The organism is Micromonospora sp. DT46 (genome assembly GCF_049841735.1).
Taxonomy (GTDB): Bacteria; Actinomycetota; Actinomycetes; order Mycobacteriales; family Micromonosporaceae; genus Micromonospora; species Micromonospora reichwaldensis.
In genome coordinates, this window is sequence record NZ_JBNCKW010000016.1 from 11,821 (window position 1) to 69,491 (window position 57,671).

Here is a 57,671-nt window from a genome sequence, read left to right on the forward strand (position 1 = left end):
TCGAGAAGCGCCTCAACGACATCGACGGGGTGGAGGCGACCGTCAACTACGCCACCGAAAAGGCGAAGGTGCTCCTCCCGCCCGGGATCACGCAGGCGCGGGTGATCACCGCCGTCGAGGAGATCGGCTTCACGGCCCGGCCGGTGCAGCCGCGCACGGCCAGGGCCGAGAACCACCTGGAACTGCTGATCGGCGGCATGACGTGCGCGGCCTGCGCGGCGCGCATCGAGAAGCGCCTCAACGACATCGACGGGGTGGAGGCGACCGTCAACTACGCCACCGAAAAGGCGAAGGTGCTCCTCGCGCCCCAGGTCTCGCGGGAGACGGTGATCGCCGCCGTCGAGGAGATCGGCTTCACGGCCCGGCCGGTGCTGCCGCCCGCGGCACCGGCGGCGGACGTCCCGGATCCGGCGGCCGCGGAGGAGGCCGAGCACGACCGTGAGCTGCGGGCGGCCCGCCACCGCCTCTGGGTCGTCGCCGTGCTGGCGGTGCCGGTCATCGCGATGTCGATGTTCTCCCAGCTCCAGTTCGAGTACTGGCAGTGGGCCTGCCTCACGTTGAGCGCGCCGGTCGTGGTGTGGGGGGCGTGGCCGTTCCACCGGGCCGCCTTCGCCAACCTCCGGCACGCCGCCGCCTCGATGGACACGCTGGTCTCGGTGGGCACGCTCGCCGCGTTCGTGTGGTCGCTGTACACGCTGTTCCTCGGCACCGCCGGCGTGCCCGGCATGCGGCACCCGTTCCGGATCACCCTGGAGCGGACGCCCGGCGAGGGCAACATGTACCTGGAGGTCGCCGCGGGCGTGACCCTGTTCATCCTCTGCGGCCGGTACTTCGAGGCCCGCGCGAAGCGCCGCTCCGGCGCCGCGCTGCGCGCGCTGCTGTCGCTGGGCGCCAAGGACGTGACGGTGCTGCGCGACGGCGCCGAGGCGATCGTGCCGATCTCGGCGCTCGCCGTCGGCGACCGGTTCCTCGTGCGGCCGGGCGAGAAGGTGGCGACCGACGGCGTCGTGGAGGAGGGCTCCTCGGCGGTCGACGCGAGCATGCTCACCGGCGAGTCCGTGCCCGTCGAGGTGGGACCGGGTGACGAGGTCGTCGGCGCGACGGTGAACGCCGGCGGGCGGCTCGTCGTCCGCGCCACGAAGGTGGGCGGCGAGACGCAGCTCGCGCAGATGGCCAGGCTCGTCGAGGACGCGCAGACCGGCAAGGCCGCCGTCCAGCGGCTCGCGGACCAGGTGTCGGCGGTGTTCGTGCCCGGGGTGATCGCGCTGTCGCTCGCCACGCTGGGCTACTGGCTCGGCTCCGGCCAGCCGGCGGCGGCCGCGTTCACCGCTGCCGTGGCCGTACTGATCATCGCCTGCCCGTGCGCGCTGGGGCTGGCGACGCCGACCGCGCTGCTGGTCGGCACCGGCCGGGGCGCCCAGCTCGGCATCCTCATCAAGGGACCGCAGGTGTTGGAGTCCACGCGGACCGTCGACACCGTCGTGCTCGACAAGACCGGCACGGTGACCACCGGCGAGATGTCCGTCGTGGAGGTCGTGCCCGTCGACGGCGAGGACGACGTCCAGCTGCTGCGGCTCGCCGGCGCACTGGAGAGCGCGTCGGAGCACCCCATCGCCCGGGCCGTCGTCGCGGGAGCCAGGGACCGGTGCGGCGAACTGCCCCCGGTCGCGGACTTCTCCAGCGAGACCGGCGTCGGCGTGCGGGGCACCGTCGACGGGCACGAGGTCGTCGTCGGCCGGGCGTCGCTGCTGGGCGCGTGGGCGACCGACCTGCCCCCGGAGCTGGTCGCCGCCAAGGCGACGGCCGACGCGGCGGGCCGTACGTCGGTCATGGTCGGCTGGGACGGCGCCCTGCGGGGGATGCTCGTCGTGTCCGACCGGGTGAAGTCCACCAGCGCGGCGGCGGTGGCGCAGTTCAAGCGGCTGGGGCTGCACCCGATCCTGCTGACCGGCGACAACGCGGCGGTGGCGGCGGCGATCGCGGCGGAGGTGGGGATCGACGACGTGGTCGCCGAGGTCCTCCCCGCCGGGAAGGTGGAGCTGGTCAAGCGGCTCCAGGCCGACGGCAAGGTCGTCGCGATGGTCGGCGACGGCGTCAACGACGCCGCCGCCCTCGCGCAGGCCGACCTGGGCATCGCGATGGGCACCGGCAGCGACGTGGCGATCGAGTCCGGCGACCTGACGGTGGTCCGCGGCGACCTGCGGGTGGTCGCGGACGCCATCCGGCTGTCGCGGCGCACCCTCGGCACGATCAAGGGCAACCTGTTCTGGGCCTTCGCGTACAACGTCGCGGCGATCCCGCTCGCGGCGAGCGGGCTGCTCAATCCGATGCTGGCGGGTCTGATCATGGCCGGCAGTTCGGTGTTCGTGGTGTCGAACAGCCTGCGGCTGCGGCGGTTCAAGGCGCTCGCCGGCAACGAACTCCCGGACCGGGCCGACACGGCCGAGGCGTCGCGCGCCCCGATGGTCACCGCCTCCTGACGCGTCGAGCGCGCACGTCCGCACGGAAAGAAACGGAGCCGCACCATGGCCGAGCCGAGCCGGCTCGCGGAGGATCCTCAGCTCCTGCTGCTGCACGCGGCCGGTCTCGGCCGGGCGAGCTGGGACGCCGTCGTCGAACGCATCCCGGGCTTCGCCCGGACCCTCGCGATCGACCTGCCCGGCCATGGCAGCGTGCCGGGGCTCGCGTACGACCGTGACGTCGTGCCGAGGCTCGCCGAGTACGTCGCGGAGCGGATCGCGGCGCTGGGGCTGCGCAGGCCGCACGTGGTCGGGCACTCGCTCGGCGGGGTGATCGCACTCGAACTGGCGCGTCGGGTGCCCGTCGCGGCGGTGACCGCCCTGTGCAGCATCGGGTTCCGGGCGGTCTGCCACGCCTCGATGTGCGTGGTGCGGACCCACGCGATCCTGCGGATGACCGCCGCGGTGGGGCCGAGGACGCGGGGGCGGCTGCTCAACCGGGGGGTGGTCCGCAGGATGGTCATGGGCAGCGTGTCGGCCCGGCCCGCCGCCCTCCGGCCGGACGTGGCCGCCGCCGACGTGAACTCGATGATCACCAGCGACCTGTCCGCCCTGAGCCGGTACGCGGGGCTCTACTCGTTCCGCGCCGACGCCACCGACACGACGCCGGTGAACCTCGTGTGGGCCGACCAGGACCGCGTGGTCCCGTTGCGCGACGCGCTCCGGGCCCGGCGGGTGCTCCCGAGGGCGCAGCACTACGTCATCCCCGGCAGCGGTCACTTCGTCGTACGCGACGACCCGCACGGCGCCGCTGCCGTCATCCACGCCTGTCACGCCCAGGTGCTGCGGGAGAGGCAGGCCGAGACTCGCAGAGGAGTTCGCGGAAATGTGAACCCACAGCGCGGTAATTGAGCAGGCAATTCGGCCCCGCACATCTGTCGGGGCGGGAACTGTTGACCGACCGGACGCGACTACTGAGGTACGCGGAGCCCGGGACCACCGCTCAGAGGAGTGCGAATGAAAATCACCCCGCAGGCTGGAAAGAAGTTCGGCGTGATCGTGGAGGGTTTCGACGCGGAAACCGCCTCGCCGGAGGACATCGTCGAGCTGAAGAAGGCCATCTACTCGAACAAGATCGCCGTGCTGAAGAACCAGGACCTGTCGCCGCGGCAGTTCCTGGCGCTCGGCCAGCGGCTGGGCCGGGTCGCGGAGTACTACGAGCCGGTCTACCACCACCCCGAGGTGAAGGAGGTGTTCGTCTCCTCCAACGTCAAGGAGGAGGACGGCCGCCAGATCGGGGTGCCGAAGACCGGCAAGTTCTGGCACTCGGACTACCAGTTCATGCCACGTCCGTTCGACATCACCATGATCTACCCGCAGGTCGTGCCGTCGAAGAACCGGGGCACCTACTTCATCAACCTGGCGACCGCCTACGAGCAGCTCTCCGAGGAGCTGAAGCTGGCCGTCAAGGACAAGACGGCGACGCACAGCGTGCTGCGGTACTTCAAGATCCGGCCGACCGACGTCTACCGGCCGATCTCGGAGATCATCGACGAGGTCAACGCGAAGACCCCGCCGGTGACGAGCCCGCTCGCGTTCCCGCACCCGCACACGGACGAGACCCTGCTCTACCTGAGCGAGGGCTTCACGCTGTCGGTGCAGGACGCGGACGGCAACGACCGGCCGGAGCTGCTGACCGAGCTGCTCACGGCCACCGGCCAGCTCGACCGCACCTACGAGCACGAGAACATCCACCTCCAGACGTTCGAGAAGGGCGACATGCTCCTCTGGGACAACCAGAGCCTGGTCCACCGGGCGCTGCACACCGCGACGCCGGAGCCGGCCGTGTCCTACCGCGTCACCGTCTACGACGACGTGGACGCCGCCTAGTCCCGCACGGACGTTCGATCCGCGGTGGGATCCGACGGCGTCGACCGTCGGATCCCACCGGTGTCCACATCGCACGAGGTCGAGAGGCATGACGTGGCAGGTCAGTTGACGGCGGCGAGGATCAGGGCGGACGTCGCCGAGATGCTCCACCGTCGCCCGGACGAAAGTTTCGACGCGGAGGATCTGTTCGACTGCGGCCTGGACTCGGTGCGGCTTATGACGCTCATCGAGCGGTGGCGCGACGCCGGCGCCGAAGTCAGCTTCGTCGACCTGGCCGAGCGGCCGACGGTGGAGCACTGGCTGAAGCTGCTGGTGGGCGGCGATGGCTGAGCCGCTGCCGCTGGGCGCGGCCCAAGAGGGCATCTGGACCGGTCAGCAGTTCGACCCGGACAGCCCCGCCTTCAACACCGCCGAGTACGTGGAGATCCGCGGCCCGGTCGACGCGCGGCTGCTGGAGGCGGCCGTGCGCGGGGCCGTCGGCGAGGCCGAGGCGCTGAACGTGGTGTTCGAGGAGGACGCCGACGGACGCCCGTGGCAACGCCCCCGCGACGACGGGTCGTGGCCGCTGCACACCATCGACACCAGTGCCGAGGCGGATCCGCTCGCCGCCGCGACGGCCTGGATGCGCGCGGACCTCGACACCCCCGTCGACCTGCGCAAGGACCCGCTGTTCCGGCAGGCGTTCCTCCGGCTCGGCCCGGACCACCTCCTGTGGTACCAGCGCGTGCACCACATCGCCCTGGACGGATACGGGCTGTCCCTGGTCGCCCGCCGGGTCGCCGAGCTCTACACCGCCCTCGTCGAGGGCCGGGAACCCCCGCCCCGGACGTTCGGTGCGCTGGCCGCCGTGGTCGACGAGGACCGGGCCTACGCCGACTCGGACAGGTACGCCGCCGCCCGCGAGCACTGGACGTCCCGGGCGCAGGGCAGGCCGGCGCCGGTGGTGCTCGCCCGCCGCACCGGGAAGCTGGCGCGGACGGTGCTGCGCGCCACGGCGGACCTCGACACCGCCGGCATCGACGCGTTGAAGGCGGTCGCGAAGGCCACCGGAACCACGTGGAGCGAGACCGTCATCGCGGCCTTCGCGGCGTACCTGCACCGGATGACCGGCGCGGACGAGCTGACGCTCGCGCTGCCGGTCATGTCGCGGCTCGGTTCGGTGTCGCTGCGGGTGCCGTGCATGGTCACCAACGTCGTGCCGCTGTGGGTCCGCGTCGAGCCCACCGCCACGCTGGCCAGCCTCACCGGGCAGGTCGCGGCGGAGCTGCGGGCCGGGCGCCCGCACCTGCGCTACCGCTACGAGCAACTGCGCCGCGACCTGCGGATGGTCGCCAGCGAGCGCAAGCTGTTCGGCCCGTCGGTCAACATCATGCCGTTCGACTACGGCCTGCGCTTCGCCGGGCACCGGGGCGTCGTGCACAACGTCAGCGCCGGGCTCGTCGAGGACCTGGTGGTCCACGTGTACGACCGGGCGGACGGCAGCGGGCTGCGCATCGTCCTCGACGCCAACCCGAACTGCTACGACGACGAGGAGCTCACCGGTCACCTGACCCGGTTCCTGGCCTTCCTGCGCCGCGTGACCGACGCCGCCGGCACCCCGGTCGCCGACGTCGACCTGCTCCTCGACGGCGAGCGCCGGCTCCTCCTGGAGGAGTGGAACGACACGGCCCGGCCCCTGCCGGCGGTGACCGTACCCGCGCTGTTCGCGGCACAGGCCGCCGCGACGCCGGACCGTACGGCGCTGGTGGCCGGCGACGCCACGCTGACCTTCGCCGAACTCGACCGCCGCGCCGACCGCCTCGCCCACCTGCTCGTCGCCCGGGGGGCCGGCCCCGACCGGCACGTGGGGCTCCTGCTGCCCCGCACCTCCGAGGCGATCGTGGCGCTGCTCGCCGTGCTCAAGGCCGGCGCCGCGTACGTGCCCGTCGACCCGGACCTGCCCGCCCGGCGGGTCGCGGCGATGCTCGCCGACAGCGCGCCGGTCGTGCTGCTCGCCACCGGGGCGCTGTGGGCCGGGCACCGGCAGTCGGAGGTCCCGGTCCTGCTCGTGGACGCCCCCGCGACCGTCGCGGAGCTGGCCGAGGCGCCCGACGCGCCCGTACCGGACACCGGCCTCGCGCCGGAGCACGCGGCCTGCCTCATCTACACGTCCGGCTCCACCGGCGTGCCGAAGGGCGTCGTGGTCGAGCACCGTGGTCTGGTCAACCTCTTCCACCACCACCGCGACACGATGATCCGGCCGGCGGCCGCCGGCCGGGTGTGCCGGGCCGCGCTGTCCGCGTCGCTGTCGTTCGACACGTCGTGGGAGGGCCTGCTGTGGCTGCTCGACGGCCACGAGCTGCACTTCGTCGACGACGACCGGCGTCGGGACCCCGCCGCGATGCTCGACTACGTCGACCGGCACGAGATCGACTTCATGGACATCACCCCCACGTACGCCGAGGAGTTGGTGGCGAACGGCTTCCTCGACGCCGGCCGGCACCGGCCCGCCGTGCTCGCGCTCGGCGGCGAGGCCACCGGCCCCGCGCTCTGGACGGCCCTGCGCGACGCCGGCACGACCGTCTACAACCTGTACGGCCCCACCGAGTGCACCGTCGACACCCTCTGGTGCCGGCTCTCCGAGAGCGCCGACCCGATCGTGGGCAGGCCGCTGACCAACACCAGGGCGTACGTGCTGGACCCGGCGCGCGGGCTCGTGCCGCCGGGCACGGTGGGCGAGCTGTACTTCGCCGGGGCGCCGGTCGCCCGCGGCTACCACGACCGTCCGGAGCAGACCGCGGAGCGGTTCGTGAAGGATCCCTTCGGGCCCCCGGGCAGCCGGATGTACCGCACCGGCGACCTCGCCCGCTGGCGGCGCGACGGCACCCTGGAGTTCCTCGGCCGCGCGGACGACCAGGTCAAGATCCGGGGCTTCCGCATCGAGCCGGGGGAGATCGAGGCGGTCCTGCTGGCCCACCCCGCGGTCGCCCAGGCGGCGGTGGTGCCCCGCGAGGACGCGCCCGGTCAGGTGCGGCTCGTCGGCTACGTCGTGCCGGTGGGCGACGCCGCGCCGGAGCCCGCCGCGCTGCGGCAGTTCGTGGCGGAGCGGCTGCCCGACTACATGGTGCCGCCCGCGTTCGTCGCGCTGGAGGCGATCCCGCGTACCACGAACGGCAAGCTCGACCGCGCGGCGCTGCCCGCGCCGGACCTGACCGCGACCGTCGGCGGCCGCGCGCCCCGCGACCACCGCGAGGCGGTCCTGTGCGGTCTCTTCGCCGACCTGCTCGGCCTGCCGGAGGTCGGCATCGACGACGACTTCTTCTCGCTCGGCGGGCACTCCCTGCTCGTCGCCCGGCTGATGGGCCGGGTACGCGCCGAGTTCGGCGTGGAGATCAGCATCCGGACGGTGTTCGAGGCGCCGACCGTCGCGAAGCTCGCGCCGGCGCTCGCCACGGACACCGCCGGCGGCTCGACGGAGGTGCTGCTCCCGCTGCGGACGCGGGGGAGCGGGCCGCCGCTGTTCTGCGTCGCGCCGGCGACCGGGCTGGCGTGGTCGTACGCCGCGCTGCTGGCGAGCCTGCCCGACCGCCCGGTGTACGGACTCCAGTCGGTCGCCGCCGCCGGGTGCGCGAGCGTCGCCGACCTGGCCGCCGACCATGTGCGGCGCATCCGTGAGATCCAGCCCGCCGGGCCCTACCACCTGCTCGGCGCCTCGTTCGGCGGCCTGGTGGCCCACGAGATGGCCACGCAGCTCGCGGAGGCCGGCGAGGCGGTGGCCCTGCTCGCGCTGCTCGACTCGTATCCGGTGCCGGCCGCCTGGCGGGAGCTGCCGCCGCCCGCCGAGCACGACGCCGCCGCCGCCGTACTCGGCCAGGCCGTGCTCGGCGGCCTCGACGAGGCGCAGCGTCGCCTCGCGTACGACGCCTTCGCGCGCAACTCGCGGCTCGCCGCCGGCTGGACGCCCCGGCGCCTCGGCGGCGACGTGCTGGTCGTCGAGGCGACCGAGGGCAAGACACCGGACTGGCCCGGCCCGCGGAGCTGGGAGCCACACGTCGACGGGCGCATCGACGTGCACCGGCTGGACTGCACCCACGACGGCATGCTCGCCGCCGGTCCCCTGGCGCGGGTCGGCGCCGTACTCGCACCTGTCGGCGATCATCGGAGGGCAACATGAGCGAACGGCGTGAGTGGCTCGGACTCGGCGCGGTTCTCGCCGCGACGTTCATGACCCAGGTGGACGGCTTCGTCGTCAACGTGGCCAGCCCGTCCATCCAGCGCGACCTCGACGCGGGCTTCGACCAGATCCAGTTCGTCGGCGCCGCGTACGTGATCGCCTTCGGGGCCCTGATGGTCACCGGCGCGCGGCTCGGCGACCGGATGGGCCACCGCACGGTGTTCCTCTGGGGCGTCGCCGGCTTCACGGTGACCTCGTTGCTGTGCGGCATCGCGCCGGACGCCGACCTGCTCATCGTGGCCCGCTTCCTGCAGGGCGCCACGGCGGCGTTCATGGCACCCCAGGTGCTCGCGATCATCCGGGCCACGATGCAGGACCCGGAGCGGCTGGCGAGGGCCATCAGCGTCTACGGCGTGGTCATCGGCCTGGGCGTGATCAGCGGCATCGCGGGCGGCGGTCTCATCGTCGAGGCCGACCTCTTCGGCCTCGGCTGGCGGCCGGCGCTGCTCGTCAACGTGCCCGTCGGGATCGCGATCCTGGCGTTGGGCGGGATCCTGCCGCGTACCGTGCCGAAGGCGCCGCACCGCCTCGACCTCGCGGGCGCGGCGCTCACCATCGTGGCGGCGCCGGCCCTGCTCGTGCCCCTGGTCTTCGGGACGGACGGCTCGCCGTGGCTGTGGCTCGGCGTGCCGCTCGCCCTCGTCCTGGCCGTCGTGCTGGTGCGCCAGCAGCGGCGCCTGCATCGCGAGGGCGGCGAGCCGCTGTTCCCGCCGCGGGTCGTCACCGCCCCCGGGATGCGGCTGTCCCTGGTGACCGTGCTGGCGCTGTTCGCCACGAACTCGGGGCTCTTCCTCGTGTTCACCTACTACCTGCAGACGGGGCTGCGCTTCACGCCGCTCACGGCGGCGCTGATGTTCGTACCGCTCGGGATCGGCTTCTCGCTGGGCTCCGCGGCGAGCCGCCGGGTGGCACGCCTGGTCCCGGCGCCGACCCCGGCCGTGGGCTGCGGCCTGCTCGCCGCCGTCCTGCTGGCCAGCGCGGCCGTCGTCCAGGCGCCCGAGTCCGCGCAGGCGCCCATGCTCGTCGCGGTGGTCACGCTGGCCGGCTTCGGGCAGGGCCTGGTCGTCTCACCCCTGGTGGCCGGGATCCTCGGCCGGGTCAGGCCCGCCGAGGCGGGCGCGGCGTCCGGCATGGCGACCACCGTGACGCAGTTCGGCCTGGCGCTCGGGGTCGCGGTCGCGGGGGTCTGCTACCGCACCGTGCTCGGCGCGACGCCCGGCGACCCCGACGTGCCCTTCGCCGACCACGCGACGGCCTTCGCGGTCACCGCGCTCCTGCTCGCGGCCTCCGCGATCTGCGCCGGCCTGGTCAGTGTCCGTCTGCACCACCTGCCCAAGCCCGCGGCCGCGGCAGCGGAACCGGAAGAGGCGGCGGCGCCGTCGCCCGTCGCCACGTCAACTGCTCGGAGGACCGGATGAAACTCAAGCGACTCCCCCTCGCGGCGGCCGTCGCCGCCCTGCTTCTCACGACGGCATGCTCGACGGCCAAGAGCGAGGCCGGCCAGTCGAACGACCCGCCGAAGGCGGGCTACCCGGTGACGATCAGCAACTGCGGCAAGAAGTACACCTACCAGCAGGCGCCGAGCCGCGTGGTCGTGATGAACGGCGGGTCGGTCGCGGAGGTCTCCGCGCTGCTGGAACTCGGCGTCGCCGACCGGATCGTCGCCAACGCGCAGTCCTACGGCGCCTCCGAGGTCGACGGCCGGGTCGACGCGATCAAGAAGCTGCCGACGGGCAACATCAAGCTCAACGACATGTCGGACATCCCGCGCGAGGCCATGATCGGGCTGACGCCCGACTTCGTGATCTCCACGTACGACGGCGGCTTCCGCGCCGAGGCGGGCTTCGCCACCCGCGACGACCTCGCGGCCGTGGGGGCCAACACGTACGCCCCGAAGAGCTCGTGCGGTGAGGTCGGCACGGTCTCCGGCACGCCGACCGTCGAGGACAGCTACGCGCTGCTGCGCGACCTCGGGGCCATCTTCGGGGTGTCCGAGCGCGCCGAGAAGATCATCGCCGACTCGAAGGCGCGCATCGCCGAGGTCGGGACGAAGACCGCGAGCCTGCCGAAGCAGAAGGTCATGCTGATCATCCCCGGCATGGCGATGGGTGGGGAGTTCAGCTCGGTCGGCGGCAACGGGATCTGGAACGACATCATGGCCAAGTCGGGTGCGGTGAACGCCTTCGAGGGCGCCACCGACCAGATGTTCGCCAACCTCTCCCGCGAACAGGTCGCCAAGGCCGACGTGGACGTCCTGCTCGTCGTGAACTACATGTCGAAGGATCCGGACGCGGACGCGAAGAAGCTGCTCGCCCAGTTCCCGCAGTGGGACGCGGCGAAGAACAACCGCTACGTCGTGTTGTCCGACTCGATCTACCTCGGCCCCAGCAACCACCTCGCGGTCGCCAAGATCGCGCAGGCCGCGCACCCCGAGGCGTTCTGAGCGCCATGACCACCTTGTCGCGTTCCACCAACGGCCGGGTGTCGGCCGCGCCGAAGCGCCACGCCACCCGGCCGGCCCCCCTGCACGGCGCGCCCCTGCCGCTGTGCCTGCTCGTGCTCGGCGTACTGCTGGTCGTCCTGATCCTCGTCGCGGCGGCCGTCGGCTCGGTGCCGGTCTCCATCGGCGACACCGGCCGGATCGTCTGGGCGCACCTGACCGGGGCGACCCCCGCCGTGGACCCGGCCCACGACCAGATCGTCTGGACCTTCCGGATCCCACGGGTGCTGCTGGCCGCGCTGTGCGGCGCCGGGCTCGCGGTAGCGGGCGTCGTGCTGCAGGCCCTCGTGGCCAACCCGCTCGCCGACCCCTTCATCCTCGGGGTGTCGGCGGGCGGCTCGGTCGGCGCCGTCACCGTGATGGCGCTGGGCGCCGGCGCGGCCGGCGGACTCGGGGTGTCGGGCGCGGCGTTCGTCGGCGCGATGCTGGCGGTGGCGCTGGTCTTCACCCTCGGGCAGCAACACGGCCGGCTCAACCCGGTCCGGCTGGTACTCGCGGGGGTCGCGATCAGCTACGTGTTCACCTCGATCACGAGCCTGCTCCAGTTGCAGACGACGCCCAACAACATGCGCCAGATCATGTTCTGGCTGCTCGGCAGCGTCGCGGGCGCCCGCTGGGAGCAACTCCAGGTCGCGGGCGTGGTCGTCCTCGCGGTGACCGTGCTGCTGACCATGTACGCCCGGCAGTTCAACGCGCTCGTCACCGGCGACGAGTCGGCGACCGCCCTCGGGATCGACGTCAAGCGGCTGCGGATCGTGTCGATCGTCCTGACGTCGCTGCTCGCGGGCGTGCTCATCGCCGTGGCCGGCGGCATCGGCTTCGTCGGGCTGATGGTGCCCCACCTGGTGCGGCTCGCGTTCGGCGTGGACCACCGCCGGGTGCTGCCCCTCGCGGCCCTCGTCGGCGCGGTCTACCTCGTGATCGTCGACCTGCTGTGCCGGACGGTCGACCCGCCGAACGAGTTGCCCCTCAACATCCTGACCGCCCTCTTCGGCGCACCGTTCTTCATCTGGCTGATGCGCCGGGATAGGAGCCTGTCCCACTCATGAAGCTTCAGGTGCAGCAGGTGTGCGTCTCCATCGGTGGTACGCCGATCCTCCGCGACGTCAGCATGGAGGTCGCGCCCGGCGAGGTCGTCGGCCTGATCGGCCCCAACGGCAGCGGCAAGTCCACGCTCCTGCGGACCATCTACCGGTCGGTCCGGCCCGCCGGCGGGCAGGTGCTGCTCGGCGACGAGGACGTCTGGTCGCTGTCGGCGCGGGCGGCCGCGCGGCGGACCGCCGCCGTCTTGCAGAACAGCCCCACCCCGCCGGGCCTGACCGTGCGGGAGGTCGCCGCGCTGGGCCGGACCCCGCACAAGGGGGTGTTCGACCGCGAGACGGCCGACGACAACGACATCGTCGCCGACGCGCTGGAGCGCACCGGCATGCTGGGGCACGCGGACCGGATCTACGGCTCGCTGTCCGGCGGTGAGCGGCAGCGGGTGCTGCTCGCCCGGGCGCTGGCCCAGCAGCCGCAGCTCCTGGTGCTCGACGAGCCGACCAACCACCTGGACATCCGGGCCCGGTTCGAGCTGTTGGAACTGGTGCACACGCTGGCCGTCACCACGCTGGCGGTGCTGCACGACCTGGACCTCGCGGTGCGCAGCTGCGACCGCCTCGTCGTGCTGGACCGCGGGGAGGTGGTCGCGTCGGGGCCGGTGCTGGAGGCGCTCACGCCCCAGGTGCTGTCCGGGGTCTTCGGGGTCACCGCCGAGACGGAACGTCACGAGGACGGGGTCGTCCGCGTCACGTACGGCGCCCGGCCGCTGGCCAAGACGGGCTGAGCCGGGTGCAGCGGACGTGCCCGCCGCCCGGCCGGATCCGGCCGGGCGGCGCCCCGACGGGCAGGCGGCGCGCCCCGGGCGCGCGGCCCCCGTCGGGCGCGCGCCCGTCGCCGCCTTCACCGCGCCCGTGCGCCGCGCGGTCCCCGGGACGCCCGGCACGCTGGCCGAACGGTTCCATCGAATTCTGGTTCCCGGCGATGAGGCCGACTGGACTGCCACTGGAATCCCTTCTTCTCGGCATCCCGCATGGTTACCGTGAATTCATGTCGGAGCCACTGGAAGAAAGCGCGGTCACGGCTCTGGCCCTGGCCGTCGGGCGCGGCGACCGTTCCGCGGCGGATCCTCTCGTCCGCAGCACGCAGCGTGACGTCTGGCGATTCCTGGTCTACCTGGTCGGGTACGCCGACGCCGAGGACCTGACGCAGGAGACGTTCGTCCGCGCGCTGGGCAGCGCGCACCAGTTCACCGGGCGCCACCACGCACGGTCCTGGCTGCTGGCCATCGCGCGGCACGTGGCCGCAGACCACTTCCGCGCCGCCGCGAGCCGGCCCCGGATCGTGTCCGACCAGGACTGGCAGGCCACCGCGGAGCGTTCCGCGGCCCACCACCTGCCCGGCCCGGACGACACGGTCGCGCTCAACCTCGCGGTACGCACGCTGCCCGCGGCCCGCCGTGCCGCGTTCGTGCTCACCCAGGTCGTCGGCCTCGGCTACGCGGAGGCGGCCGCACTGTGCGGCTGTCCCGTCGGCACGATCCGCTCCCGCGTCGCGCGGGCCCGCCGCGACCTCGTGTCGGTCCTGGCACCGGCCCCTCGGCGGCGTCCGGCGCTGCCCCGGTAGGCCCTCGCCACCGCGCGGCGGTCACCGCGTCAAATGTCCCTACTAGAGGATATGACGTGACGGTGGCAAATGTTCCCTAGCATCGATTAGGACCCTTTCGCGCTGCGGCGGCCAGGGGTGGACGGCTTGACGGCCGTCATTTTTTTGTGGAAAGGTCGACCCTCAAGGGGGAAGGTGTCCGTAAGGGCACATCGCAATTCGGGGCCGGGAATCCGTCAAAAACGTTTGCGTTGCGTAACAACTCTGTGGGGTGCGACGCCTGTCGGCGTCCGATCGGCCGCACCGGGTTGTTGCGCGGGTCGACGAGGCATTCCCGCCCTCGGGTCGATCACTGGGGAGTGTGTCGTGGTTGTTGGATCGACGCCCGCTACCGGGCATCGCGGCTGGCGGGGGGCCGGCCACACCGGGTACGGGGCCAGTTGGCCTCTGGGCGTACGCTGGCTGCGCTAGAACAAACGAGAGCGCTGCTGCCGTGAACCTCTCCGTCACATCAGGGCGCTCATCATCGCGAGGGGCCGCGCCGCTACCGGCGCCCCGTCTCGCGATGGGCGTCGTCACCGCCGTCTTCGCAAGCATCAGCCTCATCGGCTTCATCCACGTCATGTTCCTGCCGGTCGGTCCGGTGGCCATCGCGCTGTCGTTCACGTGCATCGCCGTCCTGATGGCGATGCAGTTGCTGTGGTACGGCCGGGACAACGGACGCCTGCGCACGCCGCTGGGCTACGGCGTCCTCGCCACCCAGGCCGCGCTGGTCTATCTGCCGATCCTGACCTTCGGGCAGGCGTGGGTCGGCATGCCGGGCTTCCTGGCCGGCAGCGTGCTGCTCGTGCTGCGGGCGGTCACGGCGTGGGTGACCTTCGTCCTCATCGTCGCCTCGATGGCCGTCGCACAGTGGATCTTCACCCGTGCGCCGATCGACATGCTCTACACCGCGATCTCCACCGTCACGACGGGGCTCGTGGTGTACGGGTTGTCCCGGCTGACCGCCCTCGTCGTCGAGGTGCAGGAGAGCCGTGCGGAGATCGCCCGCATGGCGGTGCTGCGGGAGCGGCTGCGGTTCGCCCGCGACCTGCACGACCTGCTCGGCTACAGCCTGTCCGCCATCTCGCTCAAGATCGAGCTGGTGCACCGGCTGATGGAGAAGTCGCCGCAGGAGGCGAGCGACCAGCTGCTGGAGATCCTGGAGATATCGCGGGTCGCCCTCTCCGACGCGCGGACCGTCGCCAGTGGCTACCGCGAACTGTCGCTGGAGGAGGAGTGCCGGTCCGCCGTGTCCGTGCTGTCCGCCGCGGACATCCAGGTGCGGCTGGACAGCGACCACCTGGACCTGCCGGTCCAGGTGAGCACGGTGCTCGCCACGGTGCTGCGGGAGGGGGTGACCAACATCCTGCGGCACAGCAAGGCCAAGCGCTGCGACATCACCATCCGGCAGACGCAGGACGACGCCTGGATCGAGATCGTGAACGACGACCTGGCCGTCGGGCCGCCCAGGGACCCGGGCAGCGGGCGGAACGGGCTGCGCAACCTGTGCGTACGCGCCGAGGAGATCGGCGGCTCGCTGACGGTCGACCAGCAGCCGGACCAGTTCCGGCTCTGCGCCCGGGTGCCCCTGCGGCTGGAGCGCCACGGGGCGTCCCGGTCACAACCAGCCGGCCTCCCGGGCGACCCGGATGGCGTCGACGCGGTTGCGCGCGGAGAGCTTGTTGACGATCGTGGTCAGGTAGTTGCGGACGGTGCCGACTGACAGGAACATCTGCGCCGCGATGTCGACGGCCTGGAGTCCCTCCGCCGTGAGGCGGAGGACTTCGGTCTCGCGCGCCGTGAGGGGGCACTCGGCGCTGTCCCAGGCGGACATCGCGAGTTGGCTGTCGACGACCCGGCGACCGGCGGCGACGCTGCGGATGGCGTCGACCAGCTGCTCGGTCGGGGCGTCCTTCAGCAGGAAGCCGGTCGCCTTCGCGGACAACGCCCGGCGCAGGGTGCCCGGTCGGCCGAGCGCGGTCAGGACCAGGGTGCGGATCTCCGGCAGGTGGGCCTGGATGTCGGCGATGGCGGAGAGCCCGTCCTTGCCCGGCAGGTCGATGTCGATCACGGCGACGTCGGGCCGGAACCGCCGCGCCATGGGGAGGATCTCCGTGCCCGAGGCGACCGCGGCGACGACCTCGATGTCCGGCTCCAGGTTGAGCAACGCGACCAGCGCATCGCGGACCATGTGCATGTCCTCGGCCAACAACACCTTGATCAACTTGGCATCCCCTGTCGGGCCGGCGCAATTAACCCCGTTCTATCACGCGCCCGCACACATCCTGAATGCTGTTTTCGCGCCCACGTGCGAAGCGTCGCCGAGCCATTTGCCGACGGTCGATCGACCCATTCACATTCCGTGCACGCCCAGGTACTCGTCGTTACAGGACATGTCGTTTTCGGGTAGTCCGATGGCGAATTCGCCGACCCCGACCTCCGCCGGCCAGTCGAGCCCGAACGCCGATGCGGAAACCCTGGCGTCGCCCATAGTCAGGGCGCACGTGGCGAGCCCGAGCATCGTGGCGACGAGGCAGAGCGTCTGCTGGAGCATGCCGACGTGCTTCAGGGTGGTGGCGTAGGAGATGCTGTCGTACACCCAGGAGAGCCTGCCCACCCGTGCGGTCATGGTGATCAGCACCGGCGGGGGCCGCCGGTCCCCGACGGACACCCGGGCGTTGACGAGCATCTCGTCGATGTCCGCCGGACTGGCGTTGACGAGGGTCAGCGCGTGCTCGACCGGGCTGTAGTGGTAGATCCCGCGCCGCAGGTCCGGGCAGCGGTCCACCGTCAGGTACAACTCCAGCTCGTACAGCGAACCCGCGCTGGGATACGGCCGTCGCGTCACCGTGTACCGCACGTTGTCGGGAGCCGTGGCCACCGTCTGCATCCGGACCCGCGCCGCGTGGAACAGCAGTTCCCCGAGTTCGCGGGTCGACGGCGCCGCCTCGGCGAACGCGCGGGTGGACCGGCGCCGGTCGACGGCCTCGGTGAGCGTCATCCCGTGCGGCACCGAGACGGGCGGCCGGTACATCGGGATCCGCGGCCCGGCGGGCGCCGGCTTGACGGCGGCCGGGGGCGGCAGGGTCGCGAGGTGACGGAACGTCGCGCCGGCGGGGTCGTCGTGCGTGCCGAGCCTGCTGCGCGAGTGGAACAGCAGGTCGTACGGCGACCACATCGCCAGCGTGGGGTCGGAGTCCTCGTGGAACCGCGACGTGCCGGCCTCACCGACGACGACCATGCCCGTGCCGACCAGGTAGGCGACGATGTCGGCCACCCCGGGCAGCGCCAGGCCGACCCGCCGCGCCACCTCGACGACGGTGGTCGCGCGGGGGAGCGCGCCGAGCACCAGCGACACCTGCGGCCGGTGCAGCACCACCCGGTGGTGCGACAGCGGGGACTCGAGCACCAGCTCGCCGTCCCGCTGGTGGGCGAACGCGAAACGGGACAGCCTGACCGGTTGGTCCTCGGCCACCTCCGGCAGCTCGAACACCCCCAGCGGGGACACCGGCTGGACGGACAGCAGCGGCACCGGCGAGTCCCGCGAGCCGAGCGAGCGGACTATCCGGCCGGGCAGCCGGTCGAGGACCGACCGGAGGGCGCGCCCGTCCAGCCCGGCGACGTTGCCGAGCGCGACCGGCCCGTAGGTCATGCGGTGCAGGACCTCCTCGACGGCGGGCGCGGGGCGGCCCACCGGGACGTCGCCCCAGCGGGTGAGGATGGTCAGACTGCCGTCCTCAGCCGTCTCGATGGTCACGTCGTCCCGGAAGGACCACAGCGACAGGCTCGGTCCGGGGCGGGACGTGTCGGCGTCGGATGGCAACCTGGCTCCTCGACGGGCGTGGCTGGGGCCACGTGCACCCCGCTCTACACGAAAAGTGGTATCGGGTTGAGGTTCTCGTACTCCGTGGGGCGGTCGAGCCTGCCGAGCTGCACCGGGACGTCGAACAGTCTGCCCGGCGCGAACCTCGCCCAGAAGCCGCGCATCCCCGGCACGATGGCCTTCACCACGGGGAGCCCGACGTCCGGGCGGGTCTGGTCGAGCACGAGCACGTCGAGCCCCAGTGCCTCCAACCTGTGCTGCACCGAGCGGACGTCGGCCAGCAGATCGTCCGTCGGGGTGTGGCGGTAGTCGGCGAGCCGGCGCGCCGGCACCGCCGGATCGGGCCGCAGGTAGGCGTCCCCGGCCCAGGTGGCGGTGCGCCACCACCGTACGGCGTCCGGATCGGACCAGCCGTACCCGCCGTCGTCGTCGCCGCCGACCTCCGCCACGGTCGGCATCAACTGGTTCATCTCGGTGAGCGCGCGGACCAGCGCCGCCCGCGGGTCGGGGTGGGTGCCGAAGCCGAACATGATGTCCTCGCACCGCTTGTCGGTGCGCCGGGACAGCGCGGCCATGGTGGGGATCCCGACGTCCGACGACACGTCCAGCACCCACACCTCGCGGTGCAGGCCCGCGTAGACCTCCCGCAGCTCGTCGATCCAGCGGTCGCGGAAGCTGTCCAGGTCCACCGCGGGGGCCTGGGTGCGGTTGTACCACCAGAGGGCCACGGCGTCGCGCTCCACCACCTCCAGCAGGCCCTGGAGCAGCGCGTCCTCCAGGCTGCTGCCGGCGGCGTTGCCGTTGGAGTCCGCGCACAGCGACATGCCGCCGTGCTGCTCCGGCACGTTGAAGTAGAGCATCGAGGTGGGCAGCAGGCGGTGCCGCTGCTCGGTGAGCGACCACACCGGCGTCCAGCTCGTCACGGCCGCGTCGTCGAACGGCGCGCACACGTACTGGAACGGCGAGCAGGTGGCGTTCCAGCGGTCGCGGTCGGCGTACTGTCGCTCGTCGAACAGCAGGCAGTCGTCGGGGTGGACGGCGGTGCCCGCCAGCTCGGTGTAGCTGCCGGTGACCCGGGCCTCGTCGCCGTGGAAGTACGCGCTGTGCCGCTCGATGGCCTCGCACAGCGCGCTCACCTCGGCGTGCACGGGGGTCACGCCCTTGCCGCCGTTCTCGGCCCGCAGCGCGAAACGCATCTGCTCCGCGTTCCTGCGGGTGGTCATCGCGAGATTCGGGCCGGAGCGGAACGAGTTGAAGAAGGCCGGGCCCCGCCCGTCGCGGGTGATCTCCTTGACCACGCCGCTGACCGGGCTCACCAGGTGCCCGTAGTCGCGCAGCACCCGCTCCGGCGGCAGGGCGCGGTGGCTGCCGCCGCTGCGGGACGCCTTCGGCCGGCTGCGCAGCGGCACCGGACGGAACGCCCGGTCCCGCTCGATGCCGGGGTCGCCGCACTCGGGGCACTGCGGCCGGGCGCGCACCTCGTGGTGGGCGCCGCGCAGGGTGACGCTGTCCAACGTCCACACCGTGCGCTGCCCGTCGTGCCGGAGCCCGGCCGTCCACTTCGCGGCCTCCAACGCCACCAGGTGCAGGGCGGCGGCGCCGAGCGGGGGCAGCGACACCGGCGGGGTGCCGATCTCCGTGTCGGAGCCGACGACGGCGCGCAGGCGCGTCTCGGCCTGGCGGTGGCCGCGCAGCCGGTGCCCCAGGCAGTGCCAGCACCCCGTCGCGGCGGCGGGGTCGAACACGGGCCCCACCCACACCTGTGCGCCGCCCGGCTTCGCGAGGAGCCAGGGCCGGCCTGCCGCGCGATGCGCGGCGTCGACGGCAGCCAACCCCTCGTCGAGGTAGTCCTCACAGAGCACAATCGATAAGTCGGCGGGCGGGGCCGAAAAGTTCCCGGAAACCGGCGTCACCGTCAACCCGGCCGCGCGCAGCGCGTCTGTCGCCGCCACGGCATCCGCCGCACGGCCGCCGACGCGGACGAGGTCGACCCGGGCGGCGGCGGTGGCCCGTACGGCGGCGGTGGGGTCCAGACCCGCCGCCTCCCAGTACGCGAGCGCGGGCTCGTCGGCCTCCGCCTCCCGCGCCGGCCGCAGCGTCACCAGGCCGGCGTCGACGAGCCGCCGGACGACCGTGCCGATCTCGGCGGGCGACATTCCGGCCGGACTGTCCCGGACGAGTTCCGCCAGGTCACGGGTGCCGTCGAGCAGCGGGGCCAGGGCCTCGACGTGCGCCCCGCTGACCGAGGTCGCGCCGCGCTCGGAGAGCAGGTAGACCGCGTCACCGCGTACCACGTGGGCCCGCAGGTGCCGCTTGAACCCGACGCGCAGCTGTGCATCCCCACCCGACATGGCTGCTCCCTGCTCGACCAGTGCCGCTCCAGCGACACTCCAGCGTGCCTCCAGCCAGCCTCGCGGCAGCGCAGGCTGCGGGCAAGTGCCGCGGTCACATGCTGCCCCCTCGTTTGGTCATGCCCGTCCATGACGCGGTCACTATCGGCTCGACCTTCGCTTGGAATAGCGTGGAAGCCTGTCCTGACTCCCCCTGGTCGGAATCGTCGCTCCCGTCACGGAACCAGTCGCCGACGCACTCGTCGGCGGTGGAAAGTGCGGTGGATCCGACTGATAGCGAGGTCGGCGAAATGATTACCAAGTTTGCGGAACTGGGATCGATGTCGCACGAGGAGAAACTGACGCTCCTCGCCGCGTTGCTGGAGTCGGCGGCCGAACCCGCGACGGAAGTCCGGCGCCCCGAGCCGCCGCCGGTCGTGCCGCCACGGCACCCGGCGGGGAACCCGCTCGCCGGGCTGCGGTTCGAACTGCTCGGCCCGCTCGTCATCCGGCACGACGGGGTCGACATCGCACCGAGCGCACCGAAGCTGCGGCTGGTCCTGTCCGCGTTGCTGTTCAACGTGAACCAGCCGGTCGGCGCGTCGGTGCTCGTCCGGGAGCTGTGGAGCACGGGGGCGCCCCGCACCGCCCACGCCACCCTCCAGACGTACATGTTCAAGGTGCGCAAGCTCTTCCGCGGCGTGCTCGGCGGCTCCGTCGAGGACATCGCGCGCGACGTCCTGCTCACCTGCTCCGGGGGCTACACGCTGCGGGTGGACCCGAAGCAGCTCGACATCGTCGAGTTCGACGAGCTGGTCACGGCGGGCACCGCGGCGATGCACGCGGGCGACTACGAACAGGCGGGCGCGCACCTGCGCCGGTCGCTGGCGCTCTGGCGCGGCAACGTCGTGCACCAGGGCCAGTGGGGCCCGCAACTGCGCGCCCAGGCCGCGCGGCTCGAGGAGCGGCGGTTCTACGCGTACACCACTAGGATCGACGCCGACCTCTGCCTGGGCCGGCACCGGGAGGCGACCTCCGAGCTCGCGTCGCTGGTCGTGGAGCACCCGCTGCACGAGTCGGCGCACACGATGCTGATGCTCGCGCTGCACCGGTCGGGGCGTACGCCGGCGGCGCTGGAGGTCTACCTGCGGTTCCGGCGGCGGATGATGAACGAACTCGGCATCGAGCCCTCGGAGCGGATCCAGGCGCTGCACCTGGCGCTGCTGTCGACCGACCCGCTGCTCGCGGACCTGTCGCTCACCTCCGACATGCTGCTGGACCGGCTCGTCGGCCGGGTCCGCCACGGGCGTCGGCTGAGTTCTTCCGCTGTTACCGGCTGATGGGCCGGCCGCGATTACCTTCAATTTCGCACTCGTGCGCAAAGGAGGAATAGCAATGACCACATCGCCGGTGAAGAACAGTGCGCCTATCGGGCGTGCGACATTTGCCAACGACCCGGGACTGCTTTCGGACGTGCTGCGCCCGTACGCGAGGCCGAAGACCCAGTACCTCAAGTCCGCGACGGTCACCGTCGCCAACGGGCTGGCGAGCGCGGAGGGCGAGTTCGCCATCCCGTACCCGTGCTACATCGACGACACCGGTCACCTCAACTCGGTCGAGGTGAACATCTGCTTCAACCAGCTCATGTACTACCTGATCGCCAAGTGCGTCCAGGACCGGGCGGTGCCCGCGCTGGCCGCGTGGACGATGGAGGACTACTGGGCCAAGCAGCTGCCGGACATGCTCATCGCGAACTTCACCAGCAGGTTCCGCCGGCCGATCGACTCGTCGTCGTTCCACGGCGAGGTCTCCTTCGCCGAGTTCAGCGAGCGCAACCGCAGCAAGCCGGTCCAGATCATCGACATGCCCTGGCGCTTCTGGGACACCCAGGGTGGCGTCGCCGACGGCGAGGTACGGATGGCGCTGGTCAACCCGCCCGGCATGCGTTTCCAGGCCGACGCGGCGTGAGCCGCCTCCACCCGTACGTCCCCTGAGGAGGACCCCGGTGACTGTTCAGTTGCGCACCCTCGTCGACGTGGTGCGCAGGCACGCCGTCCAGCAGCCGGACGTCGTCGCCATGGTCTGCGAGGGCCGGCGCGTCGACTACGCCACCCTGCACCGCGTCAGCAACCAGGTCGCGCGCGCCCTCCAGGCGGCGGGCCTGCGCCCCGGGGACCGCATCGCCTACCTGGGCAGGGAGTCCGAGCACTACTACGAGCTGCTCTTCGGCGCCGCGAAGACGGGCGTGGTGCTGGTGCCGATCAACTGGCGGCTGGCCGCCGGCGAGGTCGAGCACATCCTGCGCGACTCGGGCGCGGCCCTGCTCTTCGTCGACTCGGACTCGGCCGCCGTCGCCGAGAAGCTGGCGGCGGAACTGCCGACGCTGACCGGGGTGGTCGGGCTCGACGAGCCGGGTGCCGCCGGGGCCGGCTTCACCGCCTGGGTGTCGGCGCAGCCGGACGCGAACGTGCTGGCCAGGGTCACCCCCGACACGCCGCTGGTGCAGATGTACACCAGCGGAACGACGGGCCTGCCGAAGGGCGTCGTCCTCGCGCACCGCAGCTTCTTCGCGGTACGCCAGGCGCTCGCCTCGGCGGAGCTGGACTGGATCGACTGGCGCGAGGGCGACGTCAGCCTCGTCGGCATGGCCGGTTTCCACATCGGCGGCCTGTGGTGGGCGACGCAGGGCTTCGTGTCGGGCGTGACGAACGTGGTGATGCGCGAGTTCACCACGGCGGGCGCGGTCGAGCTGATCAGGACGCTGCGCGTCACCACCGCCTGCCTGGTGCCCGCGATGCTGCGGCTGCTGCTGGCGGAGCCCGGCGTGTCGAAGGAGGACTTCACCTCGCTGCGCAAGGTGGTCTACGGTGGCGCGCCCATCTCGGCGGCGCTGCTGGCCCGCTGCGTCGAGGGCTTCGGCTGCGAGTTCGCCCAGATCTACGGGCTGACCGAGACCGGCAACACGGCCATCTGCCTGCCCCCGGCCGACCACACGCCGGACAGCGGGCGGATGCAGGCGGCGGGACGCCCCTACCCGGGCTTCGAGGTCAAGATCGCCGACAGCCGGGGCGAGCCGCTGCCGCCCGGCGAGATCGGCGAGGTCTGGTTGCGTACGCCGGCGGCGATGGTCGAGTACTGGAACCTGCCCGAGGCCACGGCGAAGACGCTCGTCGACGGCTGGGTCGTCACCGGTGACGCGGGGGTGCTGGACGAGGACGGCTACCTGTTCATCCGGGACCGGATCAAGGACATGATCATCGTGGCGGGGGAGAACGTCTACCCGGCGGAGGTCGAGCACGTCATCGGGCGCCACCCGCTGGTCGCCGAGTCGGCCGTCGTGGGCGTGCCGGACGAGCGCTGGGGCGAGGCCGTGCACGCGTTCGTGGTGCCGGTGGAGGGGCAGCAGCTCACCGAGAGTGACCTCGCCCTGCACCTGCGCGGCAAGCTCGCCGCCTTCAAGCAGCCCCTGCACTACGAGTTCATCGACCGGGTGCCCCGCAACCCCAGCGGCAAGATCCTGCGCCGCGAGCTGCGCGAGCGATTCTGGCAGGGTCACGAGCGCAGGGTGAGCTGATCGCGATGACCACCGAGCGCGAATGCCGCGCCCCCCTGCACCGGCTGCCCCGGCCGGCGCGGCGGCGCGGCGCCACGCTGCTCGACGCCCTCGCCGAGGTCGTCGCCATCCACCGCACGACGATCGCGGCGCCCGGCGGGACCGGACGCCGCGAACTCGTGGCACGGGGCGTCGCAGACCACGCGCGGGTCATGGGCGGCCCCGGCCGCGCACCCGACCTCGGCCTGGTCGACGAGGCCGTCCGCCCGGAGGACACCCGGGCCCGTCCCGTGTCCGCGCTCGCCGCCGGCCCCGTCCGGCGGCGCGGCGCGCACGGGCACATCCCGCTCTAGCACACGATCCCCCACCGGTCCGCCCTTGGAGTGACGTCGATGCCCGACAACGAGGAAAAGCTGCTCGACTACCTCAGGCGGACGACAGCGGAGCTGCGCGAGACGCGGCGGAAGCTGCGTGACGCGGAGGAGGCCGCGCACGAGCCCATCGCGATCGTCGGCATGGCGTGCCGGTATCCGGGGGGCGTGCGTACGCCGGAGGACCTGTGGGACCTGGTCGCCGCCGGACGCGACGGGATCGGCGGCTTCCCCACGGACCGGGGCTGGAACGTGGGGGAGCTGTACGACCCGACCCCAGGCACGCCGGGCCGGTCGTACACCCGCGAGGGTGGCTTCCTGCCCGACGCCGCGGACTTCGACGCCGAGTTCTTCGGGATCAGCCCGCGCGAGGCGTTGACCACGGACCCGCAGCAGCGGCTGCTGCTGGAGACCTCGTGGGAGGCGTTGGAGAACGCGGGCATCGACCCGGTGGGGCTGCGGGGCAGTGCCACCGGCGTGTTCGCCGGGATGATGTACCACGACTACACGGGCAACAGCTCCACGGGCTCGATCGCCTCGGGCCGGGTGGCGTACACGTTCGGGCTGGAGGGGCCGGCGGTCACCGTCGACACCGCCTGCTCGTCTTCCCTGGTAGCCCTGCACCTCGCCGGGCAGGCGCTGCGCAACGGCGAGTGCACGCTGGCGCTGGCCGGCGGCGTGACCGTGATGGCGACCCCGGAGACGTTCATCGAGTTCTCCCGGCAGCGCGGGCTGTCGCCGGACGGCCGCTGCAAGTCCTTCGCCGCCGCCGCCGACGGGACCGGCTGGTCCGAGGGCGTCGGCGTGCTCGTGCTGGAGCGGCTGTCGGACGCGCGGCGCAACGGCCACCGCGTGCTGGCGGTGGTCCGGGGCACGGCCGTCAACTCCGACGGGGCCTCGAACGGCCTGACCGCCCCGAACGGGCCGGCGCAGCAGCGGGTGATCCGGGCCGCGCTGGCCAACGCGCGGCTGTCGGCGAGCCAGGTCGACGTGGTCGAGGCGCACGGCACGGGCACCGTCCTGGGCGACCCGATCGAGGCGCAGGCGATCCTGGCCACCTACGGGCGGGACCGGGACCGGCCGCTCTGGCTGGGCTCGATCAAGTCGAACATCGGTCACACCCAGGCCGCGGCCGGCGTCGCCGGGCTGATCAAGATGGTGGGCGCGCTGCGGCACGGGCTGCTGCCGCGCACCCTGCACGTCGACGAGCCGTCCCCGAAGGTCGACTGGTCGGCGGGGGCGGTGTCGCTGCTGACCGAGCCGGTGGCGTGGCCCGCCGGCGACCGCCCGCGTCGTGCCGCCGTGTCGTCGTTCGGCATCAGCGGCACCAACGCGCACGTGGTGCTGGAGGAGCCCGAGCCGGCGGAGGCCCCCGAGCCGGTCGCCGCGGCCGAACCGCCGGTGATCCCCTGGGTCCTCTCCGGACGGACGCCGGAGGCGGTACGGGCGCAGGCCGCGCGCCTGGCCGGCGCGGTGGCGGGCCGCGATCCCGAGGACGCCGGGTTCGCCCTGGCCGTCGGGTTCACGCTGGCCGTCGGGCGCACCGCGTTCGAGCACCGCGCCGCGGTGGTGGGCCGCGACCTCGCGGAGCTGGTACGCGCGCTGGAGGCCGGCGTGCAGCCGACCCCCGCCGGCACGGGCGGGCGGCTCGCCTTCCTGTTCACCGGGCAGGGGGCGCAGCGGCCGGGCATGGGCGCCGAACTCGCCGCCGCGTACCCCGTCTTCGCCACCGCCTTCGACGAAGCCTGCGCCGCCCTCGACAAGCACCTCGACCGGCCCCTACGCGAGGTCATCGACACCGACGAGCTGCACCAGACCGGCTACACCCAGCCCGCCCTGTTCGCCTTCGAGGTCGCCCTGCACCGACTCCTCGAATCCTGGGGCGTCCACCCCCACGCCGTCGCCGGACACTCCATCGGCGAACTCGCCGCCGCCCACATCGCCGGCATCCTCGACCTCACCGACGCCGCCACCCTCGTCGCCGCCCGCGCCCGCCTCATGCAGGCCCTCCCCGCCGGCGGCGCCATGATCGCCGTCGAGGCCACCGAGGAACAGGTCACCCCCCACCTCACCGGCACCGTCGGCATCGCCGCCGTCAACACCGGCACCAACGTCGTCATCTCCGGCGACGAGGCCGCCACCCGCGCCGCCGCCGAGGCACTCGCCGCCCAGGGCCACCGCACGAAGCGCCTCACCGTCTCGCACGCCTTCCACTCCCACCTGATGGACCCCATACTCGACGACTACCGGGCCGTCGCCGCGTCCGTCACCCACCACGAACCCCGCATCCCCCTCGTCTCCACCGTCGACGGCCAACCACTGCGGCCCACCGCCGACCACTGGGTCGACCAGGTCCGCCAGGCCGTCCGCTTCCACGACGCCGTCACCACCCTCACCACCACCCACCACGTCGACACCTTCCTCGAGATCGGCCCCGACACCGTCCTCGCCACGGCCGCCGCCACCGGCGACGCCACCGCCATCGCCACCACCCGCCGAGGACAACCCGAGACGCACACGCTCACCAGGGCCGTCGCCGCACTCCACACCCGCGGCGTCCCGGTCGACTGGCCCACGTTCTTCGCCGGCGCCCGGACCACGGAGCTGCCGACGTACCCCTTCGAGCGCCAGCGGTACTGGGCGGAGAACGCCGCCGCGACCGGGGCGGCGAGCCGGCTCGGGCTCGCCGACACCGAGCACCCCCTGCTCGGCGCGGCCGTCGCGCTGCCCGACTTCGACGGCGTCGTCTACACCGGCCGGCTGTCGACCGGCACCCACCCGTGGCTCGCCGACCACGTCGTCGCGGGCGTCGTGCTCGTTCCCGGCGCGGCGCTCGTCGAACTCGCGGTGCACGCCGCGGACGCGGTCGGCTGCCCGGTGCTGGAGGAGCTGACCACGGTGGCCCCGCTGGTCCTGCCCGCCGACGGCGCGGTGCAACTGCGGTTGCGCGTCGGCGAGCCGGACGGGGAGGGCCGCCGCACCGTCGAGATCCACTCGCGCGGCGAGCACACCGAGAGCTGGACGGCGCACGCCACCGGACTCGTCGCCGCGGAAGCGGTCACCGCGCCCGACACCGTGACCGAGTGGCCCCCCGCCGACGCCCGGCCGGTCGACCTGACCGACGCCTACGACCGGCTCGCCGACTCCGGCTACGAGTACGGGCGGGCGTTCCGTGGCGTCACGGCGGTCTGGGAACGCGGCGACGAACTGTTCGCCGAGGTCACCCTCCCCGAGGCGGACGAGCGGTTCGCGCTGCACCCCGCCCTGCTGGACGCCGCGCTGCACGCCCCGCTGCTGGCCGACCCCGCCGGCACGGGCAACACCGTGCTCCCGTTCTCGTGGCAGCAGGTCGTGCTGCACGCCACGAACGCCACCGCCCTGCGGGTCCGCATCGCCCCCGTCGACTCCGGCTGGGCGATCACCGCGACCGACGGCACCGGCGCCCCCGTGGTGTCGGTGGGCAGGCTGGAGACCCGGCCGGTCGGCGCGCTCGACGCCCGCCCGACCCACCACGACTCGCTGTACGAGCTGACCTGGACCCCCGTGCCGGCAGCCCCAAGGCAGGACGGGGACGTACGGCTGCTCGACACGACCACGTTCCCGCCCGCCTCCGCCCCGGCGGACACCCCGGCCGGCGTCCGCGCCGCGCTGCACCGCGTCCTCGACGAGCTCACGTCCTGGCTGGCCGAACCCGCCGGCTCCCGCATCGTCGTGCGTACCCGCGGCGCGGTGGCCCTGCCCGGCGAGGACGTCACCGACCTCGCGGGCGCCGCCGTCTGGGGGTTCGTCCGCTCGGTCCAGGCCGAGCACCCCGACCGCGTCGTCCTGGTCGACGGCGACGTGCTGCTGGCCGACGACGAGCCGCAGCTCGTGGTCCGCGACGGCGTCCCGTACGCCGCCCGGCTGGCCCGGGCGGCCACCGCCGACCCCGTCGCCACGGACCTCGGCGCCGGGACGGTGCTGGTCTCCGGCGCGTCCGGCGCGTTGGGCGCGGTGGTGGCCCGGCACGTGGTGGCGGTGCACGGGGTGCGCGACCTGCTGCTGGTGTCCCGCCGTGGCGCGAGCGCCCCGGGCGCCGAGGAGCTGGCGGCGGAGCTGACCGCGTCGGGCGCGTCGGTGCGCTGGGCGGCCTGCGACGTGGCCGACCGGGACGCGGTGGCGAAGCTGGTCGCCGGCTGCGACCTGTCGGCGGTCGTGCACGTCGCCGGCGTGGTGGACGACGGTCTGCTGGCGTCGTTGTCGCCGGAGCGCCTCGACCGGGTGCTGGCGCCGAAGGTGGACGCGGCGTGGCACCTGCACGAGGTGACGGCCGGGACGCCCCTGTCGGCGTTCGTGGTGTTCTCGTCGGCGGCGGGCGTGTTCGGCAACGTGGGCCAGGCGGCGTACTCCGCCGCGAACGCGTTCCTCGACGCGCTTGTCGTGCGACGCCGGGCGGCCGGCCTGAGCGGGCAGTCCCTGGCGTGGGGCATGTGGGACGGGGGGATGGCGGGCGAGCTGACCGGCGCGGAGCGGCAGCGGCTGGCCCAGGCGGGCGTACGCGCCCTGCCGGTCGACGAGGGCCTGCGCCTCTTCGACGCCGCGCTCACCTGCGCCGCGCCGGTCCTCGTACCCATCGGGCTCGACCTCGGTGTGGTCGACGGTCCGCTCTACCGCGGCCTGGTCCGCCCCCGGACCCGGCGGGCGGCCTCCACCGGCGACGGCCTCGCCGCGCGCCTGGCCGGCCGGTCCGGACCGGAGTGCGCGGACCTGCTGCTGGACCTGGTCCGCACGAACGTCGCGACGGTGCTCGGGCACCGCGACCCCGACGCCGTCGACCCCGGTCGCGCCTTCACCGAGCTGGGCTTCGACTCGCTCGCCGCGCTGGAACTGCGCAACCAGCTCAACGCCGCGACCGGCCTGCGGTTGCCCGCCACCCTGACCTTCGACCGGCCCAACACCCGCGCGGTCGCGGAGCTGCTGTACGAGCGGCTCGTCCCCGACACCGGCAGCGACGGCGGGCTGCCGGAGGACGAGGTCCGCCGCATCCTGCTCGCCATCCCCCTCAGCCGGCTCCGGGACGCCGGCCTGATGGACAGCCTGCTCGAACTGGGCGGCGTCCGGGTCGCCGCCGCCGAGCCGGACGCCGCACCCAGCGGATCCATCGACGACATGGACGCCGACGCACTGATCAGCATGGCGCTCGCCGACCTCGGTGAAGCGACGACGGAAGCGGGGAGCTGACCACATGGCCAACTCGGAGGAGAAGCTCGTCACCGCGCTGCGGGCCTCGCTCAAGGAGAACGAGTGGCTGCGGGAGCAGAACCGCAAGCTCAACTCGACGCTGCGCGAGCCGATCGCCATCGTCGGCATGGCCTGCCGCTACCCGGGTGGGGTGCGGAACCCCGACGACCTGTGGGACCTCGTCGCCGCCGGCGGGGACGGCATCACCGGCTTCCCCACCGACCGCGGCTGGAACGTCGCGGAACTCTACGACCCCACGCCCGGCACGCCGGGGCGGTCGTACACCCGCGAGGGCGGCTTCCTGCACGACGCGGCCCAGTTCGACCCGGAGTTCTTCGGGATCAGCCCGCGCGAGGCGTTGACGATGGACCCGCAGCAGCGGCTGCTGCTGGAGACCTCGTGGGAGGCCCTCGAGAACGCCGGCATCGACCCGACCGGGCTGCGCGGCAGCGACACGGGCGTCTTCGCCGGGATGATGTACCACGACTACGCGGAGAACAACGCCACCGGCGCGATCGCCTCCGGCCGGGTGGCGTACACCTTCGGGCTGGAGGGGCCCGCCGTCACCGTCGACACCGCGTGCTCGTCGTCGCTGGTGGCCCTGCACCTGGCCGTGCAGGCCCTGCGCAACGGCGAGTGCTCGCTCGCGCTCGCCGGCGGGGTCACCGTGATGGCGACCCCGGAGACCTACGTCGCGTTCTCCAAGCAGCGCGGGCTGTCGCCGGACGGCCGGTGCAAGTCCTTCGCCGCCGCCGCCGACGGCACCGGCTTCGCCGAGGGCGTCGGCATGCTGATCGTGGAGCGGCTCTCCGACGCCCGGCGCAACGGGCACCAGGTGCTCGGCGTCGTCCGCGGGACGGCGGTCAACCAGGACGGCGCCTCCAACGGCCTGACCGCCCCGAACGGGCCGGCGCAGCAGCGGGTCATCCAGGCGGCGCTGGCCAACGCGCGGCTGTCGGCCAACCAGATCGACGTGGTCGAGGCGCACGGCACCGGCACCACCCTGGGCGACCCGATCGAGGCGCAGGCCATCCTCGCCACCTACGGCCAGGACCGGGACCGGCCGCTGTGGCTCGGCTCGGTCAAGTCCAACATCGGTCACACCCAGGCCGCCGCCGGCGTCGGCGGCATCATCAAGATGGTGCTCGCCATGCGGCACCGGCTGCTGCCGAAGACGCTGCACGTGGACGCCCCCAGCGACCAGGTCGACTGGACCGAGGGCTCGGTCGACCTGCTGACCGAGGCCGTCGCCTGGCCCCGGGGCGCGGAGCCGGCCCGCGCCGGCGTCTCGTCGTTCGGCGTGAGCGGCACCAACGCCCACGTGATCATCGAGGAGCCGCCCGCGCCGGAGGCCGCGCAGCCCACCGTGGCGGCGACCGGGCCGGTGCCCTGGGTGGTGTCCGGCCGTACGCCCGAGGCCCGGCGCGAGCAGGCGGCCCGGCTGGCAGCCCACCTCGACCTGCACCCCGCCGCCCCGGCCGACGTCGCCGCCGCCCTGGCGACCCGCGCCCGGTTCGAGCACCGGGCGGTCGTGGTCGGCGCGGACCCCGCCGAGCTGCGGGCCGGCCTGGCCGCCGTCGCGGCGGACGAACCCGGGCCGACCGTCGCCACCGGCGCCGTGCTGGGCGACGAGCCCCGGGTCGTCTTCATGTTCCCCGGCCAGGGCTCGCAGTGGGCGGGCATGGCCGTCGAGCTGATGGACACCGCCGAGGTGTTCGCGGACCGGATGGACGAGTGCGCGCGGGCCGTCGACGCGTTCACCGACTGGTCGCTGCTGGACGTCGTCCGGGGCGTGCCCGGCGCGCCGTCGCTCGACCGGGTGGACGTGGTGCAGCCCGTGCTGTTCGCCGTGATGGTGTCGCTCGCGGCGCTGTGGCGCTCGTACGGCGTGCGGCCCGCCGCCGTGGTGGGGCACTCGCAGGGCGAAATCGCCGCCGCCGTCGTCGCCGGCGCGCTCACCCTCGACGACGGCGCCCGCGTGGTCGCGCTGCGCAGCCGGGCGATCGCCGCCGGCCTCGCCGGTCGCGGCGGCATGGCCTCGGTGGCGGCGCCCCGGGCGGACGTGGAGGCGCTGCTCGCCCGGTGGGGCGAGCGGATCTCCGTCGCGGCGGTCAACGGTCCCGCCGCCACCGTCGTCTCCGGCGAGCCCGACGCCCTCGCCGAGCTGCTGGCCGCGTGCGAGGCCGACGGCGTGCGGATGCGGATGATCCCCGTGGACTACGCCTCGCACTCCGCGCAGGTCGAGACCATCCGGGACGAGCTGCTGCACGTCCTCGCCGACGTCCGGCCGCGAAGCGCCGACGTGCCGCTGTACTCCACGCTCACCGGCGAGGTCGTCGACACCGCGACCCTCGACGCCGACTACTGGTACGCGAACCTGCGCGGCACGGTCCGGTTCGAGGACGCCATCGACCGCCTGCTCGCCGACGGGCACGACGTCCTCGTGGAGATCAGCCCCCACCCCGTGCTCGGCATGGGGGTACGCGAGATCCTGGACCGCGCCGACGCCCCGGCCGCGCTCGTCGGCTCGCTGCGGCGCGACGAGGGCGGCCTGTCGCGCTTCCTGCTCTCCCTGGCCGAGGCGTACGTGCGCGGGGTCGCCGTCGACTGGTCCCCGCACACCCGCGGCGTCCCGGCCCCGCTGCCGACGTACGCGTTCCAGCACCAGCGGTACTGGCAGCTCGCGGCGGCGTCCGCCGTGGACGCCCGCGGCCTCGGCATCGACGTCGTCGGCCACCCGCTGCTCGGCGCCGCGCTCACCGTCCCGGAACGGGACCTCGTCGTGCTCGCCGGCCGGATCAGCCTGGAGACGCACCCGTGGCTGGCCGACCACGCCGTCCTGGACACCGTCCTGCTGCCCGGCACGGCGCTTGTCGAACTGGCCGTCCGCGCCGGCGACGAGGTCGGCTGCCCGGCCGTCGAGGAACTCGTCATCACCGCCCCGCTCGTCGTGCCGGCACACGGCGGGGTGGCCCTGCGGCTCACCGTCGAGGCACCGGACGAGCACGGCCGCCGCGCGCTCGGCGTCTACGGGCAGACCGACACCGAGGCGAGGATCGGCATGTGGACCCGGCACGCCACCGGTGTCCTCGCCGCCGCCGCGACAGCGGGGGAGCACCTCACCGAGTGGCCGCCCGCCGACGCGCTGGCCGTCGACCTCGGCGACCTGTACGACCGGCTCGCCGGGCTCGGCCTGCGGTACGGCCCGGTGTTCCAGGGCCTGCGGGCCGCGTGGCGGCGCGGCGACGAGACGTACGCCGAGGTGGCCCTGCCGCAGGGCGTCGACGTCGACGGGTTCGGCCTGCACCCGGCGCTGTTCGACGTCGCCCTGCACGCGCTCGCCGCGGACGTCGGGGACGGGGCGGCGAAGCTGCCGTTCTCGTGGAACGGCGTGACGCTGCACGGGGCCGGCGCGACGAGCCTGCGCGTCCGGCTCACCAGGACGGGGGCGGACAGCGCGGCCCTGCTCCTCGCGGACCACACGGGCGCCCCGGTCGCCTCCGTGGCGGCGCTCACCGTACGCACGGTGGCCCCGCAGGCGCTCAAGGGACGCAGCGGCTTCGTCGAGTCGCTGTTCCGGCTGGAGCACGTGCCGCTGCCCGCCGGCCGGGGCGAGCGCGGCACGTGGCAGACGCTGGGCGACACGGCGGTCTTCGGCGCGCCGCCGGTGGCGCTGGCCGACGTGGCCGCCGACACGCTCTTCCTGCCGTGCTTCTCCGACGCGCCCGGCATCGCCGCGGTGCCCGACCTCACGGCGTACGCGCTGAGCACGATCCAGCAGTGGCTCGCCGATCCCCGCCAGGCCGAGACCAGGCTCGTCGTGGTGACCCGCCCGGACGACCTCGCCGGCGCGGCGGTGCACGGCCTGGTCCGCTCCGCGCAGGCGGAGAACCCGGAGCGGATCGTCCTGCTGGAGGCCGACGACACCGCCGACGAACTGGTGGCGGCGGCGCTGGCGACGGGCGAGCCGGTGCTCACCGTCCGCGACGGCGTGGTGCGCGCGCCCCGCCTGGCCCGGGTGCCCGAGCAGGACGTCGCCGGGCCGGCGGTGTTCGGCCCGGACAGCCGGGTGCTCGTCACCGGCGGCACCGGCTCCCTGGGCGGGCTGGTCGCCCGCCACCTGGTCACCGGGCACGGCGTACGCGACCTCGTGCTGACCAGCCGCCGCGGCCTCGCCGCCGCCGGCGCGGAGGAACTGCGCGACGAACTCGCCGAGCTGGGCGCGACCGTGACGGTGCTGGCGTGCGACGTCGCCGACCGCGACCAGGTCGCGGCGCTGCTGGCGGACCACCCGGTCACCGGCGTCGTGCACACGGCGGGCGTGATGGGCGACGCCACCATCGCCACGCTCACCCCCGACCAGTTGGCCGCGGTGCTGCGACCCAAGGTGGACGCGGCCTGGCACCTGCACGAGCTGGCCGGGGACGTCACCGCCTTCGTGCTGTTCTCCTCGGCCGCCGGCATCTTCGGCAGCCCCGGCCAGGGCGCCTACGCCGCCGCGAATGCGCTGCTCGACGCGCTCGCGGCGCGGCGCCGGGCCGCGGGACTGCCCGCCCACTCGCTCGCCTGGGGGCTGTGGGCCGAGCGCAGCGAGATGACCGCCGACGTGGGCGGCGCGCAGCTGGGCCGGATGGCGCGCAGCGGCATGAGCGAGCTGTCCAGCAAGGACGGCCTGGCCCTGTTCGACGCCGCGGTCCGGTCGGCCGACGCGCTGCTCGCGCCGGTGCCGGTGGACCTCGCCGCGTTCGGCCGCGACGACCGGGAACCGCCGGAGCTGCTGCGCGGCCTGGTCCGCGCCCCGGCCCGCCGGGCGGTGGGCGGCTCCTCCCTCGCCCAGCGGCTGGCCGAGGTGCCCGGCGAGCGCTGGGCCGAGGTCGTGCTGGAGGTGGTGCTCACCCGGGTCGCGTCCGTCCTCGGCTACGCCCGGGCGGACAAGCTGCCGGCCGGACGCCCCTTCAAGGAACTGGGCTTCGACTCGCTCACCGCGCTCGACCTGCGCAACCAGCTCGGCGTGGCGACCGGGCTGCGGCTGCCGGCGACCCTGGTGTTCGACTACCCGACGCCGGAGGCGCTGGCCGGCTACCTGGTGTCGCAGTTGGCCGGCGGGCGGACCGCGACGGCGGACGTCGCCGTGACCCGGCACGACCACGAGCCGGTCGCGATCGTCGGCATGGCCTGCCGCTTCCCCGGCGACGTGCGTACGCCCGAGGACCTGTGGCGGCTGCTGGTCGGCGGCGGCGACGCGATCGGGCCGTTCCCCGGCAACCGGGGATGGAACCTCGACGCGCTCTTCGACCCCGACCCGGACACGTCGGGCACCAGCTACGTCGACCAGGGCGGCTTCCTCCACGACGCGGCCCACTTCGACCCCGGCTTCTTCGGCATCTCCCCGCGCGAGGCGCTGGCGATGGACCCGCAGCAGCGGCTGCTGCTGGAGACCTCGTGGGAGGCGCTGGAGCGGGCCGGCATCGACCCGACCAGGCTGCGCGGCAGCCGGACCGGGGTGTACGCGGGCGTCATGTACAACGACTACGGCACCGTGCTGAGCGCCTCCGCCGAGTCGGTCGACGGGTTCCTCTCCACCGGCAACTCCGGCGGCGTCATCTCCGGCCGGATCTCGTACACGCTCGGGCTGGAGGGCCCGACGATGACCGTCGACACCGCCTGCTCGTCGTCGCTGGTCGCCCTGCACCTCGCCATCTCCGCGCTGCGCAACGGGGAGTGCTCCCTCGCGCTCGCCGGTGGCGTGTCGGTGATGTCGACGCCGGGCACCTTCCTGGAGTTCTCCCGGCAGCGCAACCTCGCCCCCGACGGGCGGTGCAAGTCGTTCGCGGGCGCGGCCGACGGCACGTCGCTCTCCGAGGGCGTCGGCGTGCTGGTGGTCGAGCGGCTCTCCGACGCCCGGCGCCACGGGCACCCCGTACTGGCCGTGGTGCGCGGCTCGGCCGTCAACTCCGACGGCGCCTCCAACGGGCTCACCGCACCCAACGGGCCGTCGCAGCAGCGGGTGATCCGGGCCGCCCTGGCCGACGCGCGGCTGTCGCCGTCCGAGGTCGACGTGGTCGAGGCGCACGGCACCGGCACCACCCTGGGCGACCCGATCGAGGCGCAGGCCGTCCTCGCCACGTACGGCCAGGACCGGGCCACGCCCGTGCTGCTCGGTTCGGTCAAGTCGAACCTCGGGCACACGCAGGCCGCCGCCGGGGTCGCCGGCATCATGAAGATGGTGCTGGCGCTGCGGCACGGCGTGCTCCCGCAGACCCTGCACGTGGACGAGCCCTCGCCGCACGTGGACTGGTCCGCCGGCGCGGTACGCGTCGCCTCGGAGTCCGTCCCGCTCACCGCCGCCGACCGCCCGCTGCGGGCCGCCGTGTCGTCCTTCGGCATCAGCGGCACCAACGCCCATGTCGTACTGGAGCAGGCCGACCCGGCGCCGCCGGCCGACGAGCCGGCCGTGCCGTTCACGCCGTGGCTGCTCTCGGCGCGGACCGAGGAGGGGCTGCGGGAGCAGATCCCGCGGCTGCGCGCCCACGTCGCCGCCGACCCGACGCTGCGCCCGGTCGACGTCGCGTACACCCTCGCCACCGGGCGGGCCGGGTTCGCGCACCGCGCGGTGCTGCTCGGCGACGAGGTGGTGACCGGCACGGCCGACGGCGGGAAGCTCGCCATGGTCTTCACCGGTCAGGGGTCGCAGCGGGTCGGCATGACGGCGGAGCTGATGGCCTTCCCCGCGTTCGCGGCGGCGTTCGACGAGGTGTGCGGGGAACTGGACCGGCACTTGGAGCGGCCGTTGCGGGAGGTGTTGGGCTCCGAGGAGGTGCATCAGACGGGGTGGGCGCAGCCGGCGTTGTTCGCGGTGGAGGTGGCGCTGTTCCGGTTGTTCGAGTCGTGGGGGGTGCGGCCGGACTTCGTGGCGGGGCACTCGATCGGTGAGTTGGCGGCGGCGCACGTGGCGGGGGTCTGGTCGCTGGCCGACGCCGCGAAGGTCGTCGCGGCGCGGGGCCGGCTGATGCAGGCGCTGCCGACCGGTGGCGCGATGGTGGCGGTACGTGCCACCGAGGACGAGGTCGTCCCGCTGCTCTCCGACGCCGTGGCGATCGCCGCCGTGAACGGGCCGGAGTCGGTGGTGCTCTCCGGCGACGAGACCGCCACCCTGGCCGTGGCCGAGAAGCTGTCGGGGAAGGGCCGCAGGGCGCGGCGGCTGACCGTGTCGCACGCGTTCCACTCGCCGCTGATGGACCCCATGCTCGACGAGTACCGCGCGGTGGTGGCCCAGGTGGACTGCCGGGAGCCGGCCGTCGCGCTGGTCTCGACCGTCACGGGCGAGCCCACCACGCTGGACGCCGAGCACTGGGTGCGGCAGGTGCGCGAACCGGTCCGGTACGCCGACGCGGTCGCCACGCTGGCCGCGTCCGGGGCCACCACCTTCCTGGAGATCGGCCCCGACGCGGTGCTGACCGCGCTCGGGCGCAACGTGGCCGACGGCGAGTGGATCCCGGCGTGCCGCAAGGGCCGCGCCGAGCCCGAGACCGTGGCCACCGCGCTCGCCCGGCTCGCGGTGCGCGGCACGCCCGTCGACTGGCCCTCGGTGGTGCCGGGGCGGACCGTCGAACTGCCTACGTCCGCGTTCCAGCACCAGCCGTACTGGCCCCGGCCGGGGGCCGGCACCGGCGACGCGAGCGGGCTGGGCCAGACGCGGGCGAACCACCCGCTGCTGGGCGCGGCGGTCGAGCTGCCGGACGGCGGCGCGGTCTTCACCGGCCGCCTCGCGCTGACCACCCACCCGTGGCTGGCCGACCACGCGGTGGCGGACCTGGTGCTGCTGCCCGGTGCGGCGCTGGTCGAGCTGGCGGCCCACACCGGCCGCGAGGTCGGCTGCCCGCGCGTCGAGGAGCTGACGTTGGAGGCGCCGCTCGTACTGCCGGACTCCGGCGGCGTCCAGGTGCGGGTGACGGTGGGCGAACCGGCGTCGGACGGCGGCCGGGAGGTGGGCGTCCACTCGCGGACCGAGGACGGGGACGGGTGGACCACCCACGCGGTGGGCCGGCTGACCCCGGCCGGGGCCGCCGGCGCCGACCTGCGCGCCTGGCCGCCGGACGCGGAGCCGGTCGACGTCTCCACGGCCTACGACGACCTGTTCGCGCGCGGCCTGCGCTACGGCCCGGTCTTCCAGGGCCTGACCGCGGCGTGGCGGCGCGGCGACGAGGTGTTCGCGGAGCTCACCCTGCCCGAGCAGGCCCACGACGACGCCGGCCGCTTCGGCCTGCACCCGGCGCTGCTGGACGCCGTCCTGCACGCGGTGGCGTCGACCGGCGACGGCGACCCGGTGCTGCCGTTCTCGTGGCGCGGATTCACCGTGCACGCGGCGGGCGCCGACCGGCTGCGGGCCCGGATCGTGCCGGGCGACGGCACGGCGGCCATCACCCTGGCCGACGCGACCGGCGCCCCGGTGGCCTCCGTCGAGGCGCTGGCGGTACGCCCGGTGTCGCCCGAACAGCTGGCGGCGCTGCGCCGCGACCGGCACGAGTCGCTGCTGCGCCTGGACTGGACGCCGCTGACCGGGACGCCCCGGCCGCGCACCCTCGCGGTGCTCGGGGAGCGGATCGACGGCCTCGACGCGACCGCGTACCCGGACCTGGCGGCCCTCGCCGTCGCCGTCGACGCCGGCGCCGCGGTGCCCGAGGTGGTGGTGGCGCGGTGCGCCCCGGACCGGGGCGTAGCGGAGGACGCGCGGGCCCGTGCGGCCACCCACCAGATCCTCGCCCTGGCGCAGAAGTGGCTCGCCGACGAGCGGTTCGCCGCCGCCCGCCTCGCCGTCCTGACCGGTGGCGCGGTGGCCACCCGGCCCGAGGACGACGTCACCGACCTCGCCGGGGCGGCGGCCTGGGGCCTGGTCCGCTCCGCCCAGTCCGAACACGGCGACCGGTTCGTCCTGGTCGACGTCGACGACGACCGGGCCGCCGGGACCGGTCTGTCGGCCGCGCTCGGCTCCGACGAGCCGCAGCTCGCCGTCCGCGGCGCCGACGTCCTGGTGCCCCGCCTGGCGCGGGCCGGCGCCACCGACGAGACCGCCGCGACCGCGTTCGAGGGGACCGTCCTGGTCACCGGCGCCACCGGCGCGCTCGGCCGGCTCGTCGCCCGGCACCTGGTCACCCGGCACGGCGTACGCGAGCTGTTGCTGGTCAGCCGCAGCGGCCCCGCCGCCGAGGGCGCGGCCGAGCTGCGCGACGAACTCGTCGCACTGGGGGCCGAGGTCACCGTCGCCGCGTGCGACGTCGCCGACCGGGCCGCCCTCGCCGGGCTGCTGGCGGCGCACCCGGTGCGCGGGGTGGTGCACACGGCCGGCGTCGTCGACGACGCCGTCATCTCCTCGCTCACCCCTGAGCGGGTCGACCGGGTGCTGCGGCCCAAGGTCGACGCCGCGACGAACCTGCACGAGCTGACCGGGGACCTGACCGCGTTCGTGCTGTTCTCGTCGGCCTCCGGGGTGCTCGGCGGCCCCGGCCAGGGCAACTACGCCGCCGGCAACGCCTATCTGGACGCGCTCGCCCAGCACCGGCGGGCGAACGGCCTGCCGGCCGTGTCGCTGGCCTGGGGCCGCTGGGAGCAGGCGGGCATGGCGGAGCAGCTGACCGAGGCCGACCTGCGGCGCATGTCGCGCTCCGGCGTCGGCGCGCTCCCCGTCGAGGAGGCGCTGGAGCTCTTCGACGCGGCGCTGCACACCGGGGGCATGGTGGCGCCCATCAAGCTCGACCACCGGGCCCTGCGGGAACGCGCCGTCGCGGGCATGGTGCCACCGGTGCTGAGCGGGCTGGTCCGGGTGCCCGCCAGGCGTACGGCCGGCGCCGACGCGGGAGCGGCCGACGCGCTGCGGCAGCGGCTCGCCGGCCGGGACGCCGAGGAGGCCGAGGCGATCCTGCTCGACCTGGTGCGTACCCAGGTGGCGGGGGTGCTGGCCTACCCGGACCCCGGCGCGGTCGCCGCCGACCGGCCGTTCAACGAGCTCGGCTTCGACTCGCTCACCGCGGTCGAGCTGCGCAACCGGGTGAACGCGGCGACCGGGCTGCGACTGCCCGCGACGCTGGTGTTCGACCACCCCACGTCGAAGGCCCTCGCCGCGTACCTGCGGGCCGAACTCTCCGGCGAGGCGGGCGACACCAACGCGGTGCTGGCCGCGTTCGCCGAACTCGACCGCCTCGAGGCGGTCCTGTCGGACGTCGACGAGCAGTCCCGCACCCGGCTGACGCTGCGGCTGCGCGACGTGCTCTCGAAGCTGGGCGGCGAGCCGGCGTCCACCGGCAACGACATCGATTCCGCGACCGACGACGAGGTCTTCGCTCTCATCGACAGCGAGCTGGGGATCTCATGACAGTGCGAGGAGGGCGACCGTAGTGGCCAACGAGGACAAGCTCCGGGACTACCTGAAGCGGGTCACGGTCGACCTGCAGAAGACCCGGCAGCGCCTGCACGAGGTGGAGGCGTCCGCGCACGAGCCGGTCGCGATCGTCGGCATGGCCTGCCGCTACCCCGGCGGCGTGACGAGCCCCGAGGACCTGTGGCGGCTGGTGGAGTCCGGAACCGACGCCACCGGCGCGTTCCCGACCGACCGCGGCTGGGACCTGGAGTCGCTGTACGACCCCCAGTCGCAGCGGGAGGGCACCTCGTACACCTCGCGCGGCGGTTTCCTGTACGACGCGGCGGACTTCGACCCCACGTTCTTCGGCATCAGCCCCCGCGAGGCGGTCGGCCTGGACCCCCAGCAGCGGCTGCTGCTGGAGGTCGCGTGGGAGACCCTGGAACGCGCCGGCATCGACCCCACCTCGCTCGCCGGCAGCCCGACCGGCGTGTTCACCGGCCTGATGTACCACGACTACGCGGGCAGCAACAGCTCCGGCAGCGTGGTCTCCGGCCGGGTCGCCTACACGCTGGGGCTGGAGGGGCCGGCGGTCACCGTCGACACCGCCTGCTCGTCGTCGCTCGTCGCGCTGCACCTGGCGATCCAGGCGCTGCGCCGGGGCGACTGCACGCTCGCGCTCGTCGGCGGCGTCTCGGTCATGGCGACGCCGCTGACGTTCGTCGAGTTCTCCCGCCAGCGTGGCCTGTCACCGGACGGGCGGTGCCGCTCGTACTCGGCGGACGCCGACGGCACCGGGTTCGCCGAGGGTGCCGGCGTGCTGCTGGTCGAGCGGCTGTCGGACGCGATCGAGCACGGCCACCGCGTCCTGGCGGTCGTACGGGGCTCCGCGGTCAACCAGGACGGCGCGTCGAACGGGCTGACCGCGCCCAACGGGCCGTCGCAGCAGCGGGTCATCGAGGCCGCGCTGGTCGACGCGGGCCTGTCGACGCGCCAGGTCGACGTGGTCGAGGGGCACGGCACCGGCACCACCCTGGGCGACCCGATCGAGGCGCAGGCGCTGCTCGCCACGTACGGCCAGGACCGGGAGGACCCGCTCTGGCTCGGCTCGGTGAAGTCGAACATCGGCCACACCCAGGCCGCGGCCGGGGTCGCCGGGGTCATCAAGATGGTGGAGGCGATCAGGCGCGGCGTCCTGCCCGCGACGCTGCACGCCGAGCAGCCGTCGGACCAGGTGGACTGGACGGCCGGCAACGTACGGCTGCTGACCGCCGCCACCGAGTGGCCGCAGACCGGGCAGCCGCGCCGGGCCGCGGTCTCGTCGTTCGGGTTCAGCGGCACCAACGCCCACGTGATCGTGGAGCAGGCGCCGGACGCCGCCGCCGCGCCCGAGCCGGCCGCCGCGCCGGTGACGTCGCTGCTGCTCACCGCCCGCGACACCAACGCGCTGCGGGACCAGGCGCGGCGGCTCGCCGCCGTGGTGTCGCAGGTGGAACCGGCCGAGCTGGGTTACGCCCTGGCCACCACCCGGTCCCGCTTCGCGCACCGGGCCGCGGTGCTCGGCGGCACCGCCGAGGAACTGGCCGCCGGCCTGGGCGCCCTGGCCCGCGACGAGCAGGCCGCCAACCTGGTCCGCGGCCGGGTGGCCGACGGCGGGGTCGCGATGCTCTTCTCCGGGCAGGGCGCGCAGCGGCTCGGCATGGGCCGCGGGCTGTACGCGGTGTACCCGGAGTTCGCGGCGGCGTTCGACGAGGTGTGCGCCGCCCTGGACCCGCACCTGGACCGGCCGCTGCGCGACGTCCTCGACACCGAGGACCTGCACCTGACCGGCTGGACCCAGCCCGCCCTGTTCGCCGTCGAGGTGGCTCTCTACCGGCTCGTCCGGTCGTGGGGCGTCACCCCCTCGGTCCTGGCCGGGCACTCGATCGGCGAGCTGGCCGCCGCGCACGTCGCGGGGGTGTTCACGCTCGCCGACGCGGCCCGCCTGGTCGCCGCCCGGGGCCGGCTGATGCAGGCGCTGCCGGCGGGCGGGGCGATGCTCGCCGTACAGGCCACCGAGGACGAGGTCGCGCCGCTGCTCGGCGCGGACGCCGACATCGCCGCCGTCAACGGCCCGGACTCGGTGGTCGTCTCCGGCACCGAGGAGGCGGTGGCGGCGGTGGCCGCGCGGTTCGCCGACCGCCGCACCCGGCGGCTGACCGTGTCGCACGCCTTCCACTCGCCGCTGATGGACCCGATGCTCGCGCAGTTCCGGGCGGTGGCCGAGACGATCTCGTACGCGCCGCCGACGATCCCGCTGGTCTCGACGGTCACCGGCGCGCCCGCGGGCGACGAGCTGGCGACGCCCGACTACTGGGTCGGGCAGGTCCGCGCGACCGTACGCTTCGCGGACGCGGTACGCGCCGCCGCCGCGACCGGCGCCACGACGTTCCTCGAACTGGGCCCGGACTCGGTGCTCGCCACCATGGCGGCGGACTGCCTGGACGGCGACGTGCTGGCCGCGCCGGTGCTGCGCCGGGACCGCGACGAGCCGAGTGCCCTGGTGGAGGCGCTGGCGCGGCTGGAGACCCGGGGCGTCGCGCTGGACCCGGAGGCGTTCTACCGCCGGTCCGGACGGTCCTGGGTGGACCTGCCGACGTACCCCTTCCAGCACGAGCGTTTCTGGCAGGACAGCGTGGACCCGGCCGGCTCCGGCCAGGCCGACGACGACGGCCTGTGGGCGGCGGTGGACAGCGGTGACCTCGACACGGTGGTCACCACTCTCGACGTGGACCCGCAGGCGCCCCTGGCGTCGGTCCTGCCCGCGCTCTCCGCGTGGCGCAGGGGACGGCAGGAGCGCTCCGCGCTGGACCGCTGGCGCTACGAGGCCCGCTGGGAGCGCCGCCCCGGCGGCACCCCGGCGGCGCTGACCGGCACCTGGCTGCTGGTGGTCGCCGACCCGGCGGCGCCGGGCGACGCGGGCGCAGCGGTGGCCGACGCGCTCACCGCGCACGGCGCCACGGTCGTCACCACCGGCCCGGCGGACCTGGCCGGCCACCTCGACGCGGAACCGGCCGGCGTGGTCTCCCTCCTCGCGCTCGACGAGGCGTCCCTAACCGGCCACCCCGGCGTCCCGGCGGGCGCCGCCGCCACCCTCGACCTGATCCGCGCGCTCGCCGGGCGGGGCGCCAGGCTGTGGTGCCTCACCCGGGGGGCCGTCGCCACCTCCCCGGCCGACCCGGTGACCGGCGTGGCCCAGTCGCAGGTGTGGGGCCTCGGCCGGGTCGCCGCGCTGGAGCTGCCCGACACCTGGGGCGGCCTGGTCGACCTGCCCGCCGAGCTGGACGGGCGCGCCGCCGCCGCGCTGGCCGGCGTGCTCGCCGGCATCGGGGAGGACCAGGTCGCGGTGCGCCCGGACGGGGTGTTCGTCCGCCGGCTGCACCGCGCGCCGGCGACCGGCGCCCCGCGCTGGCGCGGCACGTCCGGCACCGTGCTGATCACCGGCGGCACCGGCACCCTCGGCATCGAGGCCGCCCGCCTGTACGCGCGCCACGGCGCCGAGCGGCTCGTGCTGCTGAGCCGGCGCGGCACCGCCCCCGCCGAGGCGCTCGACGAGCTGCGCGGACTGGGCGCGCAGGTCGACGTCGTTGCCTGCGACGTGGCCGACCGGGCTGCCCTGGCGGCGGTCGTCGACGGCTACCCCGACGTGCGTGCCGTCGTGCACGTGGCGGGGCTGGCCCAGCTCACCGGCATCGTCGACATGAACCTCGCCGAGTACGCCGACGTCGTCTCCGCCAAGGTCGCCGGCGCCACCCACCTCGACGCGATCTTCGCGGATCGCGACCTCGACGAGTTCGTGCTCTTCTCCTCCGTGGCCGGGGTCTGGGGCAGCGGCGGCCAGGCCGCCTACGCCGCCGGCAACGCGCACCTGTGCGCCCTCGCCGAGGCACGGCGCGCCCGGGGGCAGGTCGCCACCGCCCTCGCCTGGGGACCGTGGGCCGAGAGCACGCTGGTGGACGACGAGATCTCGGCCTCGCTGCGCAAGCGGGGCCTGGCGCCGATGGCGCCGGAGCGGGCCGTCGCCGCCATGCGTACGGCCCTGGCGGCCGGGGACACGGACGTCGTGCTCGCCGACGTGGACTGGGCCACCTTCGTGCCGTCGTTCACCGCGCTGCGGCCGAGCCGGCTCTTCGACACCATCCCCGAGGCCGTCGCCGACGAGGAGCCGGCCGAGACCTCCACCTCGTCGGACTTCGCCCGCCGGCTCGCCGACCTGCCCGAGGCGGACCGCCTCGACCACGTCGTCGGGCTGGTCCGCACCCAGGTCGCGCTCACGCTCGGCTACGCGGGCCCGGAGGCGGTCGAGCCGGCCTCCGCGTTCAAGGAACTGGGCTTCGACTCGGTCACCGCCGTCGAGTTCCGCAACCGGATGGTCGAGGCCACCGGCGTACGGCTCTCCGCGGCCGTCGCCTTCGACTACCCGACCCCGGTCGCGCTGGCCGAGCACCTGCTGGAGACCGGTCGCCCCGAGGTGGTCGTCGGCACCGTCGCCGCCGACGAGCCGATCGCCATCGTCGGCATGAGCTGCCGCTTCCCCGGGGGCGTCAGCTCGCCCGAGGAGCTGTGGGCGATGCTGCGCGAGGGGCGCGACGGCATCGGCCCGTTCCCCACCGACCGCGGCTGGGACCTCGACGGCCTGTTCCACCCCGACCCGGAGCACTCCGGGACCAGCTACGTCCGCGAGGGCGGCTTCCTCGCCGACCTGCCGGGCTTCGACGCGGCCTTCTTCGGCATCAGCCCCCGCGAGGCGGAGGCCATGGACCCGCAGCAGCGGCTGGTGCTGGAGGCGTCCTGGGCGGCCTTCGAGGACGCCGGCATCGACCCGACCGGGCTGCGGGGCACGGCGACCGGCGTGTACGTCGGCGCCAACAACGTCGACTACGCCCGGATCACCGGGGCGGCCGGGGCGAGCGCGGAAGGCTTCATGGCCACCGGCAACGCCGCGAGCATCCTCTCCGGTCGGCTCTCGTACGTGCTGGGGCTGGAGGGCCCGGCCGTGACCGTGGACACCGCCTGCTCGTCGTCGCTGGTGGCGATGCACCTGGCGGTGCGGGCGCTGCGCTCTGGCGAGTGCGCGATGGCGGTCGCGGGCGGCGTCACCGCCATGTCGACGCCGGGCGCGTTCCTGGAGTTCAGCCGGATGCGCGGGCTCGCCCCGGACGGGCGCTGCAAGGCGTTCGCGGCCGGCGCGGACGGCACCAACTGGGGCGAGGGCATCGGCGTGGTCGTCCTGGAGCGGCTCTCCGACGCGCTCGCCGCCGGCCACGAGGTCCTCGCCGTGGTACGCGGGACCGCGGTCAACCAGGACGGCGCGTCCAACGGGCTGACCGCCCCCAACGGGCCCTCGCAGCAGCGGGTCATCCGGCAGGCGCTGGCCGACGCCGGGCTCTCCACCGCCGACGTGGACGTCGTCGAGGCGCACGGCACCGGCACCACGCTGGGCGACCCCATCGAGGTCGACGCGCTCTTCGCCACGTACGGCCGGGACCGCGCCGCCGAGCGCCCGCTCTGGCTGGGCTCGGTGAAGTCGAACATCGGGCACACCCAGGCCGCCGCCGGCGTCGCCGGGGTGATCAAGATGGTGCTCGCGCTGCGGCACGGCGAACTGCCCCGGACCCTGCACGTCGCCGAGCCGACGGCGCACGTCGACTGGTCGGGCGGGGTGCGGCTGCTCGCCGAACCGCAGCCGTGGGGCCGCAACGGCCAACCGCGTCGCGGCGGCGTCTCGTCGTTCGGGTTCAGCGGCACCAACGCCCACCTCGTCATCGAGGAGGCACCGGAGGCGCCCGAGGCCGAGCGGACGCCCGACGACGGGCCGGTCGCGCTCGTGCTCTCCGCCCGCTCCGACGGGGCGCTGCGCCGGCAGGCCGCCGACCTCGAGCCGCTCCTGGCCGAGGTGGCGCCCCGCGACCTGGCGTACTCGCTGTCGCTGCGGGCCACCCACCCGCGCCGCGCGGTCGTGGTGGGCGGCGCCGACGAGCTGCGCGCCGGCCTCGCCGCGCTCGCCGCGGGGGAGCCCGCGCCGAACCTGGCCACCGGGGTCGCCGCCGGCACGCCGGGGAAGGTGGCGTTCTCCTTCCCCGGGCAGGGCTCGCAGTGGATCGGCATGGCCGTGGAGCTGCTCGACACCGCCCCGGTCTTCGCCGCCCGGATGGCCGAGTGCGAGGCCGCGCTGGCGCCGCACGTCGACTGGTCCCTGGAGGCCGTCCTGCGGCAGGGGGAGGAGCTGGACCGGGTGGACGTCGTCCAGCCCGTCCTGTTCGCCGTCATGGTGTCGCTGGCCGAGCTGTGGCGCTCCCACGGGGTCGAGCCCGCCGCCGTGGTGGGGCACTCCCAGGGCGAGATCGCCGCCGCCTGCGTGGCGGGCGCGCTCTCCGTGGCGGACGCGGCCAGGGTCGTCGCCCTGCGCAGCCGGGCGCTGCTGCGCCTGTCCGGCAAGGGCGGCATGGTCTCCGTGCCGCTGCCGGTGGCCGAGGTGCGCGACCGGCTGGAGCGCTTCGACGGCCGGGTGACCGTGGCGACCGTCAACGGGCCGCGCTCGACGGTGGCGGCCGGCGAGCTGGACGCCCTCGACGAGCTGCTGGCCGAGTGCCAGCGCGACGGCGTGCGCGCCAAGCGCATCGACGTGGACTACGCGTCGCACTCGGCGTACGTGGAGGAGCTGCACGAGGAGCTGCGCGACGTCCTGGCCGGGCTGGAGCCCCGCCGGCCCGAGGTGCCGCTCTACTCGACAGTGGACGACCGGTGGCTGGACGACGTCGCGATGGACGCCGGGTACTGGTACCGCAACCTGCGCCAGACCGTCTGGTACGAGCCCGCCGTCCGGGCCCTGCTCGACGCGGGCGTCACCACGATCGTCGAGGTCAGCCCGCACCCCGTGCTCACCATCGGCGTGCAGGACGTCATCGACGACGCGGGGGCCACCGCCACCGTGGTCGGCTCGCTGCGCCGCGACGAGGGGGGACTGGCGCGCTTCCTGCTCTCCCTCGGCGAGGCGCACGTGCACGGCGTGCACCCCACGTGGGGGGTGGACGGCGCGCGCCGGGTCCGGCTGCCCGGCTACCCGTTCGAGCACGAGCGGTACTGGCCGGCCGTCGGCACGGCCATCGCCGACGCCGCCGGGCTGGGGCTCGCCGCCACCGAGCACCCGCTGCTCGGCGCGGCGGTCGCGCTGGCCGACACCGACGGCCTGCTGTTCACCGGCCGCATCTCGGTGGCCGCGCACCCGTGGCTGGCCGACCACCGGGTCGGCGGGCAGGTGTTCGTGCCCGGGACCGCGCTCGTGGATCTCGCGGTCCGCGCTGGCGACGAGGTCGACTGCGGCCGGGTCGAGGAGCTGACCCTGACCGCGCCCCTGGTGCTGCCCGAGAAGGGCGGGGTCCAGGTGCAGCTGCGCGTCGGCGCGCCCGACGAGAACGGGCAGCGGCAGCTGACCGTCCACTCCCGGCCGGACGGGGTCGCCACCGACGCGGCGCCGTGGGTGCGCAACGGCGTCGGCCTGCTCGCCCCCGGGGAGCCGGCGGGCGGCTTCGACACCGCGTGGCCGCCGGCGGCCGAGCCGGTCCCGTCCGACGAGCTGTACGACACCCTGGCCGCGGCCGGTCTCACGTACGGCCCGACGTTCCAGGGCGTACGCCGGGTGTGGCGGCAGGGCGAGGAGATCTTCGCCGAGGTGGCCCTGCCGGCGGAGGCAGCCCGGACGGCGGCCGGTTACGGCCTGCACCCGGCGCTGCTCGACGCCGCGCTGCACCCGCTCGCGCTCGTCACCAGCGGCACCGAGGCGCTGCTGCCGTTCGAGTGGAGCGGCGTCTCCGTGCACGCCGTCGGCGCGACGGAGCTGCGCGTCCGGCTGCGTCCGCGCGGCCGGAACACGGTCGCGGTGACCGTCGCCGACCAGAGCAACACCGTGGTCGCCGAGGTCGAGTCGCTGGTGCTGCGGGAGGCCAGCGCCCCCGCGCAGCCGAGCACGCACCACGACGCCCTGTTCCGCCTGGAGTGGACCCCGGTCGCCGCGCCGGCGACCGCGCCGGACGCCCGCTGGGCGGCCCTCGGCGGGTGCACCCTGCCGCAGGACGCCGGCCTCGTTACCGACGCCTACCCGGACCTGGCGACCCTGCGGGCCCGGATGGCCGACGGCGCGCCGACGCCCGCCCTGGTCGTGCTGCCCTGCGCGGCCGGCGCGGCCGACGACCCCGCCGGGGCGGCCCACCGGGTCGTCCACGACACCCTCGCGGTGCTGCGCGAGTGGCTCGCGGACGAGCGGTTCGCCGACGCCCGGCTGGTCGTCGTCACCCGGGACGCGGTGAGCGTACAGGAGGCGGCCCCCGACCTGCCCAGCTCGCCGGTGTGGGGCCTGCTCCGGTCGGCCCAGAGCGAGCACCCGGACCGCTTCGTCCTGCTCGACGTCGACGACCGCGAGCCGCACCGGGCGCTCGCGGCGGCGGTCGCGGCCGACGAGCCGCAGCTCGCCCTCCGCGACGGCGTCCTGCTGGCCCCGCGGCTCGCCCGCGCGGCGAGCAGCCCCGCGCTGGCGGCGCCGCCGGTCGAGCGCTGGCGGCTGGACGTCACCGAACGCGGCACGCTGGACAACCTGGCGCTGCTGCCCGAGGCGGAGGAACCGCGCCCGCTGGGGCCGGGCCAGGTGCGCATCGCGATGCGGGCCGCCGGCCTGAACTTCCGGGACGTGCTGATCGCCCTCGACATGTACCCCGGCGGCGGCGTGATGGGCGGCGAGGGCGCCGGCGTGGTCGTCGAGACCGGGCCGGACGTGACCGGCGTCGCGGTCGGCGACCGCGTCATGGGCCTGTTCTACGGCGCCTTCGGCACCGAGGTGGTCACCGACGCGCGGATGATCGTGCCGGTGCCGTCGGGCTGGTCGTTCGCCACGGCGGCGTCGACGCCGATCGCGTTCTGCACCGCCTACTACGCGCTTGTCGACCTCGCCCAGGTCAAGCCGGGGGAGCGGGTGCTGGTGCACGCCGCGGCAGGTGGCGTCGGCATGGCGGCGGTCCGCCTCGCCCGGCACCTCGGCGCGGAGGTGTACGGCACCGCCAGCACCGGCAAGTGGGACGCGCTGCGCGCGATGGGGCTGCCGGACACGCACATCGGCAACTCCCGCACCCTGGAGTTCGAGGAGCGCTTCGGCGCGGCCGGCATCGACGTGGTGATCGACTCGCTGGCGAAGGAGTTCGTCGACGCGTCGCTGCGCCTGCTCCGCGCGGGCGGCCGGTTCGTCGAGATGGGCAAGACCGACGTGCGGGACCCGGACCGGGTCGCCGCCGACCACCCGGGCGTCGCCTACCAGGCGTTCGACCTGCTCGCCATCGACCCGGACCGGGTCGGCGCGATCCTGCGCGACGTGGTCGCCCTGTTCGGGACGGGCGACCTCACGCCGCTGCCGGTGCGGCCGTACGACATCCGTCGCGCCCCGGAGGCGTTCCGGTTCATGTCCAAGGCCCGGCACGTCGGCAAGCTCGTGCTCACCGCGCCGCCCCGGCGGGACCCCGACGGCACGGTGCTCGTCACGGGCGGCACCGGCACCCTCGGCGGTCTGCTGGCACGGCACCTGGTGACCCGGCGCGGGGTGCGGCACCTCCTGCTGACCAGCCGTCGTGGCCCGGACGCCCCCGGGGCCGCCGAGCTGGTGGCCGAGCTGACCTCGTACGGCGCGGAGGTCACCGTCGCGGCGTGCGACGCGGCGGACCGCGCGGCGCTGGCCGAGACCCTGGCCCGGGTGCCCGCCGCGCACCCGCTGACCGCCGTGGTGCACACGGCGGGCGTCCTCGACGACGGCCTGGTCGCCGCGCTGACCCCGGAGCAGGTCGACGCGGTGCTGCGGCCCAAGGTCGACGCGGCGGTCAACCTGCACGAGCTGACCCTGGACGCCGAGCTGGCCGAGTTCGTCGTGTTCTCCGCGGCGGCCGGCACGATGGGCGGCCCCGGGCAGGGCAACTACGCGGCGGCGAACACCTTCCTGGACGCGCTCGTGGCGGGGCGCAGGGCGGCCGGGCTGCCCGCCCGTTCGCTGGCCTGGGGCCTGTGGAGCGAGGCGAGCGGGATGACCGCGCACCTCGACGCCAACGACCGCGCCCGGATGGCCCGCGTCGGCCTGCTGGAGCTGTCGGTGGAGCAGGGCATGGCGCTGTACGACGCGGCGGAGCTGGTCGACGAGCCGCTGCTGGTGCCGATGCCGATGGATCCGGCGGCGCTGCGCGAGCTGGGCCGGGCGGGCCTGCTGCCCGCGCTGCTGCGTGGCCTGGTGCGGGGCCCGTCCCGACGGTCGGTGGAACAGGCGACGCAGTCGCCCGGCGCCCTGCGCGACCACCTGGCGAGCCAGAGCGGCCCGCAGCGACGGCACACCGCGTTGGAGTTCGTCAAGGCACAGGCCGCCGCCGTGCTCGGGCACGCCGGCGCGAGCGCGGTGGACCCCGACCGGCCGTTCACCGAGCTGGGCTTCGACTCGCTCACCGCGGTCGAGTTCCGCAACCGGCTGAAGGCGGCCACCGGCCTGAAGCTCTCCGCCACCATGGTGTTCGACCACCCGACCGCCGCGGCGCTCACCGACCACCTGCTGGCCGGGCTGGCCCCGGCCGAGGTGGACCCGGCCGCGGGGCTGTTGGCCGAGCTGGACCGGCTGGAACGCTCGTTCGCCCAGGCCGGTGCGGCGGGTCTGGAGGACGCAGTCAAGGCACGGATTACCGATCGGTTGCACGCCGTGATGTCGAATTGGCGTGGCAGGTCCGACGTGGACGCCGAACCCGACGGACCGGACGTGGGCCTGGTGCTGAAGACCGCCTCCGCCGACGAGCTGTTGCGGTTCATCGACGACGAACTCGGCGCCGCCTGAACCGGACGCGCTGAGGAGGGCTTACTGATGGCGAACGAAGAGCAGCTTGTCGAGTACCTCCGGCGCGTGACGGCCGACCTGCACGAGACGCGGCGGAAGCTGCGTACCGCGACGGAGCGGGAGCCGATCGCCATTGTCGGCATCGGCTGCCGCTTCCCCGGCGGCGTGCGCTCCGCCGACGACCTGTGGGAGCTGGTGTCGTCCGGCGGCGACGGCATCACCGACTTCCCCACCAACCGGGGCTGGGACCTGGACGACCTGTTCGACCCGGACAGCGGCTCCGGCACCAGCTACGTGCGGCGGGGCGGCTTCATCCCGGACGCCACCGACTTCGACGCGGGCTTCTTCGGCATCAGCCCGCGCGAGGCGCTCGCCATGGACCCGCAGCAGCGGCTGATGCTGGAGACGTCGTGGGAGGCGTTCGAGCACGCCGGGATCGACCCGCACTCGCTGCGGGGCAGCCGGACCGGCGTGTTCGTCGGCGCGAACAGCGTCGAGTACCTGAACGCCATGCAGCGCGACGTGGACGCGCTCATCGGCTACACGATGACCGGGGTCGCGGGCAGCGTCGTGTCCGGCCGGGTGTCGTACGTGCTGGGGCTGGAGGGCCCGGCCGTCACCGTGGACACGGCCTGCTCGTCGTCGCTGGTGGCGGTGCACGTGGCCGCGCACGCGCTGCGCAGCGGCGACTGCGACCTCGCGCTGGCCGGCGGCACCTGCGTCATCTCCACGCCCGGCACTTTCATCGAGTTCTCCAGCCAGAAGGGGCTCGCCCCGGACGGCCGGGTGAAGGCGTTCGCCTCGGCGGCGGACGGCACCGCGTTCGGCGAGGGCGTCGGCGTACTCGTGCTGGAGAAGCTGTCGGACGCGCGCCGCAACGGGCACCGCGTCCTGGCGGTGGTACGCGGCTCGGCCGTCAACCAGGACGGCGCGTCGAACGGCCTCACCGCGCCCAACGGGCCGTCGCAGCAGCGGGTCATCCGGGCCGCGCTGGCGAACGCCGGGCTCACCACGGCCGACGTGGACGCGGTGGAGGCGCACGGCACGGGCACCACGCTGGGCGACCCGATCGAGGCCCAGTCGCTCATCGCCACCTACGGCCAGGAACGTGACCGGCCGCTCTGGCTCGGCTCGGTGAAGTCGAACTTCGGGCACACCCAGGCCGCCGCCGGCGTCGCGGGCGTGATCAAGATGGTCATGGCGCTGCGGCACGAGGAGCTGCCCCGCACCCTGCACGTCGACAAGCCGTCGCACCACGTGGACTGGTCCGACGGCGCCGTCCAACTGCTCAGCGAGCCGGTGCGGTGGCCACGGGGCGAGAACCCGCGGCGCGCGGGCGTCTCGTCGTTCGGCATCTCGGGCACCAACGCCCACGTGCTGATCGAGGAGCCACCGGCCGCCGAGGCCCCGCAGAGCGCCCCGCCGGCCGAGGGCCCCGCCACGTGGGTGCTGTCGGCCCGGACCGAGGCGGCGCTGCGCGAGCAGGCGGTCCGGCTGCGCGATCGCCTGAGCGACGACCTCGGCACGCACGACGTCGCGTACGCGCTCGCCGGCACCCGCGCCCGCCTCCCGCACCGCGCCGTCCTCGTCGGGGACCGGGACGAGCTGTCCGCCGCGCTCAACGCGCTCGCCGACGGCGGCGCGGCCCGCAACCTCGTCACCGGGCTCGCCGACGCCGGCGAGCGCACCGCGTTCCTCTTCCCCGGCCAGGGCTCGCAGTGGCTGGGCATGGCCGCCGAACTGCTGGACACCGCACCCGTCTTCGCCGCCCGGATGGCGGAGTGCGCCACCGCCGTGGACCGGCACACCGACTGGTCGCTGCTCGACGTGCTGCGCGGCGTCCCGGGCGCCGCCTCCCTGGACCGGGTCGACGTCGTCCAGCCCGCGCTGTTCGCCATGATGGTCTCGCTGGCGGCGCTGTGGCGCTCGCACGGGATCGAGCCCGCCGCCGTCGTCGGGCACTCCCAGGGCGAGATCGCCGCCGCCTGCGTGGCCGGCGCGCTCACCCTGGACGACGCCGCCCTGGTGGTGACCCGGCGCAGCCAGCTGATCGCCGTGGACCTCGCCGGGCGGGGCGGCATGGTGTCCGTGTCGGAGCCGGTCGCGAAGGTCGCCCGGCGCCTGCGGCCCGGGCTGTCGGTCGCCGCCGTGAACGGTCCGTCCACCGTGGTCGTCTCCGGCGCGCCCGAGGCACTCGACGAGCTGCTCGCCGAGTGCGAGCGCGACGAGGTCCGCGCGCGGCGCATCGACGTCGACTACGCCTCGCACTCCGCGCACGTCGAGTCGATGCGCGACGAGCTGCTCCGGGTCCTCGCCCCCGTGCGGCCCCGCACCGGCGACGTGCCGCTCTACTCGACCGTCACCGGTGAGCTGCTCGACACCGCCGAGCTGGTCGCCGAGTACTGGTACCGCAACCTGCGGCAGACCGTCGAGTTCGAGCAGACCGTACGCGGTGTCATCGCCGACGGCATCGACTCCTTCGTCGAGGTCAGCTCGCACCCGGTGCTCGTACCCGCCGTGCAGGACCTGCTCGACGAGGCAGGCGGCGGCTCGGTCGTCGGCACGCTGCGCCGCGACGAGGGCGGCCTGCGCCGGTTCCTGCTGTCGCTGGGGCAGGCGCACACCCGGGGCGTGCAGCCGGACTGGGCCACGCTGGTCACCGCCCCGGCCCGACCGGTCGCCCTGCCCACGTACGCCTTCCAGCGCCGCACCTACTGGCCCAGTGGGGCGGGTGGCCCGGTCGACGCCACCGGCCTCGGCCTCGGCTCCACCGGCCACCCGCTGCTCGGCGCGACCGTGTCGCTGGCCGGCGCGGACGGGGTGCTGCTGACCGGCCGGCTGTCGACCTCGGCGCACCCGTGGCTCGCCGACCACCGGGTGGCGGGCCGGATCTTCCTGCCCGGCACGGCCTTCGTCGAGCTGGCGGTCCGCGCCGGCGACGAGGTGGGCGCCACCGAGGTCGAGGAGCTGACGCTCGAAGCGCCCCTGGTGGTGCCGGAGCGGGGCGCGGTGCAGGTCCAGCTCCGCGTCGGCGAGCCCGGCCCGGACGGCGCCCGGCGGCTGACCGTCCACTCGCGGCCCGACGGCGACGGCCCGTGGACCCGGCACGCCACCGGCACCCTGGGCACCGGGACCTCCGGCGCCGACGACCGCGCGGCGGCCCCGGCGGGCGTCTGGCCGCCCGAGGGCGCCGAGGCCCTGGACACCGCCGAGCTGTACGACCGGTTCGCGGCGCTCGACGTGACGTACGGCCCCGCCTTCGGCGGCCTGGGGTCGGTGTGGCGGCGGGGCGACGAGCTGTTCGCCGAGGTCACCGCCCCCGAGGCGGCGAAGGTCGCGGGCTTCGGCCTGCACCCCGCGGTGCTCGACGCGGCGCTGCACCCGCTCGGCCTGGGCGTGTTCACCGCCGACGACGGCGAGGGCGGGCCCTGGCTGCCGTTCGCCTGGCACGGGGTGACCCTGCACGCCACCGGCGCCGCCCGGCTCCGGGTCACCATCCGGTCGGCGGGCCCGAACGCCGTCGCGGTGACCGTCGCCGATCACGCCGGCGCGCCGGTCGCCACGATCGACGCGCTGGCCGTCCGCCGCCTGCCCGCGAACGCGCTCGCCGACCTGACCAACCCGCGCCACCAGGCGATGCACGTGCTCGACTGGGTGCCCGTCCCGGTGGCCGACGGCGCGGCCACGCTGGCGGTCGTGGGCGGCGAGCTGCCCGGCGCCACCGCGTACGACAGCCTCGCCGCGATCGGCGAGGTCCCCGACTTCGTGGTCCTCCCGGTCACCTCCGACGGCGACGACCTGGTCGGGGCCACCTACCGGGCGGTGGAGCACGCCCTCGCCGCCGTCCAGGAGTGGCTTGCCGACGACCGGTTCGCCGCCGCCCGCCTGGTCGTGCTGACCGAGGGGGCCACCGACGCGACCCGGCCGGCGCTCGCCGCCGTGTGGGGCCTGCTGCGCTCGGCCGCGTCCGAGAACCCCGGCCGGATCGTGCTCGTCGACGTGGCGGGTGGGCAGTGGGCGCCGAACCTCGTGCCGGCGCTGCGTTCGGGCGAGCCGCAGCTCGCCCTGCGCGGCACCGAGGTCCTCGTACCCCGCATCGCGAAGGCGTCCGGGCAGCCGGGCACGCCGCCGGAGATCACCGGCACGGTCCTCGTCACGGGGGCGTCGGGCACGCTCGGCCGCCTCGTCGCCCGGCACCTCGTCGCGCGGCACCGCGTCCGTCGCCTCGTGCTCGCGGGCCGTCGCGGCATGACCGAGGACCTGCGGACGCTGTACGACGAGCTGACCGCCCAGGGCGTGCACGTGACGGTCGCCGCCTGCGACGCCGCCGACCGCGTGGCGCTGGCCGCGCTCGTCGCGGAGCACCCGCCCACGGCGGTCGTGCACACGGCCGGGGTCCTGGACGACGGGATGATCCCGTCGCTCACGCCGGAGCGGGTCGCCACCGCGCTGCGCCCCAAGGTCGACGCGCTCGTCAACCTGCACGAGCTGGCCGGCGACGTGAGCGCCTTCGTCGTCTTCTCCTCCGCCGCGGGCGTCCTCGGCGGCCCCGGTCAGGGCAACTACGCGGCGGCCAACGCCTTCGTCGACGCGTTCGCCGCGTACCGGCGCGCCCGGGGCCTGCCCGCGGTGGCGCTGGCGTGGGGCATGTGGGCGGAGCGCACCGGCCTCACCGGCGCGCTCGACGACGCCGACCTCGCCCGGATGCGGCGCTCCGGCGTGCGGCCCCTCTCCACCGAGGACGGGCTCGCGCTCTTCGACGAGGCGCTCGGCGCGCCCGAGGCCGCCCTCGTGCCGATCCACCTGGACCTCGCCGCCCTGCGGGAGCAGGCGACCGGCGGCGTGCTGCCCCCGGTGCTGCGCGGCCTGGTCCGCACCCCGGCGCGACGCCAGGTCTCCGCCGACGCCGCGGCGGCCTCCGACCTGGTCGCGACCCTCGCCGGTCGCGGCGCGGCCGAGCGCCGCAAGGAGCTGGTCGACATCGTCCGTACGCAGGTCGCGGTCGTGCTCGGGCACGGCGGCGCCGAGGCGGTGGGCGCGACGAAGGCGTTCAAGGAGCTGGGCTTCGACTCGCTCACCGCCGTCGAGTTCCGCAACCGCCTCAACGCGGTCGTCGGCCTGCGGCTGCCCGTCACGCTGGTCTTCGACTACCCGAACCCCACCACGCTGGCCGAGCACCTGGACGCGGAACTCTTCGCCGGAGGGTCGGCCGCAGCCGTGGTCGTGGCCGCCACCGACGGCACCGACGACCCCATCGCGATCGTCGGCATGGGCTGCCGGTTCCCCGGCGGCGCCACCTCCCCGGAGAAGCTGTGGGACCTGGTCGCGGGGGGCGTCGACGCGGTGGCCGGCTTCCCGACCGACCGGGGCTGGGACATCGACAACCTCGTCGACCCGGACCCGGACAAGCCCGGCCGCACCTACTGCGGGGAGGGCGCCTTCCTGTACGACGCGGCCTGGTTCGACGCCGAGTTCTTCGGCATCTCCCGCCGCGAGGCCCTGGCCATGGACCCGCAGCAGCGGCTGTTCCTGGAGACCTCGTGGGAGGCCGTCGAGCGCGCCGGCATCGATCCCACCACCCTGCGCGGCAGTCGCACCGGGGTGTTCGCCGGCCTGATGTACCACGACTACACCGCGCACCTTCAGCACCTGCCTCCCGAGCTCGACGGCTTCATCGGCACCGGCGTCGCCGGCGGCGTGGTCTCCGGCCGGGTGTCGTACGCGCTGGGGCTGGAGGGGCCGGCGGTCACCGTCGACACGGCGTGCTCGTCCTCGCTGGTCACCCTGCACCTGGCCGCCCAGTCGCTGCGCCGGGGCGAGTGCTCCCTCGCCCTGGCCGGTGGCGTGACCGTGCTCGCGACGCCCAACGCGTTCATCGACTTCAGCCGCCAGCGGGCCCTCGCGCCGGACGGCCGGTGCAAGTCCTTCGCGGCCGGCGCCGACGGCACCGGCTGGGGTGAGGGCGTCGGGGTGCTGGTGCTCGAACGGCTCTCCGACGCGCGCCGCAACGGCCACCCGGTGCTCGCCGTCGTGCGCAGCACCGCCGTCAACCAGGACGGCGCGAGCAACGGCATGACCGCGCCCAACGGGCCGTCCCAGCAGCGCCTGGTCAACCAGGCGCTCGCCGACGCGGGGCTGCGACCGGCCGACGTGGACGCCGTCGAGGCGCACGGCACCGGCACCACCCTCGGCGACCCGATCGAGGCCCGCTCCCTCATCGCGACGTACGGCCGCGACCGGGGCGAGCACCCGCTCTGGGTCGGCTCGATCAAGTCGAACATCGGGCACACCCAGGCCGCCGCCGGCGTCGCCGGGGTGATCAAGATGGTGGAGGCGATCCGGCACGGCCTGCTGCCGCCGACGCTGCACGTCGACGCCCCGTCGCCGCACGTGGACTGGGCGGACGGGGCCGTCCAACTGCTGACGGCGGCGGTGCCCTGGCCGGAGACGGGACGCCCCCGCCGCGCCGGCGTCTCCTCGTTCGGCATCTCCGGCACCAACGCGCACGCGATCATCGAGCAGGCGCCCGAGCCCGTGGTGGTGGACTCGACGGCCGAGGTGCCCGTGGTGCCCCTGGTGGTGTCCGGCCGGGACCAGGCCGCGCTGCGCGACCAGGCGGCCCGGCTCGCCGCCCACCTCACCGACGCGGCGTCCGCCGTGGACGCCGGCTTCTCGCTCGCCACCACCCGTACCGCCCTGCGGCACCGGGCGGTCGTGCTCGGCCGGGACCTGGCCGAGCTGCGCGCCGGACTGGCCGCGCTGGCCCGTGGCGAGAACGCCCCCGGGGTGGTCGGCGGGGTCGCCGACACCGCCGGGGCGACCGCCGTGCTCTTCACCGGGCAGGGGTCGCAGCGGATCGCGATGGCGGGGGAGCTGATGGGCTTCCCGGTGTTCGCGGCGGCGTTCGACGAGGTGTGTGCGGAACTGGACCGGCACCTGGAGCGGCCGTTGCGGGAGGTGTTGGGCTCCGAGGAGGTGCATCAGACGGGGTGGGCGCAGCCGGCGTTGTTCGCGGTGGAGGTGGCGCTGTTCCGGTTGTTCGAGTCGTGGGGGGTGCGGCCGGACTTCGTGGCGGGGCACTCGATCGGCGAGCTGGCGGCGGCGCACGTGGCGGGGGTCCTCACCCTGCCGGACGCCGCCCGGCTGGTGGCCGCCCGCGGCCGGCTGATGCAGGCGCTGCCCACCGGCGGCGCGATGGTGGCCGTACGCGCCACCGAGGACGAGGTCGTCCCGCTGCTCTCCGACGCCGTGGCGATCGCCGCCGTCAACGGCCCCACCTCGGTCGTGCTCTCCGGCGAGGAGGCCGCCACCCTGGCGGTCGCCGAGAAACTGGCCGCCAGCGGTCGCAAGACCAAGCGGCTCACCGTGTCGCACGCGTTCCACTCGCC

At 74.6% G+C, this 57,671-nt stretch carries 21 protein-coding genes and 1 pseudogene (1 of these 22 running past the window's edge); 19 read left to right on the forward strand and 3 right to left on the reverse strand.

Annotation, left to right across the window (positions count from 1 at the left end):
• The 11 genes from ACLQ20_RS30535 to ACLQ20_RS30585 all read left to right on the forward strand — a co-directional run.
• The coding region (locus tag ACLQ20_RS30535) for a heavy metal translocating P-type ATPase (protein ID WP_425858290.1) at positions 1-2,480 on the forward strand (2,480 nt) is incomplete at its 5' end.
• Positions 2,481-2,525: 45 nt separating this feature from the next.
• The gene (locus tag ACLQ20_RS30540; protein ID WP_151452484.1) at positions 2,526-3,371 is read left to right on the forward strand and encodes an alpha/beta fold hydrolase; all 846 of its coding nucleotides are present in this window, start codon (positions 2,526-2,528) and stop codon (positions 3,369-3,371) included.
• Positions 3,372-3,476: 105 nt separating this feature from the next.
• Complete coding sequence (gene scoE, locus ACLQ20_RS30545) at positions 3,477-4,349, forward strand: (3R)-3-[(carboxymethyl)amino]fatty acid oxygenase/decarboxylase (RefSeq protein WP_151452485.1); 873 nt, start codon at positions 3,477-3,479, stop codon at positions 4,347-4,349.
• 93 nt (positions 4,350-4,442) lie between these two features.
• Positions 4,443-4,679 carry a phosphopantetheine-binding protein gene (locus tag ACLQ20_RS30550; protein ID WP_425858291.1) on the forward strand — a complete coding sequence of 79 codons (237 nt, stop codon included), beginning with the start codon at positions 4,443-4,445 and terminating at the stop codon, positions 4,677-4,679.
• Entirely contained in the window at positions 4,672-8,502 is a 3,831-nt protein-coding gene (locus ACLQ20_RS30555; protein WP_425858293.1) for an amino acid adenylation domain-containing protein, read from the forward strand. Before ACLQ20_RS30550 ends, ACLQ20_RS30555 begins: the two co-directional genes overlap by 8 nt.
• On the forward strand, positions 8,499-9,980 hold the full coding sequence (locus tag ACLQ20_RS30560; RefSeq protein ID WP_358122149.1) for an MFS transporter: 1,482 nt from the start codon (positions 8,499-8,501) through the stop codon (positions 9,978-9,980). Before ACLQ20_RS30555 ends, ACLQ20_RS30560 begins: the two co-directional genes overlap by 4 nt.
• Positions 9,977-11,005: an ABC transporter substrate-binding protein gene (locus ACLQ20_RS30565; RefSeq protein WP_151452487.1), complete on the forward strand. Its 1,029-nt coding sequence runs from the start codon at positions 9,977-9,979 to the stop codon at positions 11,003-11,005. Before ACLQ20_RS30560 ends, ACLQ20_RS30565 begins: the two co-directional genes overlap by 4 nt.
• Before the next feature lie 5 nt (positions 11,006-11,010).
• The gene (locus ACLQ20_RS30570) at positions 11,011-12,111 is read left to right on the forward strand and encodes an iron ABC transporter permease (protein ID WP_327030689.1); all 1,101 of its coding nucleotides are present in this window, start codon (positions 11,011-11,013) and stop codon (positions 12,109-12,111) included.
• Positions 12,108-12,887 carry an ABC transporter ATP-binding protein gene (locus ACLQ20_RS30575; RefSeq protein ID WP_151452489.1) on the forward strand — a complete coding sequence of 260 codons (780 nt, stop codon included), beginning with the start codon at positions 12,108-12,110 and terminating at the stop codon, positions 12,885-12,887. Before ACLQ20_RS30570 ends, ACLQ20_RS30575 begins: the two co-directional genes overlap by 4 nt.
• A gap of 263 nt (positions 12,888-13,150) precedes the next feature.
• A complete protein-coding gene (locus ACLQ20_RS30580; protein ID WP_151452490.1) occupies positions 13,151-13,726 on the forward strand; it encodes a sigma-70 family RNA polymerase sigma factor in 576 nt (191 codons plus the stop codon).
• Between the two features lie 544 nt (positions 13,727-14,270).
• A complete protein-coding gene (locus tag ACLQ20_RS30585) occupies positions 14,271-15,470 on the forward strand; it encodes a histidine kinase (protein WP_151452491.1) in 1,200 nt (399 codons plus the stop codon).
• Here the strand turns inward: ACLQ20_RS30585 and ACLQ20_RS30590 are convergent.
• From ACLQ20_RS30590 to ACLQ20_RS30600, 3 genes are all read right to left on the reverse strand, one after another.
• Positions 15,366-15,962: a response regulator transcription factor gene (locus ACLQ20_RS30590; RefSeq protein WP_425858299.1), complete on the reverse strand. Its 597-nt coding sequence runs from the start codon at positions 15,960-15,962 to the stop codon at positions 15,366-15,368. The genes ACLQ20_RS30585 and ACLQ20_RS30590 overlap by 105 nt on opposite strands.
• A 138-nt stretch (positions 15,963-16,100) precedes the next feature.
• Positions 16,101-17,570 carry a SagB family peptide dehydrogenase gene (locus ACLQ20_RS30595; RefSeq protein WP_151452492.1) on the reverse strand — a complete coding sequence of 490 codons (1,470 nt, stop codon included), beginning with the start codon at positions 17,568-17,570 and terminating at the stop codon, positions 16,101-16,103.
• 44 nt (positions 17,571-17,614) lie between these two features.
• A complete protein-coding gene (locus ACLQ20_RS30600) occupies positions 17,615-19,921 on the reverse strand; it encodes a TOMM precursor leader peptide-binding protein (RefSeq protein WP_327030690.1) in 2,307 nt (768 codons plus the stop codon).
• Between the two features lie 290 nt (positions 19,922-20,211).
• Here ACLQ20_RS30600 and ACLQ20_RS30605 point away from each other — a divergent pair, with 290 nt between their 5' ends.
• The 8 genes and pseudogenes from ACLQ20_RS30605 to ACLQ20_RS30640 form a co-directional block, all read left to right on the forward strand.
• The gene (locus ACLQ20_RS30605) at positions 20,212-21,240 is read left to right on the forward strand and encodes an AfsR/SARP family transcriptional regulator (RefSeq protein WP_192581223.1); all 1,029 of its coding nucleotides are present in this window, start codon (positions 20,212-20,214) and stop codon (positions 21,238-21,240) included.
• A gap of 55 nt (positions 21,241-21,295) precedes the next feature.
• Positions 21,296-21,868: an FcoT family thioesterase gene (locus ACLQ20_RS30610; protein ID WP_151452495.1), complete on the forward strand. Its 573-nt coding sequence runs from the start codon at positions 21,296-21,298 to the stop codon at positions 21,866-21,868.
• A 37-nt stretch (positions 21,869-21,905) separates the two neighbouring features.
• Positions 21,906-23,474: a fatty acid--CoA ligase gene (locus ACLQ20_RS30615; RefSeq protein ID WP_225851891.1), complete on the forward strand. Its 1,569-nt coding sequence runs from the start codon at positions 21,906-21,908 to the stop codon at positions 23,472-23,474.
• A 5-nt stretch (positions 23,475-23,479) separates the two neighbouring features.
• On the forward strand, positions 23,480-23,806 hold the full coding sequence (locus ACLQ20_RS30620; protein WP_425858294.1) for a hypothetical protein: 327 nt from the start codon (positions 23,480-23,482) through the stop codon (positions 23,804-23,806).
• A 51-nt stretch (positions 23,807-23,857) separates the two neighbouring features.
• A pseudogene (locus ACLQ20_RS30625) lies at positions 23,858-29,044 on the forward strand (type I polyketide synthase); the annotation flags it as partial.
• Between the two features lie 4 nt (positions 29,045-29,048).
• The gene (locus ACLQ20_RS30630) at positions 29,049-39,413 is read left to right on the forward strand and encodes an SDR family NAD(P)-dependent oxidoreductase (RefSeq protein ID WP_425858296.1); all 10,365 of its coding nucleotides are present in this window, start codon (positions 29,049-29,051) and stop codon (positions 39,411-39,413) included.
• 22 nt (positions 39,414-39,435) lie between these two features.
• Positions 39,436-50,283: a type I polyketide synthase gene (locus ACLQ20_RS30635; RefSeq protein WP_425858297.1), complete on the forward strand. Its 10,848-nt coding sequence runs from the start codon at positions 39,436-39,438 to the stop codon at positions 50,281-50,283.
• A 27-nt stretch (positions 50,284-50,310) separates the two neighbouring features.
• A protein-coding gene (locus ACLQ20_RS30640; RefSeq protein WP_425858298.1) for a type I polyketide synthase crosses the window boundary here: on the forward strand, positions 50,311-57,671 show its 5' portion. The gene runs 1,891 nt beyond the window's last position; the window shows 7,361 of its 9,252 coding nt (coding positions 1-7,361); its start codon is at positions 50,311-50,313; the stop codon falls past the right edge of the window.

What these genes read in the sequence shown, in the direction of transcription:
- ACLQ20_RS30620 (WP_425858294.1), top strand. Translation starts at nt 23,480, where the DNA reads ATGACCACCGAGCGCGAATGCCGCGCCCCCCTGCACCGGCTGCCCCGG.
- ACLQ20_RS30555 (WP_425858293.1), top strand. Translation starts at nt 4,672, where the DNA reads ATGGCTGAGCCGCTGCCGCTGGGCGCGGCCCAAGAGGGCATCTGGACC.
- ACLQ20_RS30580 (WP_151452490.1), top strand. Translation starts at nt 13,151, where the DNA reads ATGTCGGAGCCACTGGAAGAAAGCGCGGTCACGGCTCTGGCCCTGGCC.
- scoE (WP_151452485.1), top strand. Translation starts at nt 3,477, where the DNA reads ATGAAAATCACCCCGCAGGCTGGAAAGAAGTTCGGCGTGATCGTGGAG.
- ACLQ20_RS30630 (WP_425858296.1), top strand. Translation starts at nt 29,049, where the DNA reads ATGGCCAACTCGGAGGAGAAGCTCGTCACCGCGCTGCGGGCCTCGCTC.
- ACLQ20_RS30570 (WP_327030689.1), top strand. Translation starts at nt 11,011, where the DNA reads ATGACCACCTTGTCGCGTTCCACCAACGGCCGGGTGTCGGCCGCGCCG.
- ACLQ20_RS30610 (WP_151452495.1), top strand. Translation starts at nt 21,296, where the DNA reads ATGACCACATCGCCGGTGAAGAACAGTGCGCCTATCGGGCGTGCGACA.
- ACLQ20_RS30585 (WP_151452491.1), top strand. Translation starts at nt 14,271, where the DNA reads ATGGGCGTCGTCACCGCCGTCTTCGCAAGCATCAGCCTCATCGGCTTC.
- ACLQ20_RS30565 (WP_151452487.1), top strand. Translation starts at nt 9,977, where the DNA reads ATGAAACTCAAGCGACTCCCCCTCGCGGCGGCCGTCGCCGCCCTGCTT.
- ACLQ20_RS30605 (WP_192581223.1), top strand. Translation starts at nt 20,212, where the DNA reads ATGATTACCAAGTTTGCGGAACTGGGATCGATGTCGCACGAGGAGAAA.
- ACLQ20_RS30560 (WP_358122149.1), top strand. Translation starts at nt 8,499, where the DNA reads ATGAGCGAACGGCGTGAGTGGCTCGGACTCGGCGCGGTTCTCGCCGCG.
- ACLQ20_RS30575 (WP_151452489.1), top strand. Translation starts at nt 12,108, where the DNA reads ATGAAGCTTCAGGTGCAGCAGGTGTGCGTCTCCATCGGTGGTACGCCG.
- ACLQ20_RS30540 (WP_151452484.1), top strand. Translation starts at nt 2,526, where the DNA reads ATGGCCGAGCCGAGCCGGCTCGCGGAGGATCCTCAGCTCCTGCTGCTG.
- ACLQ20_RS30600 (WP_327030690.1), bottom strand. Translation starts at nt 19,921, where the DNA reads ATGTCGGGTGGGGATGCACAGCTGCGCGTCGGGTTCAAGCGGCACCTG.